The following is a 56,946-nucleotide window of genomic DNA, read 5'->3' on the forward strand; positions in this document are numbered from 1 at the left end:
GTGTTCGTTGACCAGGCCCAGGGCGATGTTCTGCTCGACGGTCAGCCAGGGGAACAGCCGGTGCTCCTGGAACACGATGCCCCGCTCGCCACCGATGCCGGTGACCGGCTTGCCGTCGACCCGGATGCTGCCGCTGTAGTCGTTGTCCAGCCCCACCAGCAGGCGCAACAGGGTGGACTTGCCGCACCCCGACGCACCGACGATGGCGATGAACTCGCCCTCGTCGATCGCCAGGTTGAAGTCGCGGATGGCCTCGAAGGCTTGGCCGTCGACGCTGAAGGTCTTGCCGACCCCCTCGAAGGTGACCAGCGGCGGGGTGGCGTCGGGTTGGTTGGCCGCGTGCAGGGCCGGGGCTATGAAGGCGTTCATGCGGATCTCCAGCGCGTGGCGCGCGATTCGAGGCGTTGGCCGAGGTGGCCGAGCAGGGCGCCGACCAGGCCGATCAGGACCATGGCGGCCATCACCTGGTCCATGCGGAACAATTGCTGGGCGCCGATCATCAGGCTGGCGATGCCGCCGTCCGAGGGCATGAAGTACTCGGCGCCGATGGTACCGAGCCAGGCGTAGATCAACGCCAGGCGCAGGCCGGCGAAGATGGCCGAGGCGGCGCCAGGCAGCACCAGCAGGCGCAGGCGGTGGCGCAGGCCCAGGCGCAGGGCCTGCGCCGCCTCGCCGAGTTGCGGCGAGAGGCTGGCAATGCCGCGCTGGGTGGCGATCAGCAGCGGGAAGAACGCCGCCAACCCAACGAACACTAGCTTGGCGCTTTCACCCAGGCCGAACCAGGCGGTGAGCAGTGGTACCCAGGCGAACAGCGCCACTTGACGCAACGCCGACAGGCTGGGGCCGAGCAGGCGCTCGGCGGTGGGCGACAGGCCCAGCAGCAAGCCCAGGGCGAAGCCCGCACCGCCGCCGATCAGCAACCCGGCGAGGGTGCGCTGCAGGCTCAGGCGCAAAGCCTCGGGCAGCGAACCGTCCATCAGCCCGGTGTACAGGCTGCGCAGCACTTCCAGTGGCGAGCTGAGGATGTGCGCATCGACCCAGCCGAAGCTGTTGGCCGCCTGCCACACCACCAGCACTGCCGTAGGCAGCAACAGGCTCTGCCCGCTGTTCGTGGCGGTGCCGCGCGCCTGTTGGCCCATGGCCGGCTGTGGCCAGAACAGCAGGCGGCGTTCCAGCCGCGAGAAGCCGCGATCCATCAAGGCACCGACCAGGCCGATCACCAGGATGCACAGGAACACCAGGTCGAGCATGAACAGCTGGCGCCCCCAGACCATCAGGTAACCGATGCCTTCGCTGGAGGCCAGCAGCTCCACCGCCAGCAAGGAGGTCCAGGCGGTCGCCAGGGCCAGGCGAACCCCCGCGAGGCATGCCGGCAGGGCGGCCGGCAGCAGCAGGCGCAGGAACACCAGGTGGGCGGGCAGGCGCAGGGTGGCGGCTGCTTCGCGCAGTTTGGGCTGGGCATCGCGCACGCCGACCAGGGTGTGCAGGGTGACCGGCACCACCACGGCCTTGACCAGCACCACCAGCTTGAGCAGCTCGCCGATGCCGAAGAACAGCATGAACAGTGGGATCCAGGCCAGGGTCGGGATCTGCGCCAGGGCGATGAAGGTCGGTAGCACCAGCGTTTGCGCACGCTGCGACGCGCCCAACCAGGCACCCAGCAGCAACCCGCTGGCGACCCCCGCCAATAGTCCCCAGATCAGCCGTTGCATACTTATCCACAGATGCCCCCAGAGCTCGCTGGAGCCGTACTCCAGCGCGCTCTGCCAGACCATCGACGGCGCGGGTAGGATCTGCTCGCTCATCCAGTGTTCACGGCTGGCGATCATCCACAATGCCGCCACCGCCAACGGCACAACCCACGGTACGCAGGAGCGGCCTTGAGCCGCGAAAGAGCCGCGTAGCGGCCCCCATCGACGGTGCTGGCCTACGCTCACGATTTCGCTCATCGAGGCACCTCTCAAACCATTCCTTGTTTATTCGTTTATGGAATTAAAAATTCTCACAAGCGAAATTCAAGAGATAAGAGCATGCGCCTGCCGCAGGTGAAAGCCCTAAGCCATTGCGTTTTCCTCATATTTTCCATGCATGCGCTGCAAGCCACCCGGCACCCCGCATGACGCCTTATTTATGTCTTCTGGTTACTAAAAAATGAAGTTTTGATCTTTGTAGGTTCTAACCAGACCTGCCTAGCTTCTGGCCAAAGCGCCGGCCATCGCCGGTGGCAGCCTGCCCAGGAGCATTGCCATGAAAGCCCGAATCCGTCACCTGCTCACCCCTCTGCTGGCTGGCCTGCTCAGTGCCTTGCCAATGGCTGCCCATGCCGCCCAGCCCGAAGTCATCCGCATTGCTGTCCCTGACTTGAGCGCCGGCAGCAAGCCCAGTGCTGGCGGCGTGGTCGACGTACTGCGCGACCAGCAACTGCTTGAGCAGGAATTTGCCAAGGACGGCATTCGCATCGACTGGCATTTCTTCAAGGGCGCGGGGCCGGTGGTCAACGAAGCCTTGGCCAATGGCCAGGCCGATTTCGCCTATCTGGGTGACCTGGCTGCGATTATCGGCAAGGCCAACGGCCTCGATACGCGTGTGCTGTCCGCCGGAGTGCGTGGGGTGAAGAGTTACCTGGGTGTGGTGCCGGGGTCGGGCATCCACAGCCTGCAAGACCTCAAGGGCAAGCGCGTGGCGGTGTTCCGCGGCACCGCCAACCAGCTGTCGTTCGCCAGCGCCCTGGCTAGCCAGGGGTTGTCCGAGCGTGAGCTGAAGGTGATCAACCTGGACTTCAACGCCGCCAACGCCGCCCTGGCCGCCAGGCAGATCGACGCCACCTGGGGGCTGTCCAACCTGCTGTCGCTGCGTGAGCGTGGCCTGGTCGAGCTGCCGGTCAACTCCCGCGATCTCAAAGGTGCCGGTGGCACTCAGGCGGTGCTGATCGGCACCGGCGAGTTCATCCGCCAGCACCCCGACCTGGTGCAGCGCCTGGTCACCGCCCAGCAGCAGGCGGTGAAGTGGCTGCAGAACGAACACAACCGCGATGCTTACGTGGACCTGGTGTCTGCCCAGGCCAACTGGCCACGGGCAATCCTGCGCGATGACCTGGCCCAGGAAAACCTGGCCCGTTACTTCGACCCTCGCCTGGACGCCGAATTCGTCGGCCTGCTGCAGCAGGGCGTGGACCTCGCCGCCAAGGAGCGCTTGATCCGCCGTGGCTTCCAGGTTGCCGACTGGATCGAGCCGCGCTTCCTCGACGCCGCCCTGCAACAAGACCAAGCCACCCAGGCCGCCCGCTGAACCCGAACCCCCGACAAGAAACCGTGAGGAGCACGACCATGAGCAACGCCGCATTGGCCACCGCGCCGCAAGCCCTCGAACTCGACATCCAGCCCGTTGCCGGACGCATCGGCGCTGAAATCCGAGGCATCAAGCTGTCCGCCGATCTGGACCCCGCCACCATCGAGGCCATCCAGGTCGCGCTGGTACAGCACAAGGTGATTTTCTTCCGCGCCCAGGATCATCTCGACGACCGAGGCCAGGAGGCCTTCGCCCAGTTGCTCGGCGAGCCCATTGCCCACCCCACCGTGCCGGTGGTCGACGGCACCCGTTACTTGCTCCAGCTCGATGGCGCCGAAGGCCAGCGGGCCAACTCCTGGCACACCGACGTGACCTTCGTCGATGCCTACCCCAAGGCCTCGATCCTGCGCAGCGTGGTCGCACCGGCATCGGGTGGCGACACGGTCTGGGCCAACACCGCCGCCGCTTACCAGGAACTGCCAGAGCCGCTGCGGGCGCTGGCCGATTCGTTGTGGGCGGTGCACAGCAACGAATACGACTATGCCAGCGTCAAGCCGGACGTCGACCCGGCCAAGCTCGAGCGCTACCGCAAAGTGTTCACCTCGACGGTGTACGAGACCGAGCACCCGGTGGTGCGTGTGCACCCGATCAGCGGCGAGCGCGTGTTGCAGTTGGGGCACTTCGTCAAGCGCATCAAGGGTTACTCGCTGGCCGATTCGCAGCACCTGTTCGCGCTGCTGCAGGGCCATGTGACACGTCTGGAAAACACCGTGCGCTGGCGCTGGCAGGCAGGTGACGTGGCGATCTGGGACAACCGCGCCACGCAGCACTACGCGGTGGATGACTACGGCACCCAGCCGCGCATCGTGCGCCGAGTGACCCTGGCCGGCGAGGTGCCTGTTGGGGTGGATGGGCAAGTGAGCCGAACGACCCGCAAGGGCTGATGCCCGCCTGGAACCCACCTGGGTGCCTCCTCCGTAGGAGCGGCTTCAGCCGCGATCACCCGCATGGCGGGTGCCATGCACAGCAAGGCCTGCATCGCGGCTAAAGTTGCTCCTACAGAGGGCTGTATTCCCTGCGCGACAGGCGGTGATGCGCTCCTCAGGTTTCGTTGTCACACACCAGCAACTGCCTGATCAACCCCTGCGCCAACGCCGACAACCCATACCCCATTCGGCTCACCACGCCATATCGCGTGTAGAACGCCTCCTCCTGCTCTGGCGCCAGGTCCGCCAGTTCAAGCGCCACCAACCCCCGCTCCCCCTGGTAGGGAAGCAGGTTCGCGCTGCAAGCGATGCCGATGGTGTCCGAGTGCAGCACCACATTGAGCAAGGCATAACCGTGTTCGCACTCCACGCTGGGCAGAAAGTCCTGCCGGCCGCTGAGGTCGCTGAGGACCTTTCGAATGTTCGGTGGGCGAGTCGTGGTGGCCAACGGGTAATCGAACAGGTCTTGCGTCCGCACTTTTTCATGCGCGGTCAACGGGTGCCCCTGGCGGCAGCAGAAGTGCCAGCGCTGGGGCTTGAGCTTGAGCACCTGGTAATCCGGGTCAGCCTCGAACTGGCGGGTGTCGGCGATGAAGAATTCGATTTCCTCGGCGATCAGGCGACGGTTCAGCGCCTGCCAATTGTCCACCTGGAAACAGGTGCGTGCCGCCGGGTACTCGGCAACGAACCGCGCCACCGCTCGAGGCACCAAGCCACCGGCTGGCGCTGGCCCCGAGCCGAAGCGCACCACCCCCGTGGTCGCGCCATTGAATTGGTTGATCTCGTTGACCAGGTGGTGCGCCCCGTGCACCAGCCGCCGCGAATGTTCCAGCACCAGCAACCCCTGGCGGGTGGGTGCCAGTTCCTTGCTGGCGCGGTCGACCAGGCGGCAGCCGACGTTGTGCTCCAGCGTCTGGATGCTGCGGCTGAAGGCCGATTGCGAAAGGTTCACCGCGGCCGCCGCGGCCACGAAGCTGCGGTGTTCGACAAGGGCGATGAAGTGGCGGAGCTGGCGTAGGTCGATATGCATTTTCTACATGGAAACTTTCGGTCGAATGCAATTGCTGGGAAGGGTTGGGAACCTTATAAAGGGACTTGCTTATTCCACAAAATATGAATTAAAAATATTTATATACCTTAAAAGAATATAAGCCCGTCCGACCGCGATTCGGTTCCGCCAACGGAAATGCTCGCCAGGGCCCACGCCTTCAAGGAGCATTTGCATGTCCCGACTTTCCCGTTGGCCCGCGCGCGTATCGTTTTTCGCTTTGCAGCCCCTCGCGGCCGGTGTGCTGCTGGCCGCCGCCGGCACCAGCTTCGCCGAAGCATCCACTCCAGCGCCCGCCGTCGAGCAGGAAGCCAAGCTCGGCACCGTCACCGTCAATGCCCGGCGCCGTGAGGAAACCGCCCAGAGCGTGCCCACGCCGATCAGCGTGCTGAGCAGCGAAACCCTGGAAACCCAACGCATCTACCGGGTGCAGGACCTGCAGCAGTTGGTGCCGAGCACCAACGTGTCCTATGTGCATGCCCGCCAGTCGAGCATTTCCATCCGTGGCCTGGGCAACAACCCGGCCAGCGATGGCCTGGAGGGCAGCGTTGGCGTGTACCTGGACAACGTCTACCTGGGGCGCCCCGGCATGGCGGTGTTCGACCTGCTCGATGTCGAGCAGATGGAAGTACTGCGCGGGCCGCAGGGCACGCTGTTCGGCAAGAACACCACCGCCGGTGTGCTGAACATCACCACGCGCAAGCCGACCCTCCACCAGGAGGGCAGTGTGCAGTCTTCCCTGGGCGAAGATGGCTACTGGCAGACCCAGGGCAGCTTCTCCGGCCCGCTCACCGACACCCTCGCCGGGCGCATCAGCGCCTACCACACCGAAGACGACGGCTATGTGAAGAACCTCCACGACGGCCACGACCTCAACGGCGGCAAGCGCCAGGGCTTTCGCACACAGTTGCTGTTCAAGCCCAGCGAGACCTTCAACCTGCACTGGATCGGCGAATACAACGAAGAGCACTCCGACAGTGGCATTCTCAGCCTCTACAGCAGCGGCCCGACCCTCAATGGCGTGAACCGCTATGAAAGCCTGGCTGCCCAGGCCGGGGCGACGTTGGTGTCGGGCAAGGACCGCAAGGTCAACTTCGACGCCGACCAAATGGTGAAAGTGTTCCAGGGCGGTACCTCGGTGGAGGCCAACTGGACGCTGCCCAACGACTTCACCCTCACCTCCATCAGCGCCTACCGCTGGTGGGACTTCACCCCGCGCAACGACGATGGCCTCAATGTGCCGGTGTTCTACAGCGCCGGGGTGTCGGTGCGGGACAAGCAGTACTCGCAGGAGATTCGCCTGGCCTCGCCCACCGGCGGCTTCTTCGACTACGTGCTGGGGGCGTACTACTTCAAGCAGGACCTGGACAACAAATCGTTCACTTACTACGGGCCGCAGGCCGATATCTGGAACCTGACCCCGGCCGGCGCCCTGGCCAATGTGAACACCATTGGCAATGGCCACATCGACACCGACAGCTATGCGCTGTTCGCCCAAGGCACCTGGCACCTGACCGAACGCCTGGACTTCACCGCCGGGGTACGCGGCACCTATGAGGAGAAGAGTGCCTGGGTCACCCGCGATGCGCCTTACGGTGGCGCTGCAGTGACCGGTGCCGCGGCTACAGCCCGACAGGGCCGGGTGGGCGCCTACGATTCGGGCGACCTCAACCAGTACAGCTTCGCCCCGTCCGGCCTGCTCAGCTTGAGCTACCGCTTCACCGACGACCTGCTGGGCTATGCCAGCCTGTCCCACGGCGAGAAGTCCGGGGGCGTCAACCTGACCGTCGGCGCCGCGCCGCGGCTGGGCACCGATTCGCTGCTGGTGGGCACCGAGCGCGCCAACAACGCCGAACTCGGGCTCAAGAGCACGCTGTTCGACAACCGCCTGCAGCTCAACACCAACCTGTTCTGGACCGAAGTGCACGGCTACCAGGCCAACGTCTACGACGAAGCCAACCGCGTGCAGTACCTGGCCAACGCCGGCAGCGTGCGTTCGCGTGGGCTGGAGTTCGAGGCCACGGCCCTGCCGATCCGAGGCCTGACGGTGAACTTCAACGGTTCATGGAACGACGTGCGCTACACCGACTACAAGGATGCACCGTGCCCGCCCGAGGTGAGCCTGGCCAACCCTGCGGCCACCTGCGACCTGTCCGGCCACCAGGTGGTGGGTGCCTCCAAGTACATCGCCAATATCAACGGCCAGTACAAATGGCAGCTGGCCGAGCGCATCGAGCCTTACGTCACCGCCAGCTATGCCTTCCGCTCCAGGGCGGTGGGCACCATCGACGACTCTGACTACGGCCAGATCCCCAGCTACGGCATCGTCAACCTGTCCACCGGGGTGCGCCTGGACCAGGGTGACGGCGTGCTCGACCTGTCGCTGTGGGTGAAGAACGCCGGCGACAAAACCTATTTCACCAGCCTGTGGAACTCCGCCAACGGCGGTTATGCCGGCGTGCTGGGTACGCCACGCACCGTGGGCGCCACCGCCCGTTACGACTTCTGAGCACAAGGAGCTTTGCCATGAATGCCAAGACCCAACCGCATGAACTGCCCGAAGGTGCCTGCCTCACTGCCAAGGTGCCTGATCGCGACGAAGCCCTGCTGGGTGACGTGGTGGTCAACCCCTACCGCCTGGCGCCGTTGACCGCGATCATCCGCGACGGAGGTCGCGCCATCAGCAGCGCCCATGTGCGGGTGCTGGGCCGGGGTGAGCGCGGTGTCGACATCACCTATGACGTTTCCGAGCGTTCGCTGTGGACTTATGGCGGCATCCCGGTGTTCGGCCTCTATCCGGACCACGTCAACCAGGTCGAGGTCAGTTACAAGCTCGACGGCGAGCGCATCCGCCAGCGCTACGAAATCTATGCCCCAGCCGTGCGCCTGCCGGTGGTGGCGAAACAGACCGCGGCATTGCCCGACGTGGAGCCGATCAAGGTTGCGCCTGGTTTCGAACAGCGCCTGTACCTGTTCAACCACCTGCTGGCCGAGATCCCCGGTGGGCGCGCCTTCAAGTGGAATGGCCTGGGCGGCGCCGCCGAGTGGGACTCGGTGGGCAACAACTGGATCGCCGACAGCAATGGCGATGTGCGCTGGTACCTGGATATCGAGCAGATCCATGATTCCAGCCGTCGCGACGGCCTGGGCGGCACCATGGGCTTCCACCAGACCCGCGACGGCAAGCTGATCTGGGGCCAGGGCCAGACGTACTCCAAGTACGACCTGCTCGGCCGGCGGGTGTGGCAACGCAGCCTGCCGGACAAGTTCGCCGACTTCTCCCACGAAATCCGCGAGACGGTGAACGGCACCTACCTGCTGCGGGTAGGCACCAGCGACTACCGCCGCCCCGACGGCAAGCGCGTGCGCTCAATCCGCGACCACATCATCGAGGTCAACGAAGCGGGTGACGTGCTGGACTTCTGGGACCTGAACCAGATTCTCGACCCCTATCGCGGCGAACTGCTGGAGACCCTGGGCAAGGCGGCGATCCAGCTGCCAGAGGGCGTGCAGAAACAAGGCGACCGTCTGGCCAACGAGCTGGCCGAAGGCGACCTGCCGTTCGGTGATACCCCCGGCGTCGGCACCGGGCGCAACTGGGCCCACGTCAATGCCATCGACTACGACGCCGATGACGACAGCATCATCGTTTCAGCGCGCCACCAGGGGGTGGTGAAGATTGGCCGCGACAAGCAGGTGAAGTGGATCCTCGCCGCGCCGCAAGGTTGGCCGGCACGTTTGCAGGACAAAGTGCTCAAACCGGTGGGCGAGGGCTTCGAATGGTCCTGGACCCAGCACACTGCCTGGCTGACCGGGCGTGGCACGCTGACCGTGTTCGACAATGGCTGGGGCCGTGACTTCGGGCCGACCAAGCTGGCCGGCAACTACAGCCGGGCGGTGGAATACCGGATCGACGAGGCCAAGGGCACGGTCGAGCAGGTGTGGCAGTACGGCAAGGAGCGCGGGGACGAGTGGTACAGCCCGATCACCTCGGTGGTGGCATATCGGGTGGACACCGATACCCAGTTCATCTATTCGGCCTCGGTGAACTTCCTGACCCCGCAGAAGCTGACGACCACGGTGCTCAACGAAGTGCGTCGTGGCACCCAGGAGGTGGCGGTGGAGTTGAAAGTGCACAGTCGCCAGCCGGGCAGCGTGGGTTACCGGGCGCTGGTGATCGACCTCGACAAGGCGTTCTGATGGACTAACCTTCCAGGGCACTATCGCGGGGCAAGCCCGCTCCCACGCAGTCCGCGCAAGGGCTGCCTGGGAGCGGGCTTGCCCCGCGATGCATTTCCACTGATCTGAATTCCGACCATTCGTTCTTTTTTTCGAACAGCCTATTGTCCAACACCCCAACCCCCGCTTAGCATTCCGTTTGAGATTTCAAACGCTCAGCACCCAGGCGTCGAACACCCTGGTGCACGAATTTCTGACGGCCGCCCCCTTTTGGGGGCGCCTTTTCAACAATCAATAATTCGCAGTAAAGGGAAGCCGACATGCAGCTCAAAGACGCTCAGTTGTTCCGCCAGCAAGCCTTCATCAACGGTGAGTGGCTGGATGCGGACAGCGGCCAGACCATCAAGGTGACCAACCCGGCCACCGGTGAAGTGATCGGCAGCGTGCCGAAGATGGGCGCCGCCGAGACCCGCCGCGCCATCGAGGCCGCCGACAAGGCCCTGCCGGCCTGGCGCGCACTGACCGCCAAGGAGCGTGCCGGCAAGCTGCGCCGCTGGTTCGAGCTGATGATCGAGCACCAGGACGACCTGGCCCGCCTGATGACCACCGAGCAGGGCAAGCCACTGGCCGAAGCCAAGGGCGAGATCGCCTACGCCGCCTCGTTCATCGAGTGGTTCGCCGAAGAAGCCAAGCGCGTGTACGGCGATGTCATCCCTGGCCACCAGCCGGACAAGCGCCTGATCGTCATCAAGCAGCCGATTGGCGTCACCGCCGCCATCACCCCGTGGAACTTCCCGGCCGCGATGATCACCCGCAAAGCCGGCCCGGCCCTGGCCGCCGGTTGCACCATGGTCCTCAAGCCCGCTTCGCAGACCCCTTACTCCGCCCTGGCCCTGGTCGAGCTGGCCACCCGTGCCGGTATCCCGGCTGGCGTGCTGAGTGTGATCACCGGCAGCGCCGGCGAAGTCGGCAGCGAGCTGACCGGCAACTCCCTGGTACGCAAGCTGTCCTTCACCGGCTCGACCGAAATCGGTCGCCAGCTGATGGAAGAATGCGCCAAGGACATCAAGAAGGTGTCCCTGGAGCTGGGCGGCAACGCGCCGTTCATCGTGTTCGACGACGCCGACCTGGATAAGGCGGTCGAGGGCGCGATCATCTCCAAGTACCGCAACAACGGCCAGACCTGCGTCTGCGCCAACCGTATCTACGTGCAGGACGGTGTCTACGACGCCTTCGCCGAGAAGCTCAAGGCCGCTGTCGCCAAGCTGAAGATCGGTAACGGCCTGGAAGAAGGCACCACCACTGGCCCGCTGATCGACGGCAAGGCTGTCGCCAAGGTCCAGGAGCACATCGACGACGCCGTTTCGAAAGGCGCCAAGGTGCTGTCCGGTGGCAAGCTGATCGAAGGCAACTTCTTCGAGCCGACCATCCTCGTCGACGTGCCGAAGACTGCCGCCGTCGCCAAGGAAGAGACCTTCGGCCCGCTGGCGCCGCTGTTCCGCTTCAAGGATGAGGCCGAAGTCATCGCCATGTCCAACGACACCGAGTTCGGCCTGGCCTCGTACTTCTACGCCCGTGACATGAGCCGCGTGTTCCGCGTCGCCGAGGCCCTGGAGTACGGCATGGTCGGTATCAACACCGGCCTGATCTCCAACGAAGTCGCGCCGTTCGGCGGCATCAAGGCCTCGGGTCTGGGCCGCGAAGGTTCCAAGTACGGTATCGAGGACTACCTCGAGATCAAATACCTGTGCATCAGCGTCTGATCACCAGGTAATCGGTTTTACCTCTGCCAGCGGGGCGCGAGAGCGACGTCTCGCTGGCCTTTTTGACATAGCGGTACCTGGTGGCCAGGGCAGGCGTGACAGTCGATCAACGAATACTGTGCACGCTTGCATCCAGCCACCCCCGAATAAAAGCGCCGCAGAACCGGCGCAATTGAGGGCACTATGAGCAAGACCAACGAATCCCTGATGCAACGCCGTACCGCCGCCGTCCCACGTGGCGTCGGCCAGATCCACCCGATCTTCGTCGATACCGCGAAGAACTCGACGGTGATCGACGTTGAAGGCCGCGAACTGATCGACTTCGCCGGCGGCATCGCGGTACTGAACACCGGCCACCTGCACCCTAAAGTGGTCGCGGCCGTGCAAGAGCAGCTGACCAAGGTCAGCCACACCTGCTTCCAGGTGCTGGCCTACGAGCCCTACGTCGAGCTGTGCGAAAAGATCAACAAGCTGGTCCCAGGCGACTTCGCCAAGAAGACTCTGCTGGTCACCACCGGCTCCGAAGCCGTTGAAAACGCCGTGAAGATCGCCCGTGCCGCCACCGGCCGTGCTGGCGTGATCGCCTTCACCGGCGGCTACCACGGCCGCACCATGATGACCTTGGGCCTGACCGGCAAGGTCGTGCCGTACTCCGCCGGCATGGGCCTGATGCCAGGCGGCATCTTCCGCGCCCTGTTCCCGAGCGAGCTGCACGGCATCAGCGTTGATGACGCCATCGCCTCGGTCGAGCGCATCTTCAAGAACGACGCCGAGCCGCGCGACATCGCCGCGATCATCCTCGAGCCGGTGCAAGGCGAAGGCGGTTTCCTGCCTGCGCCGAAAGAGCTGATGAAGCGCCTGCGCGCCCTGTGCGACCAGCACGGCATCCTGCTGATCGCCGACGAAGTGCAGACCGGCGCCGGCCGTACTGGCACCTTCTTCGCCATGGAGCAGATGGGCGTCGCGCCTGACCTGACCACCTTCGCCAAGTCCATCGCTGGCGGCTTCCCGCTGGCCGGTGTATGCGGCAAGGCCGAGTACATGGACGCCATCGCCCCGGGTGGCCTGGGCGGTACCTACGCCGGTTCGCCGATCGCTTGCGCCGCGGCCCTGGCCGTGATCGAAGTGTTCGAGGAAGAGAAGCTGCTGGAGCGTAGCCAAGCTGTTGGCGAGCGCCTGACCGCTGGCCTCAAGCAGATCCAGGCCAAGTACCCGATCATCGGCGACGTCCGTGGCCTGGGTTCGATGATCGCGGTGGAAGTCTTCGAGAAAGGCACCCACACCCCGAATGCCGCCGCCGTTGCGCAGGTTGTGGCCAAGGCGCGCGACAAGGGTCTGATCCTGCTGTCCTGCGGCACCTACGGCAACGTCCTGCGCATCCTGGTGCCGCTGACCGCCGAAGACGCACTGCTGGACAAAGGCCTGGCAATCATCGAAGAGTGCTTCGCTGAACTGGCCTGAAATATGTGATACGTGTCAGAAAAAAACCCGCTTCGGCGGGTTTTTTTTATGCCGCTTGCGGGCATCAGGCGCTAAGGTTGTACGAGGATTCCGCGGAAGCTGCGAAGGACCGCGCGTCATTGCCTGGAGAAAAGCCCATGAGCGCTGTTGATCCCGTCCCCCCTTGCGTGCTGATCGCCGAAGGCGACCCCTGGGTGCGTGACATGCTCCGAGATATGCTGCTTAGCGTGCGCTGCGATGCCCGGCTGCAGATCTGCGCCGATGGTTCACAGGCGCTGAGTGCGTTGTCCGCCAAGCCTGACCTGATCATCGCGGCCCGTGAGCTGTCCGGGCTCGATGGCCTCGACCTGCTGCGCAGAGTGCGCGGTATGGGCGGGCAGCCTGGCCTGCCGTTCATCCTCATGAGTGAACGCACCGACGGCGCCAGTGTGCGCGAGGCGCTGCCGCTGCACCCCACTGCCTACCTGGGCAAGCCGCTCGACCTGGACAACCTGCGCAAGCGCCTGGAAAGCCTGTTGCTGGAGGTCGGCGAGCCGATCACCTGCCCGGTGCCGCCCTTGCAAGCCGGGGTCAAGTTGCCGGCGTTCCTCGAGCAACGCCGTGCCACAGCCGATGGCGGCCCCTTGTTCGCCGACGTGCAGGTGGCGATCAAGCGTGCCCTCAACCCCCATGGGCTGAACCTGCGGGTGCTCGAGGAGGAGGTGCGCGACGACCCACAGATCACCGGCGTGCTCATCGCCGCGGCGAACAGCGCCGCGCTGCACAGCGAGTCGCCGGTACAAACCTTGCTGCAGGCGCTGAACAAGCTCGGCAGCACCCAGAGCATGAACCTTATCCTGGGCCTTACGCTCAAGCGCAGCGCGCGATTGAGCGACCCGTTGCTGGCCCGTTACGCGGCGCACTACTGGAACCTTTCCCTGCACACCGCGGACTACGCCCGCACCCTGGCGCGCATGGTCGAGGTGGACGAGGGCCTTTGCTACTGTGCTGGGCTGCTGCATTGCCTGGGCGACCTGGCCGTCCTGCGTACCCTGCAGGAATGGCGCCTGGCCGGCGGCGAGCTGGACGAGGACCAGGTGGAGTTGTCGCTCAACGAATTCGGTGCGCCGTTCGGTTCGGCGTTGCGCACTCGCTGGCGCCTGCCGCTGAACCTGCGCGAGCTGATCGCTTCGGTGTATCAGCTGGGTGGCGGCGTGTACTCCCGCGAGATCTTGGCCATGAACCTGGCGGGACAGCTGGCACGGTTGCGGCCCAGCGCAGGGCTGGAGAAGGTCGCCAGCAGCAAGACGGCGCGGTTGCTCAAGCTTGGGTTGCCGGAGCTGACGCGGCTGCGCAAGGTGGACCCGGAGGCGTTAGCGCGCGAGGAGGCCGAGCGCCAGGCGGCACAGGCCGCCACCGACGAAGCGCAAGCCACCTTGATCGATCCGGCACTGGCAGAAACCCCGCCCGAGGCAGACGAGGAGCGTCCGGCCTGATCGGTTCATTGCTGTAGGTGATCAAGCCTTGGGATTGTTCCTGCAGGGGTTGCAGACGGCTGTTTGTATCCAGGCGGGTCGAGCAGCCACCTCAGCTAAACCGGTCAGCTTCGCACGATCTGGTTCTTGCCTTGGCGCTTGGCCCGGTACATCGCCGCATCGGCGCGGGCGAACAGGCTGTCGAGCGTTTCGTCTTCGTCGGTCAAACCGGTCAGCCCTTGGCTCACTGTCACCCCATAGGTCTGCTGCCCGTGGCTGAAGCTCAGGCGCTGGATTTCCCGCTGCAAGCGCTCGGCGATTTGCCCGGCCATTTGTGCCGTGCAGCCGGGAAACACCGCCGCGAACTCTTCGCCACCAATACGCCCGAACTGGTCGCCACGCCGTAGCACGGCCTTGCCGGCGTCGGCGATGCGTTGCAGCACCTGATCGCCTTCCTGGTGGCCGTAGCTGTCGTTGATCTGCTTGAAGTCGTCGATATCCAGCAGCAGGAAAGCCAGCGGCGTGCCGTCTTCACGGGCACTGTCGAAGGCTTGCTGGGCGCAGTCGAAGAAGTGTCGGCGGTTGCTGCTTTGAGTCAGTACATCGGTGGTGGCCAGGCGCTGCAGCTCGCCTTCGAGCCGCTTCTTCTCGGTGATGTCTTCGGCGATACCCACGATGATCACCCGCTGGTCACCCTCGCGCGTTTGGTTGATGTAGCACTTGTCACTGATCCAGCGTACTTCGCCGGCGGCGTTGAGGATGCGGTACTCGCGGTCTTCCACGGTACCTTTGACCAGCACCTGGGCCAGGCTGCGTTCGGCGTACTCAAGGTCGTCGGGGTAGATGGCGTCGCGCCACTCGTTGTAATCGGCGAGCACCAGGCTGGCCGGGCGACCGAAGATGCGCTCGTAGGCGGGGCTCACGTAGAGCACTTGGCGCGTTTCCCAGTCGAACGCCCACAGCACGGCGTTAACGCTGTCGAGCAGAGAACTGTACAACTGCTCGCGTTCGCTCAGGCGCGCCACTTCGCCCTGGGCGTGGAGCAGGGCCAGCAAGGTCTGGGCGGCTTCGGGGCGGGGTGTGCCGGTGTGCGTGGGTGGGAGTTCTTTGGCCATGAGCACGGAGCGGTTCTCGACGATAGGCGTGCGGCCACGGTCAGGCCCGCCACGCGGGCGATATGTCGAGTTTGAGCGGTGTGCGAAGGGTAAGTTCCGGTCGGCACGCCCCAATGCGGAGCGTGCCGATCAACGGCGGTCAGGCGGTGGCGGGGCGCAACGAGTAGGTTTTGAGCTGGGCGGCGAAGTCGCGCAGCGAATGGATTCCGCTGGCTTCCGCCTCGTGTACCCACTCCTTCATGGCGGCGAGCATGTCGTGACCGTTGGCACTGGTGCGCGCCCAGATTTGCTGTAGTGCCAGGCGCTTTTCGTAGATGGTCTTGAGGGCCTGACTGTGGGCGAGCATGGATTCGATGCGCACGTGATGGCGGTCTTGCAGCAGGCTGGTTTCGCGCGAGAGCAGGCGCTTGGCGCGGCGGAAGCGGTGGCGTACCGACGCGTCGACCTTGTCCAGTTCCTGCTTCACCAGTGGGGCAATCACCAGCTTGCGGTACTGGGCCATGATCTGGAAGCGGTTGTTGAGGATGGCCATGGCGGTGTCCATGTCCAGCGAGGCCTTGCCCTCGACCCGGTGGGCGATGGGCGCGACCCGCTGCACCTTGGCCAGACGCAGCAGGCTCAGCAGGCGGATCCACATCCAGCCCATGTCGAATTCCCAGCGGCGCACCGAGAGTTTTGCCGAATTAGGGTAGGTGTGGTGGTTGTTGTGCAACTCCTCGCCGCCAATGATGATGCCCCAGGGCACCAGGTTGGTGGCCGCGTCGCGGCATTCGAAGTTGCGATAGCCCACCGCGTGACCCAGGCCGTTGACCACGCCGGCGGCCCAGAAGGGAATCCACATCATCTGGATGGCCCAGATGGTGATGCCGATGGTGCCGAACAGTAGCAGGTCGATGACCGCCATCAGGGCGATGCCGCCGAGCTTGAAGCGGGTGTAGAGGTTGCGCTCGATCCAGTCATCGGGGCAGTTCTTGCCATAGATGCGCAGTGTCTCTTCGTTGCGTGCTTCTTCGCGGTACAGCTCCGCGCCCTTGCGCAGCACGGTGCCAAGCCCCTTGTGTACCGGGCTGTGCGGGTCGTCCGGGGTTTCGCACTTGGCGTGGTGCTTGCGGTGGATGGCAGTCCACTCGCGGGTGTTCTGCGCGGTGGTGAGCCACAGCCAGAAGCGGAAGAAATGCTTGAGGCCCGCGTTCAGCTCCAGGGCCCGGTGGGCCGAGTAGCGGTGCAGGTAGATGGTGACGCTGACGATGGTCAGGTGAGTCATCAGCAAGGTGACCGCGACCAGTTGCCAGGCCGACAAGTCGAGCAGACCGTAGTACCACATAACGGGAAAGACCCTCGAAAACACAGGGGGAACAGCGCTCGCATTATCCCTTGGCGGGGAAATAAAACCAGTCGCCCTTTTTGATAGGAAGTCACAGGGTGTTTCAGCCCCTATAATGCCCCTTCCTTTTTCATGGGCTAAACCACCCGACATGTCTGTTTCCGTTCGCGACGCCTTGCGCATGGCCGGGCTCTATGTGGTGCTTTCGATTCTCTGGCTGGCGCTGTCCGAGCTGGTCCTGCATGGCATGACCGAGGACCCGTTGGCGCTGACCGTGGGGCGGCAGATCAATGTGGTGGTCTGGGTGCTGCTCAGTGCCCTGCTGATCTTCGTCTCGCGTGCCCGGCTGCTGAACTTCATCGGCATCGGCGCCCGCCTGCGCAGCGAGGACCGCGAACGCTTGCGCATGGCCGCCGCGGTGTTCGACAGCACCCTGGAGGGCGTGCTGGTGACGGATCGCAACGGCCTGATCGTGCACGTCAACCGGGCGTTCATGCGCATCACCGGGTACCAGCAGGACGAGGTGGTCGGCCAGCGGCCGAGCAAGTTCAAGTCGGGCCGCCATGGCGCGCCGTTCTACCAGCAGATCTACACCGCGCTGGCGGAAAAGGGCGAGTGGAGCGGGGAAATCTGGAACCGTCGCAAAAGTGGTGAGATCTACCCGCAATGGCAGACGATATGCGCCATTCGCGACGACAGCGGCGAGCTCAGCCACTATGTGGCGGTGTTCAGCGATATCAGTGCGATCAAGCACACGGAAGAGGAACTGGCCTACCTCGCCCACCACGACCCGCTCACCGGCTTGCCCAATCGCCTGCTGTTCAACGACCGCGTCGAGCAGGCCCTGGCCGCCGCCCAGGCCAACAAGCGTGGTTGCGCCCTGCTGCTGCTCGACCTGGACCACTTCCAGAGCATCAACGACGGCCTTGGCCATACCATCGGCGACCAGTTGCTCAAGCTGGTTGGCGAGCGCCTGCGTGAGGTGCTGGGCAACGGCGTGACCCTGGCCCGCCTGGGCGGTGACGAGTTCGGGGTGCTGGCGGAGAGCTGCCAGCAAGTCGGCCAGGCCGGCAAGCTGGCGCAGACCATCATCGAGCGGCTGAAAGAGCCGTTCAGCTTCGAGGGCAACCGCCTGTTCATCAGTGCCAGCATTGGCATCAGCCTGTTCCCCAGCGACGCGTTGAGTGCCGAGCAATTGCTGCGCAATGCCGACTCGGCGCTGTTCAAGGCCAAGGGGAATGGGCGGGCCTGCTACGCCCTGTACACCGAAGAGCTCACCGCCCATGCCCAGCAGCGGGTCGAGACCGCCGGCGAGTTGCGCCGGGCGCTGGAGCAGCAAGAGCTGCGGGTGTTCTTCCAGCCGGTGCATGACTTGTTCACCTCAAAGATGATTGGCGTGGAGACGCTGGTACGCTGGCAGCACCCCACGCGTGGGCTGGTCCCGCCAGGGGAGTTCATCCCCATCGCCGAACGCACCGGGCTGATTGCCGAGATCGATGCCTGGGTGCTGGGCCAGGCCTGCCGGCAGATGGTGCAGTGGCAGACCGAAGGGCGGGTGCTGGAGTTCGTCGCGGTGAACATCTCCAGCCGATTGTTCAATCAGCGCGAGCTGTACCGGCAGGTGGCCGATGTGCTGCACGACACCGGCCTGAATCCGGCCCTGCTGGAACTCGAGGTCACCGAAAGCGCTGTGATGGAGGACCCGGAGGTGGCGCTGGAGCAGATGCACCGGTTGCGCGAACTGGGGCTGAACCTGGCCATCGATGACTTCGGTACGGGCTACTCGTCGCTGCTGCGGCTCAAGCGCCTACCGGTGCAGAAACTGAAAATCGACCAGGGCTTCGTTGCCGGTTTGCCCCATGACGACGATGACATCGCCATCGTGCGGGTGATCATCGCCCTGGCGCGCAGCATGGGCATGCAGGTACACGCCGAGGGGATCGAACAGGCCGAGCAAGCGCGCTTCCTGTTGGAGCAGCAGTGCCAGATGGGGCAAGGGTACTGGTTTGGCAGGCCGGTGCCGGCAAGCGAACTGCACTGGGGATAAGGGCGTTGCGGTTCGCCGGCAAGCTCCTGCAGGGCCAACGCTATCGACGTAGGCGCCGGCTTGCCGGCGAAGGGTTCAACGCTTGTTCAAGCCTTTCGCCAGGCGATCTCCACCCAACTGGATCACCGCCACCAGCACCACCAGCATCACGATCACGGTCAGCATGATCTGGCTGTCAAAGCGCTGGTACCCATACCGATAGGCAATGTCCCCCAACCCCCCGGCACCGATCGCCCCGGCCATGGCCGACGAGTTGATCAGCGTCACCAGGGTGATGGTGAACCCGCCGACGATGCCTGGCAGCGCCTCGGGCAGCAGCACGTGCCGGACGATGTGCCAGCGCCGGCAGCCCATGGCCTGCGCCGCCTCGATCAGGCCATGGTCTACCTCCCGCAGGCTCACCTCGGCAATCCGCGCGAAGAACGGCGTCGCCGCGATGGTCAACGGCACCACCGCCGCCCACACCCCATAGGTGGTACCGACCACCAGGCGGGTGAAGGGGATCAGCGCGACCATCAGGATCAGGAACGGGATCGAGCGGAACAGGTTGACGATGGCGCCCAGCACCCTGTTCAGCGTGGGCGCCTCGAAGATCCCGCCCTTGTCGCTGGTGACCAGCAGTACCGCCATCGGCACGCCGACGATCAATGCGACCAGCGACGACACGCCGACCATCAGCAAGGTGTCGAGCAGGCCTTGCAGCAAACGCTCAATCCACATGGCCAAGCACCTCCACGTCCGCGGCCCAGCGGCGGGCGCGCTCCAACAGTTGACGGGTGTCCAGCGGCGAGCCGCGCACGGACAGGATCAGTTGCCCCAGGGCATGCTCGCCGATGGTCTCGATACCGCCTTGCAACAGGCGCACCCGCCCTCCCAGGTCGGCGAACAGGGCGCCCAGCTCCGGCTCGCCAACCAGGCCGAGCTTGAGCACCACGGCCGCGTCGCGGCTGGCCGGGCTGGCGCGCAGGCTGGCCTGCAATGCTTCGGGCAGCCGTGCTTGCAGGGGCGCCAGCAAGGTGCGAGTGACCTCATGGCGCGGCGCGCCGAATACCTGCCAGACTTCGCCGTGCTCGACCACTTCGCCGCGCTCCAGCACCACCACGCGGTGGCAGATGTCGCGGATCACCGCCATCTCGTGGGTAATCAGCACCACGGTCAGGCCCAGGCGCCGGTTGATGTCGCGCAGCAGTTCGAGGATCGCGGCGGTGGTTTCCGGGTCCAGCGCCGAAGTGGCCTCATCGCACAGCAGGATCTGAGGGTCGTGCACCAGCGCCCGGGCGATCCCGACTCGCTGTTTCTGCCCACCCGACAGTTGCGCCGGGTAGACATGATGTTTCTCCGCAAGCCCGACCAGCTCCAGCAGCTCGCACACCTTGCGCTGGCGCTCGGCCTTGGCCACCCCGGCCACCTTCAGCGGCAGCTCGACGTTCTGCCACACGGTCTTGGCCGACATCAGGTTGAAGTGCTGGAAGATCATGCCGATGCGCCGCCGCAGGGCCACCAGGCGATCCTCGTCGAATGCCGCGATATCCACCTGGTCGATCAGTACCCGGCCTTGGCTGGGCTGCTCCAGGCGGTTGATGGTGCGCAGCAAAGACGACTTGCCAGCACCGCTACGGCCGATGATGCCGAAGATTTCGCCACGGCGGATGTTGAGGTCGATACCGTGCAGCGCCGGCTGGGCCTGGCCCGGGTAGGTCTTGCCCAGGCCGATGAAGCGCACGTGGGCCTGGTTCACGTCCGGGCGCAGGGCCTGCTCCGTGGCCTTGTGCGGTTCGACGGGTGGGACGGGCGCCCTGAGGGCGCTGGCCTGGGCCATGTCAGCCTTCCCAACCGGCCTGGTAGAGCTTGCCGTGGGCCTTGTCCAGGGCAGCGCGCACAGCGGGCGAGTGTTGGTAGATGTCGACGAACTTGGCCAGGCGCGGGTCGTCCTTTTCCTGCGGGCGGATCACGAACTGGATCACGTATTCCTTGTTCTCCAGGCCGTCGAACAGCAGCGCCGAGGTGGCGTCGAAGCTGTTGGCCAGGCGGATGTAGGCCGGGTAGCCCTGGACCAGGTCGGCGTCGTCATAGGCGCGCACCAGTTGCACCGCTTCAACCTGGAGGATCTTGATCTTCTTCGGGTTGGCGATGATGTCGTCCTCGGTGGCCTTGTAGCCCACGCCCGGTTTGAGGGTGATCAGCCCGGCCTTGGCCAGCAGCTGCAAGCCGCGGCCGCTGTTGATCGGGTCATTGGCGATGGCCACGCTGGCGCCTTCGGGTAGTTCGGCGAAGCTTTTGTACTTTTTCGAGTAGAGGCCGACGTTGTTGATGATCCCCGGCGCATAGGGCACCAGGTTGAAACCGGCGGCGGCCTTGGCGTTTTCCAGGAACGGGATGTGCTGGAAGTAGTTCACGTCGATGTCGCCGCTGTTGAGGCTGACGTTCGGTGCGATCCAGTCGCTGAACTCGATGAGTTTCACTTCCAGGCCTTGTTTGTGGGCCTCTTCCACGGCGGCTTCCAGTGGGATGGCGAAGGCGGCGGTGGTGCCGATCTTCAACGGCTCGGCGGCGAAGGCGGCGACGGAAAGGCCGAGGCCCAGGGCGATGGTCGTGACGGGCCGGAACAGTTTCTCAAGCATGGTGCAGGGCTCCAGTCGGGGCAGGGACAGGTGGGTTGCGGTAGGTGGCGCCGGGGTGGTCGGCGGGCAGGTGGGCGTGGGGCGTGGCGAACAGCTTCTGGCGCAGGCTGCCCTCGGCGTAGGCGGTCTTGTAGCGGCCGCGGCGTTGCAGTTCGGGGATGACCAGGTCGATGAAGTCCTCGTAGCTTTCCGGGGTGACGGTGCGCGCCAGGTTGAAGCCGTCCAGGCCGGTTTCGTCGATCCAGGCGATCAACTGCTCGGCCACTTGCTCCGGGGCGCCGACCAGGGTCACGTAGCGCCCGCCCAGGGCGTGCTGTTCGAGCAGGCGGCGGCGGGTCCAGGCGTTGTCCTGCAACTGACGGGTGGCGGACTGAATGGCGTTGCCCTTGGCGAAACCGATGGGCTCGTCCAGTTCATAGCGTGAGAAGTCGATGCCGGTGGAACTGGCGAAATGCGCCACGCCCGCCTCGGCGCTGGCGTGGCGCAGGTACTCGGCGTGCTTGGCGCGGGCCTGCTCCTCGGTCGGGGCGACGATCACGGTGAGGCCCATGAACACCTTCACCTTTTCCGGATCGCGCCCGGCTGCCTTGGCCGCTGCACGGACCTTGTCGACCTGGGCGCGGGTGGCGGCTTTTTCCTGGCCGCTGATGAACACGCATTCGGCATGGTTGCCGGCGAACGCCAAGCCGCGCGCCGAACTGCCGGCCTGGAACAGTACCGGGGTGCGCTGGGGCGAGGGTTCGCACAGGTGGTAGCCCTCGACCTTGTAGAACTCGCCGTGGTGCTCGACCTTACGCACCTTGTCCGGGCGCGCATACACGCGCCGCTCGCGATCGGCGATCACGGCATCGTCGTCCCAGCTGCCTTCGAGCAACTTGTACAGCACTTGCAGGTACTCGTCGGCCTGGTCATAGCGCCGGTCATGCTCGGGTTGCTGTTCCAAGCCCATAGCCCGGGCGGCGCTGTCGAGGTAGCCGGTGACGATGTTCCAGCCGACCCGGCCGTTGCTCAGGTGGTCGAGGGTGGAGAGGCGCCGGGCGAACAGGTAGGGCGCCTCGTAGGTCAGGTTGGCGGTGAGGCCGAAGCCCAGGTGCCTGGTCACCGCGGCCATGGCCGAGACCAGCAGCAGCGGGTCGTTGACCGGTAGCTGGATGGCCTCTTTCAGCGGTACGTCCACCGACTGCCCGTAGACGTCGTAGGTGCCGACGATGTCGGCGATGAACAGGCCGTCGAACAGCCCGCGCTCGAGCAGGCGGGCGAGGTCGGTCCAGTATTCCAGGGTCTTGTACTGGGTCGAGGTGTCCCGTGGGTGGGTCCACAGGCCATGGTTGATGTGCCCGATGCAGTTCATGTTGAAGGCATTGAGCAGGATCTGGCGGGCCATCAGATGGTCCCCCGGCGTGGTGGTTTCTCGTCGTTGAGGTAGTAGTTGCCGATGGCGTGGTACTTCCAGCGCACCGGATCGTGCAGGGTGTGCACCCGAGCGTTGCGCCAGTGGCGGTCGAGGTTGTGCTCGGCCAGGGTGGCCTGGCTGCCGGCCAGCTCGAACAGGGTGGTGCCGGCGGCGAGCGAGATCTCGGTGCTGATCGCCCGGGCCTCGGCCACGGCGATGGAAGCGGCGGCCAGGGTTTCGGCGTTGCTGTCGGCCTGGGCGATGTCGAGGATCTCGCCGGCGCGCTCCAGCAGGGCTTCGGTGGCATGCAGGCGGATTGCCAGGTGGCCGAAGCTCTTCAGGGTGAGCGGGTCGTCGCTGGCCTTGTCGAGGCCGGAGTCGATCCAGGGCCGGCTGCGGGTGCGCACGAAGTGCAGGGCGTCCTCGAAGGCGGCACGGGCGATGCCGGTGTCGATGGCGGCGTGGAGGATCTGTGCCAGCGGGCCGACCGTGGTCGGGCGGTCGAAGGCGCTCTGGAACGGCACCACGTCCTCGGCGCGGACCAACACGTTGTCGAACACCACCGAGCCGCTGCCGGTGGTGCGCTGGCCGAAGCCGCTCCAGTCGTCGATCACCTCGATGCCCGGCGTGTCGGCGGGAACGAAGGCCAGGTGCGACACGCCTTGCTCGTCGATCACCAGGGTCGGGATGCGTTGGGCATAGAGGGCGCCGGTGCAGTAGAACTTGCGGCCATCGATACGGTAATGGTCGCCGTCACGGGTCAGGCGGGTGGTGCGCTCATGGGCGTTCTTGGTACCGATCTCGGCCAGGGCGTTGCCGAAGCGGCGGCCAGCGAGGACTTCTGCGTACAGGCGCTTCTGTTGGTCCGGGGTGCCGTTCACCCGCAGCACTTCCAGGGCGTAGAAGTGGTTCTGCGGGATCTGCCCGATCGAGGCGTCGGCCTGGGCGATGCGGGCGATGACCTTGGCCAGGGTGGCGCTGGATACGCCAGCGCCGCCATAGGCCTTGGGCACGCTGATGCCCCACAGGCCGGTCTGCACGAAGTGGTCGAGTTCGGCGTGGGGCAAGCGGCGTTCGCGGTCGCGCGCGGCGCTGTCGTGGCGCAGGGTTTGGGCGATTTCTTCGGCGACGGCCAGGGCTTGGGCGTCGCTGGTGATGAGGGATGCAGTCATGGTGCTCTCCGCAGGGGCTGTTCGCCGGCAAGCCGGCTCCTACGGGGATTGCGTAGGGGCCGGTTTGACGGCGAAGGGCCTTGAATCAGATCCAGGAATGGCGGGCAGGCAGGGTGCCGTTGAGGTAGTAGGCGCCGACGGCGTGGTACTTCCAGCGCACCGGGTCGTGCAGGGTGTGTACCCGGGCGTTGCGCCAGTGCCGGTCGAGGTTGAACTCGGCCAGGCTGGCGCGGCTGCCGGCCAGCTCGAAGAGTTTCTCGCTGGCCTGCAGCGAGATCTCGGTGGTGAGCACCTTGGCTTCGGCCACGGCGATCGACGCTCGCGCGGCGGCGGCATCGTCGACGGGGCTGGCATTGACCTCGTCGAGCACTTTCGCGGCCTTGCGCAGCAGCGCTTCGGCGGCGTGCAGGTCGAGCTTGAGGCGGCCGATGTCGGCGATCACATAGGGGTCGTCGCTGTTGCGCTCGACCTTGGCCTCGATCCACGGCCGCGATTTCTCGCGCACGAACTGGATCGCGTCGTCGATGGCCGCCTCGGCGATGCCAGCATCGATGGCGGCCTGGATCAGTTGCGAGGCCGCGCCCTGGGTGCTGGGTTGCTCCCGATGGCGCCAGTTGTCGATGACCAGGTCGGCCTCCACCGGCACCTGGTCGAGCAGCACGGTGCCGCTGGCAGTGGTGCGCTGGCCGAAGCCGGACCAGTCGTCAACGATGCGCAACCCCGGGCTGCCCCGGCGAACGAACGCCAGGCGCTGGCGCCCCTCGTCGTCCAGGGCCTTGACCGCCACCCAGTGGGCGTACAGGGCGCCGGTGGAGTAGAACTTCTCGCCGCTGATGCGATAGCCATCGCCGTCGCGGGTGATGCGCGCCTTGAGCGTGAGCGTGTCCTTGGTGCCGCGCTCAGGGCCGGCATTGCCGATGCGCCAGCCGTCGAGCACGGCGCGGAAAATCGCTTCCTGCTGCGCTTCGGTGGCCGTCAGGCGCACCAGCTGGAGAATGCCGAACTGGTTTTGCGGAATCTGCCCCAGCGCAGGATCCGCGGCGCTGATCAGGCGGAAGACTTCGGCGATGGTGGTGTAGGAGACCTCGGGGCCGCCGAAGGCCTTGGGCACGCTGATGCTGCCCAGGCCGCTGCGGGTGAACTGTTCGATCTCGGCCCACGGCAGCTTGCGCTGCTGGTCACGGCGGGCGGCCTGTTGGCGGGCCACCTGGGCCAGCTCGCGGGCGGCTTGCAGGGCCTCTTCGTCGTTGCGCAGCACCTTGGCCGGCAACAGCAGGGGCGAACTGTCAATATCGCTGTGGAATTGGGTAGTTGGCTGGCTGGACATCAGTACCGCTCCTTGGCTGCACTCAATGCCCTGGCGTTGGCCACTGGGGTGATTGTGATCCTGACCATTCCTTACCTCACAAAGTTGAATGTGCCGCCTCAGCTGATAGCGACAGACGTTTGCTGGTCCGGTGGTCCGGTGGATATACCCTATTCGTTTATAAAAGTTTTATGAACTAACTCTTTGGAATATCTATAGAAGTCGGAATCGGCTTCGGATATGTGAAAGCATTCGCGGGTAAACCCGCTCCTACAGGTTCAGCAGCGATCCTGTAGGAGCGGGTTTACCCGCGAAGAAGACAACGCCGGATTTCAGTCCTGCGCAGCGGTGGTCCCGAGGAACTTGCGCAGGAACTGCCGGGTGCGCTCTTCCTGTGGATTGGCGAACAACGCCTTGGCCTCGCCTTGTTCGACGATCACGCCCTTGTCGAAGAAGATCACTCGGTTGGCCACGTCGCGAGCAAAGCTCATCTCGTGGGTGACGATGATCATCGTGCGCTTCTCTTCGGCCAGGCCGCGGATGGTCGCCAGCACTTCACCCACCAGCTCGGGGTCGAGCGCCGAGGTGGGTTCGTCGAACAGGATCACCTCCGGCTCCATGGCCAGGGCGCGGGCGATGGCCACCCGTTGCTGCTGGCCACCGGACAGCCGCCGGGGGTAGGCGTCTTCCTTGCCCGCCAGGCCGACCTTGGCCAGCAGGCGCCTGCCCAGCTCGATGGCTTGCTCGCGGGGCGTCTTCTTGACGATCACCGGCCCTTCGATGACGTTGTCCAGGGCGGTGCGGTGGGGGAACAGGTTGAAGTTCTGGAACACGAACCCGGCCTGCTGGCGCAGGCGGCGGATCGCACTCTGCTGGCCACCCAGCGGGCGCCCGGCATCGATGGTGATGTCACCGATCTGGATACGCCCGGCATCGGGGGTTTCCAGCAGGTTGAGGCAGCGCAGGAAAGTGGTCTTGCCCGAGCCGCTGGGGCCGATGATGGCGACCACTTCGCCGGGCTGCACGGTCAGGTCGATACCGTTGAGCACGGTTTGGCCCTTGAACCGTTTGGTCAGGCCCTCTACTACGATCATCTCAGTGCTCCTGGTCGTGCTGGTTGACCCGCGCTTCCATGCGGTTCTGGAAGTGCGCCAGGATGCTGCAGAGGATCCAGTAAACCACCGCGACAGCCAGGTACATGGTGAAGACTTCGAAGGTCCGGGCGGTGATCAGTTGCGCCTGGCGGAACAGCTCGGGCACCTGGATGGTTGCCGCCAGGGCGGTGTCCTTGACCAGCGAGATGAAGCTGTTGCCCAGCGGCGGCAGCGCGGTGCGCAAGGCCTGCGGCAGGATCGCCCGACGCATGGCCTGGGTACGGGTCATGCCGATGCTGGCCGCCGCTTCCCACTGGCCACGGTCGATCGAGGAAATCGCGGCGCGGAGAATTTCGCAGATGTACGCCGCCATGTTCAGCGACAGGCCGATCAGCGACGCCGGGATGGGGTCGAGCTCGATACCGATCTGCGGCAGCCCGAAGTAGATCACGAACAGCTGCACCAGCAGCGGTGTGCCCCGGAAGAACGACACGTAGATGCGTGCCAGCCAGTCCAGCGGCAGGATCTTCGACAGCCGCATCAGCGCCAGGGCAAAGCCCAGCACCAGGCCAAAGAACATGCCGCCGACGCTGAGCAGCACGGTATAACCCGCGCCCTTCAACAGGAAGGGCACGGAGTCGACAACGAGTTGTAGGCTTTCAGCGATCATTGGGTGACATCGGCACCGAAGTATTTCTTGGACAGCTGTTTCAGCGTGCCGTCAGCCTTGAGCTTGTCGATGGCCTTGTTCAGCGCTTCGAGCAGTTCAGGCTCGCCCTTGCGCAGGGCCACGCCGCTTTCCAGGCGCGAGAACGGGGCGCCGGCGAGTTCGGTGTCCTTGGCTTTCTGCGCGTATTCCAGCGCGGCCAGGCGGTCGATCAAGATGGCGTCGATGCGGCCGTTGCGCAGGTCGGCGAACTTGGTCGGGTCGTCTTCATAGGTGCGCACTTCGGCTTTCGGTACGTCCTGCTTGACCCATTGCTCGTAGTTGGTGCCCAGGCCCACGCCGACTTTCTTGCCGGCCAGGTCCTGCGCGGTCTTGATGTTCAGCTGCTCGGCCTTCTTCTTCAGGATCAGCGCCTGGATGCCGGAGATGGTGTAGGGCTCGGAGAAGTCGTACTTCTTCTTGCGCTCCTCGGAGATGGTCACCTGGTTGATCACCACGTCCAGGCGCTTGGACTCCAGAGCAGCGAGGATGCCATCCCATTTGGTCGGCTGGACCTTGGCCTTGACCCCCAGTTCCTTGGCCAGCAGCTCGGACAGCTCGACCTCGAAGCCAGCCAGCTTGCCGTGTTCGTCCTGGTAGCTGAACGGTGGGTAGGTGCCTTCCAGGCCGACGTTGATCACGCCTTTTTCCTGAATGGTCTTCAGTTGCTCGCCGGCAAAGGCCTGGCCGAGCAGGCCGGCGCCGAGCAGGAGCGCCAGGCTGGCGTTGAGAAGGGGTTTGGCGAATTTGGTCATGGCAGGCCCCGCGCTTGTTGTGGAAGTAGTGAGGTGGCGACTATAGAGGTGGGCTTTATAGGTCGGGAAATAATAAAAAATCAGGTTGTTATTCCCATTTTGCCATTCGCGATGGCTTATGCCCGACTTAGCTCAGGATGGAATAAAGCGTTGTTTTTTCCAAGAGGGAGATTTGACGTATCGTGGTTTACACCCTCCCCGTAGGCCGCCCCTACCGGGAACGTGTGCATACCGAGAAAGCCGCCTGGCAGGAGAAACACCGTGAGCGAACAACCATCAACAGGGCACTGGCAATTGCAGGGCATCGTCAGTGGCCTGCGCAGTGCCCGTGAACAGTGGCGCAGCCGCAATGGCCGCAGCAGCGGCGAGCAGGGCGGGCGTGAATTGCCATCGCGCGAAGCGATGCGACAGATTCTCGAGCAACTGTGCGGCGCGCTGTTCCCGATGCGCCTGGGCCCAGTGGACCTGCGTGAAGAAAGCGAGGATTTCTACGTCGGCCACACCCTCGACGCCGCGCTCACCGCCCTGCTGGCCCAGGCACGCCTGGAACTGCGCTACGCCGCGCGCCACGGCAAGACCGAGGTCACCGATGTCGACGGCCACGCCCTGCGCCTGATCCAGGACTTCGCCGCGGCCCTGCCGGCCCTGCGCGTGTTGCTCGACACTGACGTGCTGGCCGCCTACCACGGCGACCCAGCGGCGCGTAGCGTCGATGAGGTGCTGCTGTGCTATCCCGGCATCCTGGCGATCATCCACCACCGCCTGGCCCACCACCTGTACCAGGCCGGCCTGCCGCTGCTGGCGCGGATCAGCTCGGAACTGGCGCATTCGGCCACCGGTATCGACATCCACCCTGGCGCGCGCATTGGCCAGAGCTTCTTCATCGACCATGGCACCGGCGTGGTGATCGGCGAGACCGCGATCATCGGCGAGCGGGTGCGCATCTACCAGGCGGTGACCCTGGGCGCCAAGCGCTTCCCCAGCGACGAGTCGGGCACCCTGCACAAGGGCCTGGCGCGCCACCCGATCGTCGAGGACGACGTGGTGATCTATGCCGGCGCAACCATCCTCGGGCGGATCACCATCGGCAAGGGCTCGACCATCGGCGGCAACGTGTGGCTGACCCGTAGTGTGCCGGCTGACAGCAACATCACCCAGGCCAACCTGCAGCTGGATTGCCAGGGCAAGAATTGACCTCGTATTGCTGTTGGCTTTTCTGATTTGTTCGCCGGCAAGCCGGCTCCTACGTGTAGCGTAAACCCGTCTAGACCGTAGGGTCCGGATTGCCGGCGAAGGGTTTTAACGCAGCCCCGCAAGGCTCCCGCGCAGCGACATCGGGTCGCATTGAAGGGCGATCCATGTTTAACTTGAACGCTTGTTCAACGAAAAACGCTGGTCCATTGCCGGTGTTCAAAAGGAGGAATCGCCTTTGCTGAACCCGTTCAATCCGAACCTCACGTCCTTCGACGAGGTGCCCGTTCAATGAGTGCACCGACCCCCGAGCTTGCCAACGGCAAGATCCGCATGAACCCCCCCGTGTTCTACTTCGCGGCCAGTTTCATCCTTGTCTTCGGCCTGGTGGTCATCGCTCAGCCGCAAGCCGCTGGCGAGTGGTTGCTGGCGGCACAGAACTGGGCGGCCAACACCGTCGGCTGGTACTACATGCTGGCCATGACCCTGTACCTGGTCTTCGTGGTGGTCACCGCCTTGTCCGGCTACGGCAAGCTCAAGCTCGGTGCCGACCATGACGAACCCGAGTTCAGCTACCTGTCCTGGGCCGGCATGCTGTTTGCCGCCGGCATCAGCATCACCCTGTTCTTCTTCTGCGTCTCCGAGCCGCTGACCCACATGCTGCAGCCACCGCAGGGCGAAGCGGGCACGGCCGAGGCCGGGCGCCAGGCGATGCAGATCCTGTTCCTGCACTGGGGCCTGCACGGCTGGGGCGTGTTCGCCTTCGTCGGTATGGCGCTGGCCTACTTCGCCTACCGGCACAACCTGCCGCTGGCCCTGCGTTCGGCGCTGTACCCGCTGATCGGCAAGCGCATCAATGGCCCGATCGGCTATGCGGTGGACGGCTTCGGCATCATCGCCACGGTGTTCGGCCTGGGCGCCGACATGGGCTTTGGCGTGCTGCACCTGAATGCCGGCCTCGACTACTTGTTCGGCATCAGCCACAGCCAGTGGGTGCAGGTGTTGCTGATCGCCCTGATGATGGGCGCGGCGGTGGCCGTGGCGGTCGCAGGGGTGGAGAAGGGGGTGCGGGTGATGAGCGACATCAACCTGTTCCTGGCCTGCGCGCTGCTGTTGTTCGTGCTGTTCGCCGGCCCCACCCAGCACCTGTTCAACACCTTGATCCAGAACCTCGGCGACTACCTCGGTGCCTTGCCGCGCAAGAGCTTCGATGTATACGCCTATGGCGAGAACCGCGACTGGCTGGGTGGCTGGACGGTGTTCTACTGGGCCTGGTGGATTGCCTGGGCGCCGTTTGTGGGCCTGTTCATCGCGCGCATTTCGCGCGGGCGCACCATCCGCGAGTTCGTCTTCGGCGTACTGCTGATCCCGTTGGGCTTCACCCTGGCGTGGATGTCGATCTTCGGCAACAGCGCCATGACCCAGGTGCTCGACCACGGCTTGACCGCCCTCGGCCAGTCGGCCCTCGACAACCCGTCGATGAGCCTGTACCTGCTGCTGGAAACCTACCCCTGGAGCAAGACGGTGATCGCCGTGACGGTGTTCATCAGCTTCGTGTTCTTCGTCACCTCGGCCGACTCCGGCACCGTGGTGCTGTCGACGCTGTCGGCCAAGGGCGGCGGCGCCGACGAGGATGGCCCGAACTGGCTGCGGATCTTCTGGGGCGCGATGACCGCGCTGATCACCGGGGGGCTGCTGTTCGCCGGCAGCATCGATTCGTTGAAGTCGGCGGTGGTGCTGACCTCGCTGCCGTTCTCGCTGATCCTGCTGAGCATGATGTGGGGGCTGCACAAGGCCTTCTATCTCGAGAGCCAGCGGCAGATCGCGCAGATGCATTCGCTGGCGCCGTTCGCCCAGTCGCGGCGCGGGCGTGGTGGCTGGCGCCAGCGCCTGAGCCAGGCCGTGCACTTCCCGTCGCGGGACGAGGTGTACCGTTTCATGGACGACGTGGTGCGCCCGGCGATCGCCGAGGTACGCGAGGTGTTCGAGCAGAAGGGCCTGGTGCTGGTCACCCAGGATGACCCGAGCCACGACAACGTCAGCCTGAAAGTCGGCCATGGCGAGGAGCAGCCGTTCATCTACCAGGTGCAGATGCGTGGGTACTTCACGCCCTCGTTCGCGCTGGGTGGGTTGGGCACGCAGGAGTTGAAGAACCGCCGCTATTACCGGGCGGAGGTGCACCTGAGCGAAGGCAGCCAGAACTACGACCTGGTGGGCTACAGCAAGGAGCAGATCATCAACGACATCCTCGACCAGTACGAGCGGCACATGCAGTACCTGCATCTGGTGCGTTAGCACTGCTGTTCGCCGGCAAGCCGGCTCCTACGCATCCACCGTAGGGGCCGGCTTACCGGCGAACCCCCTTCAGAAAGGCGCATCCCCCAGGATGGTCGCCCGGTGCATTACCCGCCGGCTTGGCCGGTAATCATCCACCGCGAAATGCTGTGTCACGCGGTTGTCCCAGAACGCCACGTCGTTCTCCTGCCAACGCCAGCGAATGCTGAACTCCGGTCGCGTCGCATGGGCGAACAGCAGCTTGAGCAGCGCTTCGCTCTCCTGCTCGTTCAATTCGTTGATGCGCGTGGTGAACCCTTCATTGACGAACAACGCCTTGCGCCCGCTGACCGGATGGGTGCGCACCACCGGGTGCGCCAGCGGCGGGTTGTTGCGCCGGGTCGCCTCCCAGCGCGTCAGGTCGTCCGGCGTGGTGCCGAAGCGCTCGAGCGGGAACGACTTGGTGAAATCATGGGTGGCGGTCAGCCCGTCGAGCATCTCGCGCAGCGGCGCCGACAACGCTTCGAAGGCGGCGATGCCGCTGGCCCACAAGGTATCGCCACCGTAGGCGGGCAACTGCTTGGCACTCAGTACCGCGCCCAGCGCGGGCGTCGGCAGGAAGGTCACGTCGGTGTGCCACACGGCGTTGTCGCGCACGTCGGTGACCGCCGTGTCGAGGATCAGCACCTGCGGCGTTTCCGGCACGTTGGGGTAGATCGGGTGGATGTGCAGGTCACCGAAGCGCGCGGCGAAACGCGCCTGCTGCTCGGGAGTGATCGGCTGCTCGCGGAAGAACAGCACCTGGTGCTTGAGCAGCGCCTGCTCGATGGCGTCGCGCTGTTCGACGGTGATCTCGCGGCTGATGTCCACGCCGCTGATCTGCGCGCCGAGGGCCGGGCTGAGAGGGGTTACGGTCAGGCTCATGTCATTTCTCGTTCCAGGTGCCGGGTTGCCGGCGTGGTCATTCGGCTATCAATGGCTTTGGCCATGCCAGGGCACCAGCTTGCGCTGCAGGGCGCGCAGGCCCATTTCCAGGGCGAAGGCGATCAGGGCGATCAGCAGGATCCCCAGCACCACCACGTCGGTGACCAGGAACTGCGCCGCCGACTGCACCATGAAGCCCAGGCCGCTGGTGGCGGCGATCAGTTCGGCGGCGACCAGGGTCGACCAGCCCACGCCCAGGCCGATGCGGATACCGGTGAGGATGTCGGGCAGGGCGCTGGGCAGGATCACGTGGCGGATCAGCTGAGCCTGGGTGGCGCCCAGCGACTGGGCGGCGCGCAGTCTGGCCGGGTCGACGGTGCGCACGCCGGTGGCGGTGGCGATGGCAATCGGGGCGAAGATCGCCAGGTAGATAAGCAGCACTTTCGACAGCTCGCCGATGCCGCACCAGATCACGATCAGCGGTAGGTAGGCCAGTGGCGGGATCGGCCGGTAGAACTCGATCAGCGGGTCGAGGATGCCACGGGCCACGCGGTTGTAGCCGATGGCCAGGCCCACCGGGATGGCGGTTAGCGTCGCGGCGATCAACGCCAGGCCGATGCGGCCCAGGCTGGCGCCAAGGTGCTGCCACAGACTGGCGTCCATGTAGCCCTGGGTGAGCAGGGTCCAGCCTTTGGCCAGGATATCGCCGGGTGCAGGCAGGAACAGCGGCTCGATCCAGCCGGCAGCGGTCACCAGCCACCAGGCCAGCAGCAGGCTGGTGAGGGTCAGGGTGCTGATCCAGCGGGTCGGCAAGGGCTTGCGGGTTTTCACCACAGGTGGTGTCCGTTGTGCCTGCTTGGCGCCGGCCGGCAATTCGATGCTGCTCATGCGGACTCCTGGCGTTGCGAGAATACCCGCGCCAGCACGTGCTCGCGGGTTTCGATGAAACGGGGATCGGACTTGATCGCTCGGGCCGACTCGCCTGCGGCATAGCGCTGGCCGAAGTCCAGGTGCAGGCGCTCGACCACACGCCCGGGGTTGGGCGCCAACAGCACCAGTTCGGTAGCGAGGAACACCGCTTCCTCGATGTCGTGGGTGATCAGGAACACCGGTTTGGCGGTGCGCTGCCAGACCTGCAGCAGCAGCTCCTGCATCTGTTCGCGGGTGAAGGCGTCGAGGGCGCCGAAGGGCTCGTCCATCAGCAACACCCGCGGGTCGGCGGCCAGCGCACGGGCCAGGCCCACGCGTTGTTTCTGCCCGCCCGAGAGTTGCCAGATACGCCGTTCGGCAAAGCCCGCCAGGTCCACCAGCGCCAGCATTTCGCGGGCCTTGGTTTCGCGCTGTAGGCGGGGCACGTCGGCCAGCTCCAGGCCGAAGGCGACGTTGGCCAGCACGTCCTGCCAGGGCAGCAGGGCATCGTCCTGGAACACCACGCCACGCTCGGCACCGGGGCCTTGCACCGGCGCACCGTCGAGGGTGATGCGCCCGCCGCTGGGGGCGACGAACCCGGCGATCAGGTTGAGCAACGAGGTCTTGCCGCTGCCGGAAGGCCCGAGGGCCACCAGCAACTGGCGTGGCCCGAGGCTCAGGTTGATGTCGGCCAGCACCGGGGTAGTGGCGCCGGGGTACTGTGCGCTGATGCGCTCCAGTTCAAGCAAGGCCATGACGGGCTCCGGATCAGTTGGGCAGGTATTGGGCGCTGACGTAGGGCGAGTAGTCCGGTAGCACGGCTTCGACCTTGCCCTGCTGCTTGAGGAAGGTGGCGGTGTCGGTCAGCGCCTGGGTGGTCGGTGCGCCAAGGGCATCGGCCTGGTCGGCGGCCAGGGGGTAGACGTTGCCCTGCAGCAGCACCGGAATATCGGCGGGCTTGGCACCGGACAACTTGACCAGTTTGGCGACGTTGTCCTTGTCGGCCAGCCAGGCTTTCGGGTCCTTGCGGTAGTCGGCGTAGGCGTCGAGGGTGACCTTGGCGAACGACCTGACGATCTCCGGGTGCTTGGCGGCGAAGTCCTTGCGCACGATCCAGGCGTCGAACGTCGGCGCGCCTTTCTCGGCCAGCTCGCCGGAGGTGATCAGCACCTTGCCGTTCTCCTTGGCCACGCCCAGGGCCGGGTCCCAGACGTAGGTGGCGTCGATGTCGCCGCGCTTCCAGGCGGCGATGATCGCCGGTGGCGCCAAGTTGAGGATCTGCACCTTCGAGGGGTCGATGTTCCAGGCCTTCAGCGCGGCCAGCAGGCTGTAGTGGCCGGTGGAGACGAAAGGCACGGCGACTTTCTTGCCGACCAGGTCCTGCGGGGTCTTGATGCTGTCGCGGGCGACCAGCGCCTCGCCGGCGCCGATCTGGGTGGCGATCAGGAAGGTCTCGACCGGCAGCTTGCGGGTGGCGGCGGCGGCCAGGGGGCTGGAGCCGAGGTAGCCGATTTGCACGTCGCCCGAGGCCACGGCGGTGATCACGTCGGCGCCGTTGTCGAACTTGCGCCAGTCGATGCTGGCCTTGCTGTCCTTTTCATAGGTGCCATCGACCTGGGCCACCTTGGCCGGGTCGACGGTGGTCTGGTAGGCGACGGTCAGGTCGGCGGCCTGGGCCAACCAGCTGGCGCTGGCGAGGGTCAGGGCGGCGAACAGGCGCAGCGGAGCATGCGGGATCATGGTTGAACCTCTCGTCAGGCAAATGGGGTATGGATGGCGAGAAGACTAGATGATCTAAGAAACTAAAAATAAATAACTTTTTTGCATTAGCTTAAAAGCCAAATGCTCTGAGGCTGGCCGGCTCCCATGGAACAAAACTCAACCCATTGATCGGATTCAACTTCTGTAGGAGCGGCTTCAGCCGCGATCACCCGCGAAGCGGGTGCCGGATACTGCAGCGCCTGCATCGCGGCTAAAGCCGCTCCTACAGAGGGTGCTCGGTCGCCGACTGGCGGAATCCGGGTTCCCTGCTAGCCTCTCTCGGCCCTGTTGAGGCAAGCAACGGGCCGCTTGACGGCAAACGTTTGCACATAACCTAAAGGTATGATTGACAGCGTCGATACATCGAATGGCAGTAAAGGTTCCAATGTTATTCCGGAAAAATCTTACAGATTCATAAAACGGTCATTTTGGATTTATAGGATTGTCATTATCCTGTAGCGCAGGTTGCGGGTTAGACCAAAGTCGCAAATCGGCCGTCAACGATTGACTTGGCGGTCACGCTTTGGTGCTAAATCGCCAATCCAGGCGAGTGGGACAGAAGATCCCGCCGCTTGAGACGCACAAAAATTAGAACGTAGAGGAGCAAAGCATGTACAAGTCCAGCCTGGCCCTGGCCGTGGCACTGGGGGTTCTCGCCCAACAAGCAGGCGCTGCAGGTTTCATCGAGGACAGCAAGCTGTCCCTGAGCTCGCGCACCATGTACTTCAACAACGACAACCGTGAGGCCCACGGCAGCGTCCGTCCGGACCAGCGTGAATCCGGCCAGGGCTTCAAGCTCGACTACATCTCGGGCTTCACCGAGGGTACCGTTGGTTTCGGCGTTGATGCCCAGGCCCTGTGGGGCATCCGTCTGGACGGCGGCAAGGGTTACCACAAAGGTGGTTTCTTCCCGGATGATGGCAAGGGTGCCGCGGACCAGTGGGCCCGCATCGGCGGCAACGCCAAGGCACGCTTCTCCAAGACCGAAGCGCACTTCGGTAGCGCCCTAGCCCCGAACCTGCCGATCCTGGTCTCCAACGACGGTCGTCTGCTGCCGCAGACCTTCGAGGGTGGCACCATCCAGTCGAAGGAAATCGACAACCTGACCATCAACGCCGGTCAGCTGACCCACGCCATGGGCCGTGCCTCGAGCAACCGCACTGGCCTGTCCGTTGCCGGCGCTACCGCCGAGAGCAACAAGTTCCGCTACGGTGGCCTGGACTACAAGCTCACTCCAGACCTGACCCTGCAGTACTACTACTCGAACCTGGAAGACTTCTACAAACAGCACTTCCTGGGCGCGACCCACGTCTTCAAGATCGCTGACAACCAGTCGTTCAAGACCGACCTGCGCTACTTCGACAGCAGCAGCGACGGCAAGAACGGCCACGACGCCACCTACAACTTCAGCAACAACGGCGGCTACGCCAAGAACACCGGCAAGATCGACAACAAGACCTGGTCGGCCATGTTCACCTACACCCTGGGTGGCCACGCGCTGATGCTCGGTCGCCAGCAAGTCGGCGACGACGGCGGCTTCGTCTGGATGGGCCAGGGCAACCTGGTCAACGACAGCGGCACCTCCGAAGGCGCTGGCGGTTCCAGCTTCTACCTGTTCACCGACAGCATGATCAACCAGTTCGCCCGTGCTGGCGAGAACACCAACTTCGGTCAGTACTCCTATGACTTCGCCGCCCTGGGCGTGCCGGGCCTGAAGGCTTCCGTCGCCTACCTGCGCGGTGACGACATTCGCTACAAGAGCGGCCACGGCACCTACAACGAGTGGGAGCGTGATGCTCGCGTCGACTACACCATCCAGCAAGGTACCTTCAAAGGCCTGGGCTTCAGCCTGCGCCAGGGCGTGTACCGTGGCAGCGGTGGCTCGAGCAACGAGTTCACCAAAGACCAGGACCAGACCCGCTTCATCGTCAACTACACTTACGCCTTCATGTAAGTCGTAGCTGCACAGAAAAAGCCTCGCCTAGTGCGAGGCTTTTTTATGCCTGTGGATTTGTATTCTTTCTGGTTATAAATAAATCGATAATTATTCTTTTTATTGTTAGTCGGAAGCAGGCACATTGAACCCACCCAGGCCAGACACAGCACAGGAGCCGCTTCCATGAGCCTCAAACTCGGCGACATCGCCCCCGATTTCGAACAGGATTCCAGCGCCGGCAAGATCCGCTTCCACGAATGGCTGGGCAACAGCTGGGGCGTGCTGTTCTCCCATCCGGCCGACTTCACCCCGGTGTGCACCACCGAGTTGGGCCTGACCGCCAAGCTCAAGGATGATTTCGCCAAGCGCGGCGTGAAAGCCATCGCGCTGTCGGTGGACCCGGTCGACTCGCACCACAAGTGGATCGATGACATCAACGAGACCCAGAATACCGTGGTCAACTTCCCGATCATCGCCGACGCCGACCGCAAGGTATCCGACCTCTACGACCTGATCCACCCCAATGCCAGCGACACCCTCACCGTGCGCTCGCTGTTCGTCATCGACCCGAACAAGAAAGTGCGCCTGACCATCACCTATCCGGCCAGTACCGGGCGCAACTTCAACGAAATCCTGCGGGTGATCGACTCGTTGCAGCTGACCGACAACTACAAGGTCGCCACCCCAGGCAACTGGCAGGACGGCGACGAGGTGGTGATCGTACCGTCGCTGAAGGATGAAGACGAAATCAAACAGCGCTTCCCGAAAGGGTATCGGGCGGTAAAACCCTATCTGCGGCTGACTCCGCAACCGAATCGTTAAGGAATTCCTCGTTGTATTGCGCTTAGCCAAGCAGGGATCTTCGGGCCGTTTCGACGGCCCTTTTTTATGCCTGCCGAACGCTATGCACGATCCCTGTATCCCTGTAGGAGCGGCTTTAGCCGCGATGCAAGCACCGCGGTTTCTGGCACCCGCTTCGCGGGTGATCGCGGCTGAAGCCGCTCCTACAGGGGGTGTTATTCAATATCTCAAAATAGAATAAATACATAAAAAATATGATTTATAGATATATGTGATGAGCTGTTAATGTCATTTCCATCCAGCGGGGCCAACCCCTCGCGGCCCTGAATTGATTCGAAGGAAGCGCTTTCAATGCTGGTTGTATCTGTCGGTGGTAGCCCCAGTCTTCGTTCACGCTCCGGCGTGCTGCTAGATCGCTCGCGCGACTGGCTGCAGGAGCGCGGCGTCGAGGTAGTGACCTTCCAGGTGCGGGAATTCCCCGCCGAGGACCTGCTCCACGCGCGTTTCGACAGCCCGCAAGTGCGCCACTTCAACGAACTGGTGGCCCAAGCTGACGGCCTGGTGGTCGCCACCCCGGTATACAAGGCATCGTTCGCCGGCGCGCTGAAGACCCTGCTCGACCTGCTGCCCGAGCGCGCCCTGGAACACAAAGTGGTACTGCCGATCGCTACCGGCGGCAGCATCGCCCACATGCTCGCCGTGGACTACGCGCTCAAACCCGTGCTGTCGGCCCTCAAGGCGCAGGAGACCCTGCAAGGGATCTTCGCCGACGACGGCCAGATCACCTACGGCGAAGGCAGCAAGCCCGCGCAACTGGCGCCCGCCCTCGAGCAGCGCCTGCTGGATTTGCTGGAAACGTTCCACAGCGCCCTGGCGCGCCGGCCTCGGCCAGTCGCCCCTGGCGTGCTCAACGAACGCCTGATCAATGCCCGCTGGAGCATCTGAACCCAGCCTCCACCGCTTCATCGCTGTTCCCACCTTACTCGCCCGCCAACGAGGCAAGCAGGTGCTACCCGAACCCCACTCGCACAGGAGAGCGCCATGCGCACAGTCTTCTTGCGTCGCGGTCTGGTCGCCCTGTTTGCGGCGGCTGTGTCCTTCGGCGCCATCACCCAAGCCCAGGCCGAGAGCCTGCGCATCGGTTACCAGAAATACGGCACCCTGGTGCTGCTCAAGGCCAAGGGCTCGCTGGAGAAGCGCCTGGCCGAGCAGGGCATCCAGGTGCAATGGACCGAGTTCCCCGGCGGCCCGCAGTTGCTCGAAGGGCTCAACGTCGGCTCCATCGATTTCGGCGTGACGGGCGAAACGCCGCCAGTGTTCGCCCAGGCCGCGGGCGCCGACCTGCTCTACGTCGCCTACGAGCCGCCTGCGCCACACAGCGAGGCGATTCTTGTGCCCAAGGGGTCGTCGATCCAGTCGGTGAAAGCGCTCAAGGGCAAGAAAGTCGCCCTCAACAAGGGCTCGAACGTCCATTACCTGCTGGTTCGCGCCCTTGAAGACGCCGGCCTCACCTATGCCGACATCCAGCCTGTCTACCTGCCGCCCGCCGACGCCCGCGCCGCCTTCGAGCGTGGCAGCGTGGATGCTTGGGTGATCTGGGACCCGTACCAGGCTGCCGCCGAGCAACAGCTGCAAGCCCGCGTTCTGCGCGACGGCAAGGGCCTGGTCGACAACCACCAGTTCTACCTCGCCACCCGTGGCTATGCCACTCAGCACCCGGCGGTGATCAACACCCTGGTCGAGGAAGTGCGCGCCGTGGGCCAGTGGTCCCAGGCCAACCCACAGCAGGTCACCGACCAGGTCGCGCCGCTGCTTGGCCTGCCCGCCGACATCACGCTCACCTCGGTGAAACGCCAGGGTTACGGCGCCACGCCGCTGACTCCGGAAGTCATCACCGCGCAGCAGAAGATCGCCGACACCTTCACGGCCCTGAAGCTGATCCCCAAGCCCTTGAGCATCAAGGACGTGATCTGGACACCCCCGGCCAAGGTCGCCAGCGCGCCTTGAACGATTCGCCGTGCCGGGGCGCCGCCCCGGCTTGAGCCACCCCTGAGGAGACAACTCCAATGAGCCTTAACATCTTCTGGTTCCTCCCCACCCACGGTGACGGCAAGTACCTGGGCACCACCGAAGGCGCCCGCGCCGTCGACCACGGTTACCTGAGCCAGATCGCCCAAGCCGCCGATCGTCTTGGGTTCGGCGGCGTGCTGATCCCCACCGGGCGCTCCTGCGAGGACTCCTGGCTGGTGGCGGCGTCGCTGATCCCGGTGACCGAGCGCCTGAAGTTCCTGGTCGCCCTGCGCCCGGGGATCATTTCGCCGACCGTGGCGGCGCGTCAGGCAGCCACCCTGGACCGGCTGTCCAATGGCCGCGCGCTGTTCAATCTGGTGACCGGTGGTGACCCGGACGAACTGGCCGGCGACGGCCTGCACCTCAACCACCAGGAGCGCTATGAGGCGTCGGTGGAGTTCACTCGCATCTGGCGCAAGGTGCTCGAAGGCGAAGTGGTTGACTACGATGGCAAGCACCTCCAGGTGAAGGGCGCCAAGCTGCTCTATCCACCGATCCAGCAACCGCGCCCGCCGCTGTATTTCGGCGGCTCGTCCGACGCCGCCCAGGACCTGGCCGCCGAGCAGGTCGAGCTGTACCTGACCTGGGGCGAGCCGCCGGCCGCCGTGGCCGAGAAGATCGCCCAGGTGCGCGAGAAAGCCGCAGCCCTTGGCCGTGAAGTGCGCTTTGGTATCCGCCTGCATGTCATCGTGCGGGAAACCAACGAAGAGGCTTGGGCCGCCGCCGACAAGCTCATTTCGCACCTGGACGACGACACCATCGCCCGCGCGCAGGCTTCGCTGGCGCGTTTCGACTCGGTCGGCCAGCAACGCATGGCCGCCCTGCACGGCGGCAAGCGCGACAAGCTGGAGGTGGCGCCGAACCTGTGGGCCGGCGTTGGCCTGGTGCGTGGCGGTGCCGGCACCGCGCTGGTGGGCGATGGCCCGACCGTCGCGGCGCGGGTCAACGAGTATGCGCAGCTGGGGATCGACACCTTCATCTTCTCCGGTTACCCCCACCTGGAAGAGTCGTACCGTGTCGCCGAGCTGCTGTTCCCGCACCTGGACGTGCAGCGCCCGGAACAGCCGAAAACCGGTGGCTATGTCAGCCCGTTCGGTGAAATGGTCGCCAACGACATCCTGCCCAAGTCCGTGTCGCAGAGCTGAGGACCGAGGCCATGAGTCGTGCATCTTCAAGCACCTGGCCCAAGCGCCTGGCGCCCTGGGCCCTGCCGATACTGCTGGTGGCGGTGTGGCAGCTGGCGGTCAGCGCTGGCTGGCTGTCGACCCGCATCCTGCCGGCCCCGAGCGCGGTGGTGAGCGCAGGCGTCGAACGGGTGCGCAGCGGCGAAATCTGGACCCACCTGGCCATCAGTGGCTGGCGTGCCGGCCTTGGTTTTCTCATCGGTGGCAGCCTGGGGCTGTTGCTGGGCTTCATCACCGGCTTGTCGACCTGGGGCGAGCGCCTGCTCGACAGCTCGGTGCAGATGATCCGCAACGTGCCGCACCTGGCGCTGATCCCGCTGGTGATCCTGTGGTTCGGTATCGACGAGTCGGCGAAGATCTTCCTGGTGGCGTTGGGGACGCTGTTCCCCATCTACCTGAACACCTACCACGGCATTCGCAACGTCGACCCGGCACTGGTGGAGATGGCGCGCAGCTACGGGTTGTCGGGCTTCGCGCTGTTCCGCCAGGTGATTCTGCCGGGTGCGCTGCCGTCGATCCTGGTCGGTGTGCGCTTCGCCCTCGGGTTCATGTGGCTGACGCTGATCGTCGCCGAGACCATCTCGGCCAACGCCGGCATCGGCTACCTGGCGATGAATGCCCGGGAGTTCCTGCAGACCGACGTGGTGGTGCTGGCCGTCGTCCTGTACGCGGTGCTTGGCAAGTGCGCCGACCTGGCCGCCCGTGGCCTGGAACGTGTGTGGCTGCGCTGGCACCCGGCGTACCAGGTGGCGAAGAGGCAGGGCGCATGATGACCGTGCTCAAGGAACAGCCGCCGCGCCTGCTGCGTGGCATCCCCCTGGCGGCCAACGACCTGCGCCGCACCTTCGGCCAGCGTGAAGTGCTGCGCGGTGTCGACCTGCACATCCCGGCCGGCCAGTTCGTCGCCATCGTCGGCCGCAGTGGCTGCGGCAAGAGCACCTTGCTGCGCCTGCTGGCCGGGCTCGACCAGCCCAGCGGCGGCGAGCTGCTGGCCGGCGCCGCGCCGCTGGCCGAGGCCCGCGAGGACACCCGGCTGATGTTCCAGGATGCGCGCCTGCTGCCCTGGAAGAAGGTGATCGACAACGTTGGGCTGGGGTTGTCCGGCAACTGGCGGCCCCGCGCCCTGGAGGCGTTGGAAGCGGTCGGCCTGGCCGAGCGCGCCCACGAATGGCCGGCGGCCTTGTCCGGTGGCCAGAAACAGCGGGTGGCCCTGGCCCGAGCGTTGATTCACCAGCCGCGCCTGCTGCTGCTGGACGAGCCGCTCGGCGCGCTGGACGCCCTGACCCGTATCGAGATGCAGCAACTGATCGAGCGCCTGTGGCGCCAGCATGGCTTCACCGTGCTGCTGGTCACCCACGACGTCAGCGAAGCCGTCGCCGTGGCTGATCGGGTGATCCTGATCGAAGACGGCGCCGTCGGCCTGGACCTGGTCGTCGACCTGCCACGGCCGCGGGTACGTGGTTCGCACCGCCTGGCGGCGCTGGAGAGCGAAGTGCTCAACCGTGTCCTGTCGGTCCCGGGCACCCCGCCCGAGCCGGAACCTGTAGCCCCTTTGCCCACGCACCTGCGTTGGGCCCACTGAACCCTGAAACCAGCCAAAGGAAGCACGCCATGACCATCAAAGCCATCAACGTTCGCAACCAGTTCAAAGGCACCGTGAAGGAAATCCTCGAAGGCCCGGTACTGTCGGAAATCGACGTGCAGACCGCCTCCGGCATCGTCACCTCGGTGATCACTACCCGTTCCGTGAAGGAGCTGGAGTTGCAGGTGGGCAGCGAAGTGATCGCCTTCGTCAAATCGACCGAGGTGTCCATCGCCAAGCTCTGATGCCGTGCACGGTGCTTGTAGAAGCGGCTTCAGCCGCGATCACCCGCAAAGCGGGTGCCTGACACCGCGGTGCTTGCATCGCGGCTGAAGCCGCTCCTACAGGTGTTGTGCCAGGTTCAGGCTGGGCGCTTGGCCAGATAAGGCGGCAAGTAAAGCCCCAGGTAAGCCTCGAACACCCGCATCCCTTCCTCCGCCATGCGCGGGGTGATCTGCTCGTGCAACTGCATCGAGCGGGCATACACCCGGTCGCTCAGCTCCATCGCCAACGCGAACACATCCACCTCCTTCGGCATCGCCGGCAACTGGAAATGCCGGTCGAACAGCCGGTGCATCAGCTCGCCCAGCTCCAGGTCGTGCTGGCGGTCGGCTTGCACCACTTCACTCAGCCCATGCTGGGCCAGGATCAGCTGGCGCGCCGCGGTGTCCTCGTTGTAGATGTCGAGCATACGCTGCTCGATCAGCCGCGACAGGCCGTGCCAGGTGCTGAACGCGGCGCTGTCGATCGGTGCGCTCAAGGCCTCGCGGAAAGCCCGGTGTACATCGGCGGTCAGGGCTTCGAGCAACGCCGGGACGCTGGCGAAGAAGTGATACACCGACGACGGCGGGATCTGCGCCCGTTCCGCGACGCTGTAGATCGACAGCGCCGCCACGCCTTGATTGGCCAGCAGTTCGCGTGCGGCAGCCAGGATCGCTTCGATCCTGGCCTGGCTGCTGGCGCGTGGCTTGCGCGGGGTGGTGGTGCGGTTCATCAGTTGCTGATTGCCAGGATGCTGGCCTGGTAGGCGCCGACGAACAGGTCGAAGTCGCCGACTTCCTGCTGTTCCAGGCGCGACTGCTCGGCCAGGGATTCGCGGGCGAGGGTCTCGAAGGCTTGCTGGCGTTCGGCGGGCAGCGGCTGCTCGCGGAAGGTCGCGGCATGCAGGCGGCTCTGGCGCAGGGAGAACTGGACGAAGGTCTCCTTATGCTCGGTCATGCGCGCCAGCACCAGGGCCGATGGCGTCAGCTCTGGGTCGTTGACCTTGGCCTGCTGCATTTCCAGGGCCTTGGCGTGGGCATTGCCGCCGTGGGCGCTGTCGAGCAGGTCGGCCAACTGGCCGATACGTTCGATCAGCTCGCTGGCCCAGGCCTTCAGCGCTATCGGCTGGCCGTCACGGCGCAGCTCCAGGCCAGGGCGGCGGCCTTCCTTGACCACGGTGAGGAAGTTGTCGGTGCACTGGCCGCACTCGCCGTTGTCCAGCTGCGGGCTTTCTTCCAGCGCGCAGAACAGCAGGAAGGCGTCGAGGAAGCGCGCCTCGGGCAGGTCGATGCCCACCGGCAGGAACGGGTTGATGTCCAGGCAGCGCACTTCCACGTATTGCACGCCACGGGACATCAGGGCCTGAATCGGCCGCTCGCCGGTGTAGGTTACGCGCTTGGGGCGGATGTTCGAGTAGTACTCGTTCTCGATTTGCAGGATGTTGGTGTTCAGCTGTACCCACTCGCCATCCTTGTGCGTGCCCACTTCGACGTACGGCGGGTAGGGCGTGCCCACCGCCTTGCGCAGGCTGTCGGTGTAGCTGGCCAGGTTGTTGTAGCAGGGCGTCAGGCCCGCCTGGGCGTTGCTCTGGTAGCCCAGGTCACTCATGCGCAGGCTGGTGGCATAGGGCAGGTAGAGCGTCTGTTCATCCAGCTCTTCGAGCTGGTGCGGGCGGCCGCGCAGGAAGCCTTTGTCCAGGGTTGGAGAAGCACCGAACAGGTACATCAGCAGCCAGCTGTAGCGGCGGAAGTTGCGGATCAGCGCGATGTAGGCCGAGGACTGGTAGTCGCGGTCGCTCTGCTCGCCGCCTTCGGCGTCGCGCAGCAGCGGCCACAGCGCCTCGGGCAGGGAGAAGTTGTAGTGGATGCCGGCGATGCACTGCATGGTGCGGCCGTAACGCAGGGCCAGGCCCTTGCGGTAGACGTGCTTGAGCTTGCCGATGTTCGAGGTGCCGTACTCGGCGATCGGGATGTCGTCTTCAGCCGGCAGCGCGCAGGGCATCGACGGGCTCCACAGGTATTCGCCACCCAGCTTGGTGTAGACGAACCGGTGGATCTCCTCGAGGCTGTCGAGCACCTTGGCAGGGTCCGCCAGGGCCGGGGTGATGAACTCCAGCAGCGACTCGGAGTAGTCGGTGGTGATCTGCTCGTTGGTCAGCGCCGAACCCAGGGCTTCGGGGTGCGGGGTCTGGGCCAGGCGACCATCGTCGGTCACGCGCAGGCATTCGCGCTCAATGCCGTGCAGGCACTGCTTGAGCAGGTCGAGGTTCGCGCCGAGCAGGCTCAGGCGGCGGTTGAGGAGGTCGCTCAAGATGGATTCCTTCACGCGTCAGTCGGCCCAATATGGGGGTAGAGGTGACGGTCTACAAGGGTAGTGGGGAAAGGAACTGGCGTTGTCGCCTGGTTTTCGCGGTTCCGGCTAGGCTCAGCGTCGGTTCTGCGCCCTTTCGCCGGCAAGGCCGGCTCCCACCAGGATGGTTTAGGGGCCGGCCTTGCCGGCGAAAGGGAACATAGGCTGACGAAAATACCGCAGATATAGCTACATCAGCTAGAGAACCGCGAAGGTTCCCTGTGCCTTGGCCACCAGTTTGTCGCCCTGAAGCACGTCGGCGTCGACCACCAGCGTGCGTCGCCCGGCGTGCAGCACACGGGCGGTACACACGACCTCGCCTTCACTGACGGCGCGCAGGTAGTTGATCTTGCACTCAATGGTCACGCTCTGTTGGTCGAAGCCATGGCTGGCCGAGCAGGCCAGGCCCATGGTGATGTCCACCAGGCTGAAGATCGCCCCGCCGTGCAGCTTCTGCCCGCGGTTGCGCAGGTGCGGCTCCAGTGCCAGGGCCACCTCGGCCACGCCCGTGTCCAGGCGTTGCAGGCGGCAGCCCAGGAGCTGACTGAAGGCGCTTTCGACATATTGCGGCGCGATGTCCATCACTTCTTCTTCAATTGCTTGGCGTTGGCGAACAGTGCCGCCATGGCGTTGTTGGCCGGTGCCGCAGCGGTGGTTTCGCGTGGGCGTGGCGCCTGTTGCTGGCGGTTGCCGCCATTGCCACCCCGGTTACCGCCACGGTTGCCCTCGACCTTCTCGCCTGGGGTGTCGCTCATGCGCATGGACAGGCCGACGCGCTTGCGCGGGATGTCCACTTCCATGACCTTGACCTTGACCACGTCGCCGGCCTTGACCGCTTCACGCGGATCTTTGACGAACTTCTCCGACAGCGCCGAGATGTGCACCAGGCCATCCTGGTGCACACCGATGTCGACGAAGGCGCCGAAGTTGGTGACGTTGGTCACCACGCCTTCGAGGATCATGCCCGGCTCCAGGTCCTTGAGGTCCTCGACGCCGTCCTGGAAGGTGGCGGTCTTGAACTCGGGGCGCGGGTCGCGGCCAGGCTTGTCCAGCTCCTGGAGGATGTCGGTGACGGTTGGCAGGCCGAAGCTTTCGTCGGTGAACTTCTTCGGGTCCAGGCGCTTGAGGAAGCTGCTGTCGCCGATCAGCGAACGGATGTCGCGGTCGGTGTCGGCGGCGATGCGCTGTACCAGCGGGTAGGCCTCCGGGTGCACCGCCGAGGCGTCCAGCGGGTTGTCGCCATTCATCACGCGCAGGAAGCCGGCGGCCTGTTCGAAGGTCTTCTCGCCCAGGCGGCTGACCTTCTTCAGCGCCGCGCGGGTGGTGAACGGGCCGTTGGCGTCGCGGTGGGCGACGATGTTCTGCGCCAGCGTGGCGTTGAGGCCGGAGATGCGCGTCAGCAGCGCCACCGAGGCGGTGTTGACGTCCACGCCCACGGCGTTCACGCAGTCCTCGACCACAGCGTCCAGGCCACGGGCCAGCTTCACCTGCGACACATCGTGCTGGTACTGGCCGACACCGATGGATTTCGGGTCGATCTTCACCAGTTCCGCCAGTGGGTCCTGCAGGCGGCGGGCGATGGACACCGCGCCACGGATCGACACATCCAGGTCAGGGAACTCGCGGGCAGCCAGCTCCGACGCCGAGTACACCGAGGCGCCGGCCTCGGAGACCATGATCTTGGTGATCTTCAGGGCTGGGTATTTCTTGACCAACTCGGCCACCAGCTTGTCGCTTTCGCGGCTGGCGGTGCCGTTGCCGATGGCGATCAGCTCGACCGAGTGCTTGGCGCACAGCGCGGCCATGATGGAAATCGTGCGGTCCCAGTCGTTCTTCGGCGCGTGTGGGTAGACCGTGGTGTGGTCCAGCAGCTTGCCGGTGGCGTCGACCACGGCGATCTTGCAGCCAGTGCGCAGGCCCGGGTCGAAGCCAAGCGTTGCGCGCGGGCCGGCCGGGGCTGCCAGCAGCAGGTCGTGCAGGTTATGGGCGAAGACGTTGATGGCCTCGCCTTCGGCGTTGTCGCGCAGCTCGCCAAACAAGTCGGTTTCCAGGTGGGTATACAGCTTGACCTTCCAGGTCCAGCGCACCACCTCGCCCAGCCACTTGTCGGCCGGGCGGTTGCGGTTCTCGATGCCGACATGGTTGCCGATCATCAGCTCGCACGGGTGCAGGGTGCCCGGCAGCTCCTCGCCGACCTTGAGCGAGGCGCTCAGCACGCCTTCGTTACGCCCGCGGAAGATTGCCAGGGCACGGTGCGATGGCGCGGTGCGCAGCAGTTCATCATGGGCGAAGTAGTCGCGGAACTTGGCGCCTTCCTCTTCCTTGCCGGCCACAACGCGGGCGGTCAGCACCGCTTCCTGCTTGAGGAAGTTGCGCAGCTTGTCGAGCAGGGCGGCGTCTTCGGCGAAGCGCTCCATGAGGATGTACTTGGCGCCTTCCAGGGCGGCCTTGACGTCGGCCACGCCTTTCTCGGCGTCGACGAAGCGCGCGGCTTCGCTTTCCGGGTTCAGTTGCGGGTCGTTGAACAGACCGTCGGCCAGATCGCCCAGGCCGGCTTCCAGGGCGATCTGGCCCTTGGTGCGGCGCTTCTGCTTGTACGGCAGGTACAGGTCTTCGAGGCGGGTCTTGGTGTCGGCCAGCTTGATCTCGCGGGCCAGCTCCGGGGTCAGCTTGCCTTGCTCCTCGATGCTGGCCAGGATGCTGGCGCGGCGCTCGTCGAGTTCACGCAGGTAGCGCAGGCGCTCTTCCAGGTGGCGCAGTTGGGTGTCGTCCAGGCTGCCGGTCACTTCCTTGCGGTAACGGGCGATGAAGGGCACGGTCGAGCCTTCGTCCAACAGGCCCACGGCCGCTTCGACCTGTTGCGGGCGCACGCCCAGTTCCTCGGCGATACGGCTGTTGATGCTGTCCATGAAAACCACCTGACAAATAGTGAATGCTAGGCCGCGGGGTGGGCGCTCAGGCCCGGCGGCGCTGGGTGAAAGCCGCGCATTATACCCATCGCGCCGAGCTTGCGGTGATGGCGCGGCGCCAGCCGACAATGGGTCGACAGTGGCATGCCGGGAAAAATCTGCTAACAATGCACACGGCACGCGCTGCAATGGCTACGCCATAATGCGCGGCGATATCAGAGGAGACATTCATGACCAGCACCGCAAACGCCGTAGAAGGCGACAAGATTCTCATCGTCGACGACGACCCGGGCCTGAGCAGCCTGCTGGACCGTTTCTTCACCAGCAAGGGCTTCCGTGTCCGCACCGTACCGAACGTCGAACAGATGGACCGCCTGCTGGCTCGTGAAGTGTTCAACCTGGTAGTGCTCGACCTGATGCTGCCGGGCGAGGACGGCCTGTCCGCCTGCAAGCGCCTGCGCGCGTCGAACAACCAGATCCCGATCATCATGCTCACCGCCAAGGGCGATGAGCTCAGCCGTATCAAGGGCCTGGAGCTGGGCGCCGACGACTATCTGGCCAAACCGTTCAACCCCGACGAACTGGTGGCCCGGGTCAAGGCCGTGCTGCGCCGCCAGGCCCCGAGCGTGCCGGGTGCCCCTGGCAGCGAGGAAGAGACCGTCACCTTCGGCGACTACGAGCTGTCGCTGGCCACCCGCGAACTCAAGCGCGGCGAAGAGACGCACATGCTCACCACAGGTGAGTTCGCCGTGCTCAAGGCCCTGGTGATGCATGCCCGCGAGCCGCTGACCCGCGACAAGCTGATGAACCTGGCCCGTGGTCGCGAGTGGGACGCCCTGGAGCGCTCCATCGACGTGCAGATCTCGCGGCTGCGCCGGATGATCGAGCCTGACCCGTCCAAGCCCCGCTACATCCAGACCGTATGGGGTGTGGGCTACGTCTTCGTGCCGGACGGAAACGCCGGCAAATGAGCCTGCCGGCTCGTCCGGGTGCAGCAGGGCGACTCATGCGAGTCGCCCTGTTTTCGTCTGTGGCGCCCGGCCTTTTCAGCACAGTAGTTGATCGATGAAAACCCCTCTCTGGTTCCCGCAAAGCTTCTTCGCCCGCACCTTGTGGCTGGTGCTGATCGTCGTGCTGTTTTCCAAGGCACTGACGCTGGTGTACCTGCTGATGAACGAGGACGTGCTGGTCGACCGCCAGTACAGCCACGGCGTAGCACTGACGTTACGCGCCTATTGGGCGGCGGATGAAGAGAACCGCGACAAGATCGCCGAGGCCGCAGGCCTGATCCGGGTCACCGGTTCCGGTGTGCCGGAGGGCGAGCAGCACTGGCCCTACAGCGAGATCTACCAGCGCCAGATGCAGGCGGAACTGGGCGAGGACACCGAAGTGCGCCTGCGCATCCACGCGCCGCCCGCGCTTTGGGTGAATGCCCCGAGCCTGGGCCCCGGCTGGCTCAAGGTGCCGCTGTACCCACACCCGCTGCGCGGGCAGAAGATCTGGAACGTGCTCGGCTGGTTCCTGGCCATCGGCCTGTTGTCCACGGCCTCGGCCTGGATCTTCGTGCGCCAGCTCAACCAGCCGCTCAAACGCCTGGTGTTCGCCGCCCGCCAACTGGGCCAGGGGCGCAGCGTGCGCCTGCCCATCAGCGATACTCCCAGCGAGATGACCGAGGTGTACCGCGCCTTCAACCAGATGGCCGAGGACGTCGAACAGGCCGGGCGTGAACGTGAACTGATGCTTGCCGGGGTCTCCCATGACCTGCGCACACCGCTTACAAGGTTGCGCTTGTCGCTGTCGCTGATGGGCAACGAAAGCGACCTCAGCGACGATATGGTCCGCGATATCGAGGACATGGACGCGATTCTCGACCAGTTCCTGGCCTTCATTCGTGACGGGCGCGACGAGCCGGTGGAGGAGGTCGACCTGAACGACCTGATCTACGAGGTGGTGGCGCCCTACAACCAGCACAAGGAGCAGGTGCGCCTGTGCCTGGAGCCGATCCCGCCCTTCCCGCTGCGGCGGGTGTCGCTCAAGCGCATGCTCGGCAACCTGATCGGCAATGCCTTGCACCACGCCGGCAAGGGCGTCGAGGTGGCGGCCTATGTATCGGGCGATCAAAGCGCCCCTTATGTGGTGCTCAGCGTGCTGGACCGTGGCACGGGGATCGACGAATCGGAGCTGGAGACCATCTTCAACCCGTTCATTCGGGGTGATCGGGCGCGAGGCGGCAAGGGCACCGGGCTGGGGTTGGCGATCGTCAAACGGATTGCCGCTCAGCATGGCGGCAATGTTGAGTTGCGCAACCGCTCCGGTGGCGGGATCGAGGCGCGGGTGAGGTTGCCGCTGGGGCTGTTGCTGCCGCGTAACGCCGTGTAATGACAAGCCCAAGCTCTTGTAGGAGCCAGCCTTGCTGGCGAAAGGGCCCGCAACGGCAGCACTGGACGGTTACCTTGTGCTGCCTGTACTGGCCCCTTCGCCGGCAAGCCGGCTCCTACAGGGGGGCGTATCTTGCTTATCCTTTGCCCTTGGTCCGCGTCTGATTCGGCCCGCTGTTCTTCTCCAGGTGCTCGATGATCATCCCGGCCACGTCCTTGCCGGTGGTCACCTCGATCCCCTCCAGCCCCGGTGATGAGTTCACCTCCATCACCAGCGGCCCATGGTTCGAGCGCAGGATATCCACCCCTGCCACGCTCAGGCCCATCACCTTGGCCGCGCGAATGGCGGTCATGCGCTCTTCGGGCGTGATCTTGATCAGGCTGGCCACGCCACCGCGGTGCAGGTTGGAGCGGAACTCGCCGGGCTTGGCCTGGCGCTTCATCGAGGCGATCACCTTGTCGCCCACCACGAAGCAGCGGATGTCGGCGCCGCCGGCCTCCTTGATGTACTCCTGGACCATGATGTTCTGCTTCAGGCCCATGAACGCCTCGATCACCGATTCGGCGGCTTTAGTGGTCTCGCACAGCACCACGCCAATGCCCTGGGTGCCTTCGAGCACTTTGATCACCAAGGGCGCGCCGTTGACCATCTGGATCAGGTCGGGGATGTCGTCCGGGGAATGGGCGAAACCGGTGATGGGCAGGCCGATGCCGCGGCGCGACAGCAGTTGCAGGGAGCGCAGCTTGTCCCGCGAGCGGGCGATGGCCACCGACTCGTTGAGCGGGTAGACCCCCATCATCTCGAACTGGCGCAGCACCGCGCAGCCGTAGAAGGTGACCGAGGCACCGATGCGCGGGATCACCGCGTCGAAACCTTCCAGCGGTTTGCCGCGGTAGTGGATCTGCGGCTTGTGGCTGGCGATGTTCATATAGGCCCGGAGCGTGTCGATCACCACCACTTCGTGGCCCCGCTGGGTACCGGCCTCGACCAGGCGGCGGGTGGAATACAGACGCGGATTGCGCGACAGCACAGCGATCTTCATGCAGCACCTGTGACAGGGGAAAGGGTGGCCGGGAAGGCCGGTTTGTCCTGGACGTACTTGAGGCCGGGGTTGACCACCAGCTGGCCGTGGATGAGCGCCTTGGAGCCCAGCAACAGCCGGTAACGCATGTTCTTGCGGCAGGCCAGGGTGAACTCGACCTCCCAGACCCGGTCGCCCAACGCCAGGCTGGTGCGGATCACGTAGCGGGCCTGGGCGTGGCCGTTGGAGCTCTTGATGGTCTTCATGGTCACCAGCGGCGCCTCGCAGCGGCGATGGCGCAGTTGCACCACCGAACCGAGGTGCGCGGTGAAACGCACCCACTGCCGGCCGTCGCGTTCGAAGGGCTCGACGTCGGTGGCGTGCAGGCTGGAGGTGCTGGCGCCGGTGTCGATCTTGGCGCGCAGGCCAGCGACACCGAGGTCGGGCAGGGCGACCCACTCGCGCAGGCCGATCACAGTCAGGTGGTCAAATGTCTTCACGAAGCGTGCCCTGCGGATGAGGTGGTGAACTGTAATGACGGCACGGATTTTTTGCATCCGTCAGTCACGGTAGTACAGTTCCGTGAAAGACAGAATTCGAGGAAAAACCATGGCACAAAAGCCTGAAGACGACGACAAGGTGCGCCTGGACAAATGGCTGTGGGCGGCGCGCTTCTACAAGACCCGCGCCCTGGCCAAGGCGGCCATCGAGAGCGGCAAGGTGCATTGCCGGGGCGAGCGTTGCAAGCCGGGCAAGGAGCCGCGGGTGGGTGACGAGTTCGTGCTGCGCACCGGCTTCGACGAGCGCACCGTGGTGGTTAAGGCATTGTCGGTGGTGCGGCGTGGGGCGCCGGAGGCGCAGACGCTGTATGAGGAAACGGCCGAGAGTATGAAGCGTCGCGAGCAGGCCGCTGAAATGCGTAAGGCGGGGGCGATGGGTGTGACCACCGACGGGCGGCCGACCAAGAAGCAGCGGCGGCAGATTCACCAGCTGCATGGCAGTTTCGAATGACCAGCGACCTGGCCTGAGTGCCTAGGAGCCAGCCTTGCTGGCGAACCTGCGTATTGGCGTCGTTCGCCAGCAAGGCTGGCTCCTAAAGGGCCTGTGATCAGGCCGCGCGGATGACGCTCATCCGCCTGACCAACGGTAGCTTGCCGAGCCAATCGAACAACGGCGCCGTCCAGCGCACCAGTGCTGCGCTGGCCTTGGCTGCCAGCGGCGTGTGGCAGCTCCAGCCCAAGGCCAGCACGGCCATCAGCAACCCGCCGATGTAGTCGTCCTGCCCCCAGTGCGCACCCGCCACCAGGCGCGGCAGCATGAACAGGCAGGCCAGCGCCCAGATCGCCAGGTGCTGTACCAGGCGCCGGCTGAACAGGCTCATGAACAGTGCCCAGATCAGCAGCACCGAGGCGTGGTCACCGGGGAAACTCTGGCTGGAACGGTCCTTGAGCTCCCACTTCTTTTCCAGGTTCGGGTAGTAGTCGCTCAGGTGCACGGCGTTGTCGAACACCATCGATGGGCTATTGTGTTGCCAGCCCATTGCGCTGACCCACTTGGAAAACAGCGCGCGAATCACCACTAAGAGGAGCAGGGTCACCAGGAAGGCGAAAAACGCCTGGCGAACATGGATGGCCTTGAACACCCAATCGCCGCGAACCAGCAGCGACAGCATGATCAACCCGACCAGGATGTCGAACGGCCGCAGGCTGCCGAGCGCCCAGATGGAGCGCCAGACCACGTTGTCGGCCAGCGGGGCGTTGAGGCTGTGGAACAGCCACTCGTCGAAAGTCAGGCAAAGGATCTGGCCAACGGGCCATAACCAGAAACACAGTAGGGCGATGGGCAGCAGCGTGCAGGCTGCCAAGGGGCCCCAGGACCACCTTGCTTGGAACAGTGGTCGATTATCCATAAAATACCTCGATCTCCAGCGGCAAATGAGCGCTTTGCGAGCGCTCTACGACAGACCTTTCAGTCTCCTGTAATTATTTTGTAATCATTTTCAGAAAGCCAGACAACCATGAGCGACTTGCCAGATACCGATTTCACCCAACGCTTCCTGTTCGACGACCGCGATGTGCGCGGCGAGATGGTCGCATTGGAACGCAGCTATGCCGAGGTGCTGGCCAAGCACGTGTACCCGCAGCCAGTCCAACAACTGCTGGGCGAACTGATGGCTGCCGCCGCGCTGCTGGTCGGCACCTTGAAGTTCGATGGTCTGCTGATTCTTCAGGCGCAGTCCCAGGGCCCGGTTCCGCTGCTGGCCATCGAATACACCAGCGAGCACGACATTCGCGGTCTGGCGCGCTATGAGGCCGACCAGATCAAGCCTGACGCCGGCCTCGCCGACCTGATGCCAGGCGGCCACCTGGTGCTGACCATCATCCCGGTCAACGGCCAGCGCTACCAGGGCACCGTTGAACTTGACGGTAAGGACCTGTCGGAGTGCTTCACCAACTACTTCGTCATGTCTCAGCAGGTGAACACCTGCATCTCCTTGACTGCCGATGGCATGCGCGCCCGCGGCCTGCTGGTGCAGCAACTGCCGGCCGAAATCCACAAGGATATCGAGGAGCGCGAGGAAAGCTGGGCCCACGTCAAGGCCCTCGCCAACACCGTCAAGGCCGAGGAGCTGCTCGGCCTGGACAACGAAACCATGCTGCACCGCCTCTACCACGAGGACGCGGTTCGTCTGTTCGACATCCAACCGCTACGCTTCCGTTGCAGTTGCTCGCGCGAGCGCTCCAGCAATGCCCTGGTCAGCCTCGGCGAGCAGGATGCCAAGGCGTTGGTCGAGGAATGCGGCGGCCAAGTCGAGATCGATTGCCAGTTCTGCAATGAGCGCTATCTCTTCGATGCGAGCGATGTTGCGCAATTGTTCGCTGGTGGTGGTACTGACGTACCGTCAGAAACTCAGCACTGAAACGCTTCACTACAGGACATTCTCCTGTCTAACCGCGCAAAAGCGCAGTTCTGACAGGAGGGGCCTACTTTTTTTGGGCGTTTCTGGCATAATCCGGCCACTTTTTTCGCTGTAGTAGTTTGAAATAGGCCACTACAAAACGTTTGGAGCACTCGGCCTCGGGCCGGATGGGGTATCTCATGACGCAAGCCAACAACACCGTGTACACCGACCTGAGCGTCGATGACCTGGTAAAAGAAGCGCTGCAACGCGGTGAAGGTGTGCTGGCCGATACGGGCGCACTGGTCGTCGAGACAGGCCACCGTACTGGCCGTTCGCCGGCTGACCGTTTCATCGTTGACGAACCGAGCACCTCTGCCGCCATCGCCTGGGGCCCGATCAACCGCAAGTTCCCGGCCGACAAGTTCGATGCCCTGTGGGACCGCGTCGAGGCGTTCAACAACGCCCAGGACCACTTCGTCTCCTACGTTCACGTAGGTGCGGCCGAAGAACACTACCTGCCGGTCAAGATGACCACCCAGACCGCCTGGCAGAACCTGTTCGGCCGTTGCCTGTTCATCAACCCGGCCCAGTACAACCCGGCCGGCCGTGATGAGTGGCAAGTGCTCAACGTCGCCAACTTCGAGTGCGTGCCTGAGCGTGACGGCACCAACTCCGACGGCTGCGTGATCATCAACTTCGCCCAGAAGAAGGTGCTGATCGCAGGCATGCGCTATGCCGGCGAAATGAAGAAAGCCATGTTCTCGGTGCAGAACTTCCTGCTGCCGGCCGCCGACGTGTTGCCGATGCACTGCGCCGCCAACATCGGCGAGAAAGGCGATGTGACCCTGTTCTTCGGCCTGTCCGGCACCGGCAAGACTACCCTGTCGGCCGATGAAAGCCGCTACCTGATCGGTGACGACGAGCACGGTTGGGGCGAAGGCGTAGTCTTCAACATCGAAGGCGGTTGCTATGCCAAGTGCATCGACCTGTCCGAGAAGAACGAGCCGGTCATCTGGAAAGCCATCAAGCACGGCGCGGTACTGGAAAACGTCGTCCTCGACGCCAACCAGCATGCTGACTACGCCGATGTCAGCCTGACCCAGAACAGCCGTGCCGCCTACCCGCTGGAGCACGTGGCCAAGCGTTCCGAGAAGAACCTGGGTGGCGAGCCGAATGCGGTCATCTTCCTGACCTGCGACCTGACCGGCGTGCTGCCACCCGTGTCGATCCTGAACAACGAGCAGGCGGCCTACCACTTCCTGTCCGGCTACACCGCGCTGGTGGGCTCCACCGAAATGGGTTCGGGCGGCGGCATCAAGTCGACCTTCTCCACCTGCTTCGGCGCACCGTTCTTCCCGCGCCCAGCTGGCGAGTACGCCGAGCTGCTGATCAAGCGCATCAAGGGCTTCGACTCCAAGGTCTACCTGGTCAACACCGGCTGGACCGGTGGTGGCTACGGCGTTGGCAAGCGTTTCAGCATCCCCACCACCCGTGGCGTGATCGCTGCCATTCAGAGCGGCGCGCTGATTGGTGCCGAAACCGAGCACCTGGACATCATCAACCTGGACGTACCGAAGTCTGTTCCAGGCGTCGAGACCGAGCTGCTCAACCCGCGCAACACCTGGGCTGACAAGGCTGCCTACGACGAAGCCGCCAAGGGCCTGGCTGGCCTGTTCATCGAGAACTTCAAGAAGTTCGACGTGTCCGACGCCATCAAGGCCGCGGGTCCGCAGCTGTAAGCCTGCGATCGGCATGAAAACGCCGCCCCTCGGGGCGGCTTTTTTGTGCCTGGATCACCGCGAACCTGTAGGAGCCAGCCTTGCTGGCGAACCAAGCGCCGCGGTGCATGGCACCGGCCATGCCGGTGTTCGCCTGCAGGCCGGCGCCTACGAGGATGTAGGCGTTCCTGGCACTGTGTGGGATGCTTCACCAACACGCCAAAGACAGCTCAGGGTGCCGCCATGACCGAATCCCCTCAACGCACCGCCTTCTCCCATTTCCACCCCATCCTCACCCGCCCCCAGGACAACGACCACAACGGCCACCTCGCCGGCTCCACGGTACACGCCTTCTTCGAAACCGCCATCCAGGCCTTTCTCGTCGAGCAGGCGGAACTGGACCTGCGCGACGGCGAGCTGGCTGGCTTTGTGGTGAGCTCGAGCGCGGATTTCTTCGCCCTGCCGGGTTTCCCGGACGTACTCGAAGTGGGCCTGGGCGTGACCCGCCTGGCCGGCAGCACGGTGGAATTCCGCCTGGCACTGTTCCGCCCGGGCGAAGCCGAGGCCTGTGCGGCCGGCTCGCTGGTGGAAGTGTTCGTCGAGCGTGCGTCCGGGCGGCCAGTGGCGCTGCCGGAGACGCTGCAACTGATCCTTGCGGGGCTGTCGCTCAATCGTTGACGCGGATGATCCCCTCGCGCACGGCGAACAACACCAGCCCGGGCACGTCGTGGATCTGCAGGCGGTGCATGATCTGCGAGCGGTGCGCCTCGACGGTCTTGATGCTCAGGCCCAGGCCGTCGGCGATGGAGCGAGTGGTCTCGCCGCGGGCGATCAGGCGCAGGATCTCCAGCTGGCGCTTGGTCAGGGGCGCCTGGGGCGGTGCCGAGGTGCGCTTGCGGCTGTGCCTGAGGGCCTGGCCGATGACCATAGGCAGCACCGCCGACGAGAGAAACTGACCGCCACCGCGCAGCGTCAGCAAGGCCTGCTCCAGCTCCGCCACCGTGGCGTTCTTGAGCAGGAAACCGTGGGCGCCGAGTTGCAGGCAATTGAGCACATGTTCCAG

At 64.7% G+C, this 56,946-nt stretch carries 50 protein-coding genes (2 of these 50 running past the window's edge); 24 read left to right on the plus strand and 26 right to left on the minus strand.

From position 1 onward, the window contains the following. Both IM733_RS20280 and IM733_RS20285 read right to left on the minus strand, forming a co-directional pair. Positions 1–369 carry the start of an ABC transporter ATP-binding protein gene (locus tag IM733_RS20280; protein ID WP_248918208.1) on the minus strand. The gene continues 495 nt to the left of window position 1, outside the view, so 369 of the gene's 864 nt are visible here — the first part of the coding sequence; it begins with the start codon at positions 367–369; the stop codon falls past the left edge of the window. Continuing rightward, positions 366–1,949 carry an ABC transporter permease gene (locus tag IM733_RS20285; RefSeq protein WP_248918209.1) on the minus strand — a complete coding sequence of 528 codons (1,584 nt, stop codon included), beginning with the start codon at positions 1,947–1,949 and terminating at the stop codon, positions 366–368. Before IM733_RS20285 ends, IM733_RS20280 begins: the two co-directional genes overlap by 4 nt. A 298-nt stretch (positions 1,950–2,247) precedes the next feature. On the opposite strand from IM733_RS20285, the gene IM733_RS20290 reads away from it, so the two are divergent. Further along, complete coding sequence (locus IM733_RS20290; RefSeq protein WP_248918210.1) at positions 2,248–3,288, plus strand: ABC transporter substrate-binding protein; 1,041 nt, start codon at positions 2,248–2,250, stop codon at positions 3,286–3,288. A 38-nt stretch (positions 3,289–3,326) separates the two neighbouring features. Then, positions 3,327–4,232, plus strand: coding sequence for a TauD/TfdA dioxygenase family protein (locus IM733_RS20295; RefSeq protein WP_248918211.1), 906 nt, complete (start codon positions 3,327–3,329; stop codon positions 4,230–4,232). Positions 4,233–4,389: 157 nt separating this feature from the next. Here the strand turns inward: IM733_RS20295 and IM733_RS20300 are convergent, their stop codons facing one another. Next, complete coding sequence (locus IM733_RS20300; protein ID WP_248918212.1) at positions 4,390–5,304, minus strand: LysR family transcriptional regulator; 915 nt, start codon at positions 5,302–5,304, stop codon at positions 4,390–4,392. Positions 5,305–5,497: 193 nt separating this feature from the next. Between IM733_RS20300 and IM733_RS20305 the strand changes: the two genes are divergently transcribed. From IM733_RS20305 to IM733_RS20325, 5 genes are all read left to right on the plus strand, one after another. Then, positions 5,498–7,831 carry a TonB-dependent receptor gene (locus IM733_RS20305; protein ID WP_248918213.1) on the plus strand — a complete coding sequence of 778 codons (2,334 nt, stop codon included), beginning with the start codon at positions 5,498–5,500 and terminating at the stop codon, positions 7,829–7,831. 17 nt (positions 7,832–7,848) lie between these two features. Then, entirely contained in the window at positions 7,849–9,522 is a 1,674-nt protein-coding gene (locus IM733_RS20310) for an aryl-sulfate sulfotransferase (RefSeq protein ID WP_248918214.1), read from the plus strand. 299 nt (positions 9,523–9,821) lie between these two features. Beyond that, on the plus strand, positions 9,822–11,264 hold the full coding sequence (gene gabD, locus IM733_RS20315; RefSeq protein WP_248918215.1) for an NADP-dependent succinate-semialdehyde dehydrogenase: 1,443 nt from the start codon (positions 9,822–9,824) through the stop codon (positions 11,262–11,264). A gap of 183 nt (positions 11,265–11,447) precedes the next feature. Continuing rightward, a complete protein-coding gene (gabT, locus tag IM733_RS20320) occupies positions 11,448–12,725 on the plus strand; it encodes a 4-aminobutyrate--2-oxoglutarate transaminase (protein ID WP_248918216.1) in 1,278 nt (425 codons plus the stop codon). Positions 12,726–12,862: 137 nt separating this feature from the next. Beyond that, the gene (locus IM733_RS20325; protein WP_248918217.1) at positions 12,863–14,200 is read left to right on the plus strand and encodes a response regulator; all 1,338 of its coding nucleotides are present in this window, start codon (positions 12,863–12,865) and stop codon (positions 14,198–14,200) included. A gap of 104 nt (positions 14,201–14,304) precedes the next feature. On the opposite strand, the gene IM733_RS20330 is transcribed toward IM733_RS20325, so the two are convergent. Beyond that, a complete protein-coding gene (locus IM733_RS20330; RefSeq protein ID WP_248918218.1) occupies positions 14,305–15,294 on the minus strand; it encodes a GGDEF domain-containing protein in 990 nt (329 codons plus the stop codon). 139 nt (positions 15,295–15,433) lie between these two features. Then, a complete protein-coding gene (gene desA / locus IM733_RS20335) occupies positions 15,434–16,618 on the minus strand; it encodes a delta-9 fatty acid desaturase DesA (RefSeq protein ID WP_248918219.1) in 1,185 nt (394 codons plus the stop codon). 151 nt (positions 16,619–16,769) lie between these two features. On the opposite strand from desA, the gene dibA reads away from it, so the two are divergent. Next, entirely contained in the window at positions 16,770–18,665 is a 1,896-nt protein-coding gene (gene dibA / locus IM733_RS20340) for a phosphodiesterase DibA (protein ID WP_248918220.1), read from the plus strand. Positions 18,666–18,740: 75 nt separating this feature from the next. On the opposite strand, the gene IM733_RS20345 is transcribed toward dibA, so the two are convergent. The 9 genes from IM733_RS20345 to tcyJ all read right to left on the minus strand — a co-directional run bounded on the left by IM733_RS20345 (position 18,741) and on the right by tcyJ (position 27,712). Then, positions 18,741–19,385, minus strand: a complete 645-nt coding sequence (locus tag IM733_RS20345) for a methionine ABC transporter permease (protein WP_248918221.1) — start codon at positions 19,383–19,385, stop codon at positions 18,741–18,743. Beyond that, a complete protein-coding gene (locus IM733_RS20350; RefSeq protein WP_248918222.1) occupies positions 19,375–20,484 on the minus strand; it encodes a methionine ABC transporter ATP-binding protein in 1,110 nt (369 codons plus the stop codon). The genes IM733_RS20345 and IM733_RS20350 overlap by 11 nt, the downstream gene beginning before the upstream one ends. A 1-nt stretch (position 20,485) precedes the next feature. Further along, positions 20,486–21,286 (minus strand): MetQ/NlpA family ABC transporter substrate-binding protein, encoded by an 801-nt coding sequence (locus IM733_RS20355; RefSeq protein ID WP_248918223.1) that lies wholly within the window; start codon positions 21,284–21,286, stop codon positions 20,486–20,488. Then, positions 21,279–22,670 carry an LLM class flavin-dependent oxidoreductase gene (locus IM733_RS20360; protein WP_248918224.1) on the minus strand — a complete coding sequence of 464 codons (1,392 nt, stop codon included), beginning with the start codon at positions 22,668–22,670 and terminating at the stop codon, positions 21,279–21,281. Before IM733_RS20360 ends, IM733_RS20355 begins: the two co-directional genes overlap by 8 nt. After that, positions 22,670–23,851 (minus strand): SfnB family sulfur acquisition oxidoreductase, encoded by a 1,182-nt coding sequence (locus IM733_RS20365; protein ID WP_248918225.1) that lies wholly within the window; start codon positions 23,849–23,851, stop codon positions 22,670–22,672. Before IM733_RS20365 ends, IM733_RS20360 begins: the two co-directional genes overlap by 1 nt. Before the next feature lie 85 nt (positions 23,852–23,936). Next, on the minus strand, positions 23,937–25,178 hold the full coding sequence (locus tag IM733_RS20370) for an SfnB family sulfur acquisition oxidoreductase (RefSeq protein WP_248918226.1): 1,242 nt from the start codon (positions 25,176–25,178) through the stop codon (positions 23,937–23,939). A 311-nt stretch (positions 25,179–25,489) separates the two neighbouring features. Beyond that, the gene (gene tcyN, locus IM733_RS20375; RefSeq protein WP_248918227.1) at positions 25,490–26,251 is read right to left on the minus strand and encodes an L-cystine ABC transporter ATP-binding protein TcyN; all 762 of its coding nucleotides are present in this window, start codon (positions 26,249–26,251) and stop codon (positions 25,490–25,492) included. A gap of 1 nt (position 26,252) precedes the next feature. Then, positions 26,253–26,921 carry a cystine ABC transporter permease gene (gene tcyL, locus IM733_RS20380; RefSeq protein ID WP_011531635.1) on the minus strand — a complete coding sequence of 223 codons (669 nt, stop codon included), beginning with the start codon at positions 26,919–26,921 and terminating at the stop codon, positions 26,253–26,255. Beyond that, the gene (tcyJ, locus tag IM733_RS20385) at positions 26,918–27,712 is read right to left on the minus strand and encodes a cystine ABC transporter substrate-binding protein (protein ID WP_248918228.1); all 795 of its coding nucleotides are present in this window, start codon (positions 27,710–27,712) and stop codon (positions 26,918–26,920) included. Before tcyJ ends, tcyL begins: the two co-directional genes overlap by 4 nt. Before the next feature lie 261 nt (positions 27,713–27,973). Here tcyJ and epsC point away from each other — a divergent pair, with 261 nt between their 5' ends. Beyond that, positions 27,974–28,906 carry a serine O-acetyltransferase EpsC gene (gene epsC, locus IM733_RS20390; RefSeq protein ID WP_248918229.1) on the plus strand — a complete coding sequence of 311 codons (933 nt, stop codon included), beginning with the start codon at positions 27,974–27,976 and terminating at the stop codon, positions 28,904–28,906. A 330-nt stretch (positions 28,907–29,236) separates the two neighbouring features. Next, positions 29,237–31,198 (plus strand): choline transporter BetT, encoded by a 1,962-nt coding sequence (betT, locus tag IM733_RS20395; RefSeq protein ID WP_248921207.1) that lies wholly within the window; start codon positions 29,237–29,239, stop codon positions 31,196–31,198. Positions 31,199–31,267: 69 nt separating this feature from the next. On the opposite strand, the gene tauD is transcribed toward betT, so the two are convergent. Genes tauD through tauA form a run of 4 tightly spaced genes read right to left on the minus strand, consistent with a single transcriptional unit; the run spans position 31,268 to position 34,750 of the window. Continuing rightward, positions 31,268–32,101: a taurine dioxygenase gene (tauD, locus tag IM733_RS20400; protein WP_248918230.1), complete on the minus strand. Its 834-nt coding sequence runs from the start codon at positions 32,099–32,101 to the stop codon at positions 31,268–31,270. 48 nt (positions 32,102–32,149) lie between these two features. Beyond that, positions 32,150–32,989: a taurine ABC transporter permease TauC gene (tauC, locus tag IM733_RS20405; protein ID WP_248918231.1), complete on the minus strand. Its 840-nt coding sequence runs from the start codon at positions 32,987–32,989 to the stop codon at positions 32,150–32,152. Continuing rightward, entirely contained in the window at positions 32,986–33,765 is a 780-nt protein-coding gene (gene tauB, locus IM733_RS20410; RefSeq protein ID WP_248918232.1) for a taurine ABC transporter ATP-binding subunit, read from the minus strand. The genes tauC and tauB overlap by 4 nt, the downstream gene beginning before the upstream one ends. Before the next feature lie 13 nt (positions 33,766–33,778). Beyond that, positions 33,779–34,750 (minus strand): taurine ABC transporter substrate-binding protein, encoded by a 972-nt coding sequence (gene tauA, locus IM733_RS20415; RefSeq protein WP_248918233.1) that lies wholly within the window; start codon positions 34,748–34,750, stop codon positions 33,779–33,781. A gap of 631 nt (positions 34,751–35,381) precedes the next feature. Here tauA and IM733_RS20420 point away from each other — a divergent pair. The 8 genes from IM733_RS20420 to IM733_RS20455 all read left to right on the plus strand — a co-directional run bounded on the left by IM733_RS20420 (position 35,382) and on the right by IM733_RS20455 (position 42,589). Further along, entirely contained in the window at positions 35,382–36,725 is a 1,344-nt protein-coding gene (locus IM733_RS20420; protein ID WP_248918234.1) for an OprD family porin, read from the plus strand. Between the two features lie 165 nt (positions 36,726–36,890). After that, positions 36,891–37,529: a peroxiredoxin gene (locus IM733_RS20425; protein WP_011531644.1), complete on the plus strand. Its 639-nt coding sequence runs from the start codon at positions 36,891–36,893 to the stop codon at positions 37,527–37,529. Between the two features lie 330 nt (positions 37,530–37,859). After that, complete coding sequence (gene ssuE / locus IM733_RS20430) at positions 37,860–38,453, plus strand: NADPH-dependent FMN reductase (RefSeq protein ID WP_248918235.1); 594 nt, start codon at positions 37,860–37,862, stop codon at positions 38,451–38,453. 96 nt (positions 38,454–38,549) lie between these two features. Next, positions 38,550–39,515 (plus strand): sulfonate ABC transporter substrate-binding protein, encoded by a 966-nt coding sequence (locus IM733_RS20435; RefSeq protein ID WP_248918236.1) that lies wholly within the window; start codon positions 38,550–38,552, stop codon positions 39,513–39,515. A 59-nt stretch (positions 39,516–39,574) separates the two neighbouring features. After that, entirely contained in the window at positions 39,575–40,723 is a 1,149-nt protein-coding gene (gene ssuD / locus IM733_RS20440) for an FMNH2-dependent alkanesulfonate monooxygenase (protein WP_248918237.1), read from the plus strand. Between the two features lie 11 nt (positions 40,724–40,734). Further along, the gene (ssuC, locus tag IM733_RS20445; RefSeq protein WP_248918238.1) at positions 40,735–41,532 is read left to right on the plus strand and encodes an aliphatic sulfonate ABC transporter permease SsuC; all 798 of its coding nucleotides are present in this window, start codon (positions 40,735–40,737) and stop codon (positions 41,530–41,532) included. Then, positions 41,532–42,344 (plus strand): aliphatic sulfonates ABC transporter ATP-binding protein, encoded by an 813-nt coding sequence (gene ssuB, locus IM733_RS20450; protein WP_248921208.1) that lies wholly within the window; start codon positions 41,532–41,534, stop codon positions 42,342–42,344. The genes ssuC and ssuB overlap by 1 nt, the downstream gene beginning before the upstream one ends. Before the next feature lie 29 nt (positions 42,345–42,373). Continuing rightward, positions 42,374–42,589, plus strand: coding sequence for a TOBE domain-containing protein (locus tag IM733_RS20455; RefSeq protein ID WP_008095172.1), 216 nt, complete (start codon positions 42,374–42,376; stop codon positions 42,587–42,589). Between the two features lie 116 nt (positions 42,590–42,705). On the opposite strand, the gene IM733_RS20460 is transcribed toward IM733_RS20455, so the two are convergent. From IM733_RS20460 to IM733_RS20475, 4 genes are all read right to left on the minus strand, one after another. After that, on the minus strand, positions 42,706–43,338 hold the full coding sequence (locus IM733_RS20460; protein ID WP_248918239.1) for a TetR/AcrR family transcriptional regulator: 633 nt from the start codon (positions 43,336–43,338) through the stop codon (positions 42,706–42,708). Further along, the gene (gene gshA / locus IM733_RS20465) at positions 43,338–44,915 is read right to left on the minus strand and encodes a glutamate--cysteine ligase (RefSeq protein ID WP_248918240.1); all 1,578 of its coding nucleotides are present in this window, start codon (positions 44,913–44,915) and stop codon (positions 43,338–43,340) included. The genes IM733_RS20460 and gshA overlap by 1 nt, the downstream gene beginning before the upstream one ends. 237 nt (positions 44,916–45,152) lie before the next feature. Continuing rightward, complete coding sequence (locus IM733_RS20470; RefSeq protein WP_248918241.1) at positions 45,153–45,536, minus strand: PaaI family thioesterase; 384 nt, start codon at positions 45,534–45,536, stop codon at positions 45,153–45,155. Further along, positions 45,536–47,863, minus strand: a complete 2,328-nt coding sequence (locus IM733_RS20475) for a Tex family protein (protein WP_248918242.1) — start codon at positions 47,861–47,863, stop codon at positions 45,536–45,538. The genes IM733_RS20470 and IM733_RS20475 overlap by 1 nt, the downstream gene beginning before the upstream one ends. Positions 47,864–48,093: 230 nt before the next feature. Here IM733_RS20475 and ompR point away from each other — a divergent pair, with 230 nt between their 5' ends. After that, positions 48,094–48,834 (plus strand): osmolarity response regulator transcription factor OmpR, encoded by a 741-nt coding sequence (ompR, locus tag IM733_RS20480; RefSeq protein ID WP_011531654.1) that lies wholly within the window; start codon positions 48,094–48,096, stop codon positions 48,832–48,834. A gap of 94 nt (positions 48,835–48,928) precedes the next feature. After that, a complete protein-coding gene (locus IM733_RS20485; protein ID WP_248918243.1) occupies positions 48,929–50,242 on the plus strand; it encodes an ATP-binding protein in 1,314 nt (437 codons plus the stop codon). 136 nt (positions 50,243–50,378) lie between these two features. On the opposite strand, the gene rimK is transcribed toward IM733_RS20485, so the two are convergent. Beyond that, the gene (rimK, locus tag IM733_RS20490) at positions 50,379–51,284 is read right to left on the minus strand and encodes a 30S ribosomal protein S6--L-glutamate ligase (protein ID WP_011531656.1); all 906 of its coding nucleotides are present in this window, start codon (positions 51,282–51,284) and stop codon (positions 50,379–50,381) included. Beyond that, positions 51,281–51,763, minus strand: a complete 483-nt coding sequence (locus IM733_RS20495; RefSeq protein WP_432760378.1) for an ATP-dependent zinc protease family protein — start codon at positions 51,761–51,763, stop codon at positions 51,281–51,283. Before IM733_RS20495 ends, rimK begins: the two co-directional genes overlap by 4 nt. Before the next feature lie 109 nt (positions 51,764–51,872). Here IM733_RS20495 and IM733_RS20500 point away from each other — a divergent pair, with 109 nt between their 5' ends. Further along, positions 51,873–52,274 (plus strand): RNA-binding S4 domain-containing protein, encoded by a 402-nt coding sequence (locus IM733_RS20500; RefSeq protein WP_248918244.1) that lies wholly within the window; start codon positions 51,873–51,875, stop codon positions 52,272–52,274. 97 nt (positions 52,275–52,371) lie between these two features. On the opposite strand, the gene IM733_RS20505 is transcribed toward IM733_RS20500, so the two are convergent. Beyond that, complete coding sequence (locus IM733_RS20505; protein WP_248918245.1) at positions 52,372–53,172, minus strand: phosphatase PAP2 family protein; 801 nt, start codon at positions 53,170–53,172, stop codon at positions 52,372–52,374. Between the two features lie 108 nt (positions 53,173–53,280). Here IM733_RS20505 and hslO point away from each other — a divergent pair, with 108 nt between their 5' ends. The 3 genes from hslO (at position 53,281) to IM733_RS20520 (ending at position 56,561) form a co-directional block, all read left to right on the plus strand. Beyond that, on the plus strand, positions 53,281–54,183 hold the full coding sequence (hslO, locus tag IM733_RS20510; RefSeq protein WP_248918246.1) for an Hsp33 family molecular chaperone HslO: 903 nt from the start codon (positions 53,281–53,283) through the stop codon (positions 54,181–54,183). 179 nt (positions 54,184–54,362) lie between these two features. After that, positions 54,363–55,904: a phosphoenolpyruvate carboxykinase gene (locus tag IM733_RS20515; protein ID WP_248918247.1), complete on the plus strand. Its 1,542-nt coding sequence runs from the start codon at positions 54,363–54,365 to the stop codon at positions 55,902–55,904. Positions 55,905–56,126: 222 nt separating this feature from the next. After that, on the plus strand, positions 56,127–56,561 hold the full coding sequence (locus tag IM733_RS20520; RefSeq protein WP_248918248.1) for an acyl-CoA thioesterase: 435 nt from the start codon (positions 56,127–56,129) through the stop codon (positions 56,559–56,561). Here the strand turns inward: IM733_RS20520 and IM733_RS20525 are convergent. Then, positions 56,551–56,946 carry the 3' portion of a response regulator gene (locus IM733_RS20525; RefSeq protein ID WP_248918249.1) on the minus strand. It continues 258 nt past the right edge of the window, so only the last 396 of its 654 coding nucleotides appear in the window; the start codon falls outside the window, past its right edge; the stop codon is at positions 56,551–56,553. The two genes, IM733_RS20520 and IM733_RS20525, sit on opposite strands and share 11 nt — an antisense overlap.

It is taken from the genome of Pseudomonas entomophila, from assembly GCF_023277925.1.
Classification (GTDB): Bacteria; Pseudomonadota; Gammaproteobacteria; order Pseudomonadales; family Pseudomonadaceae; genus Aquipseudomonas; species Aquipseudomonas entomophila_D.

Bases quoted from the DNA above. Each gene is read 5' to 3' on its own strand.
- IM733_RS20285 (WP_248918209.1), bottom strand. From the start codon at position 1,949: ATGAGCGAAATCGTGAGCGTAGGCCAGCACCGTCGATGGGGGCCGCTA.
- IM733_RS20290 (WP_248918210.1), top strand. From the start codon at position 2,248: ATGAAAGCCCGAATCCGTCACCTGCTCACCCCTCTGCTGGCTGGCCTG.
- IM733_RS20295 (WP_248918211.1), top strand. From the start codon at position 3,327: ATGAGCAACGCCGCATTGGCCACCGCGCCGCAAGCCCTCGAACTCGAC.
- IM733_RS20300 (WP_248918212.1), bottom strand. From the start codon at position 5,304: ATGCATATCGACCTACGCCAGCTCCGCCACTTCATCGCCCTTGTCGAA.
- IM733_RS20305 (WP_248918213.1), top strand. From the start codon at position 5,498: ATGTCCCGACTTTCCCGTTGGCCCGCGCGCGTATCGTTTTTCGCTTTG.
- IM733_RS20310 (WP_248918214.1), top strand. From the start codon at position 7,849: ATGAATGCCAAGACCCAACCGCATGAACTGCCCGAAGGTGCCTGCCTC.
- gabD (WP_248918215.1), top strand. From the start codon at position 9,822: ATGCAGCTCAAAGACGCTCAGTTGTTCCGCCAGCAAGCCTTCATCAAC.
- gabT (WP_248918216.1), top strand. From the start codon at position 11,448: ATGAGCAAGACCAACGAATCCCTGATGCAACGCCGTACCGCCGCCGTC.
- IM733_RS20325 (WP_248918217.1), top strand. From the start codon at position 12,863: ATGAGCGCTGTTGATCCCGTCCCCCCTTGCGTGCTGATCGCCGAAGGC.
- IM733_RS20330 (WP_248918218.1), bottom strand. From the start codon at position 15,294: ATGGCCAAAGAACTCCCACCCACGCACACCGGCACACCCCGCCCCGAA.
- desA (WP_248918219.1), bottom strand. From the start codon at position 16,618: ATGTGGTACTACGGTCTGCTCGACTTGTCGGCCTGGCAACTGGTCGCG.
- dibA (WP_248918220.1), top strand. From the start codon at position 16,770: ATGTCTGTTTCCGTTCGCGACGCCTTGCGCATGGCCGGGCTCTATGTG.
- IM733_RS20345 (WP_248918221.1), bottom strand. From the start codon at position 19,385: ATGTGGATTGAGCGTTTGCTGCAAGGCCTGCTCGACACCTTGCTGATG.
- IM733_RS20350 (WP_248918222.1), bottom strand. From the start codon at position 20,484: ATGGCCCAGGCCAGCGCCCTCAGGGCGCCCGTCCCACCCGTCGAACCG.
- IM733_RS20355 (WP_248918223.1), bottom strand. From the start codon at position 21,286: ATGCTTGAGAAACTGTTCCGGCCCGTCACGACCATCGCCCTGGGCCTC.
- IM733_RS20360 (WP_248918224.1), bottom strand. From the start codon at position 22,670: ATGGCCCGCCAGATCCTGCTCAATGCCTTCAACATGAACTGCATCGGG.
- IM733_RS20365 (WP_248918225.1), bottom strand. From the start codon at position 23,851: ATGACTGCATCCCTCATCACCAGCGACGCCCAAGCCCTGGCCGTCGCC.
- IM733_RS20370 (WP_248918226.1), bottom strand. From the start codon at position 25,178: ATGTCCAGCCAGCCAACTACCCAATTCCACAGCGATATTGACAGTTCG.
- tcyN (WP_248918227.1), bottom strand. From the start codon at position 26,251: ATGATCGTAGTAGAGGGCCTGACCAAACGGTTCAAGGGCCAAACCGTG.
- tcyL (WP_011531635.1), bottom strand. From the start codon at position 26,921: ATGATCGCTGAAAGCCTACAACTCGTTGTCGACTCCGTGCCCTTCCTG.
- tcyJ (WP_248918228.1), bottom strand. From the start codon at position 27,712: ATGACCAAATTCGCCAAACCCCTTCTCAACGCCAGCCTGGCGCTCCTG.
- betT (WP_248921207.1), top strand. From the start codon at position 29,237: ATGAACCCCCCCGTGTTCTACTTCGCGGCCAGTTTCATCCTTGTCTTC.
- tauD (WP_248918230.1), bottom strand. From the start codon at position 32,101: ATGAGCCTGACCGTAACCCCTCTCAGCCCGGCCCTCGGCGCGCAGATC.
- tauC (WP_248918231.1), bottom strand. From the start codon at position 32,989: ATGAGCAGCATCGAATTGCCGGCCGGCGCCAAGCAGGCACAACGGACA.
- tauB (WP_248918232.1), bottom strand. From the start codon at position 33,765: ATGGCCTTGCTTGAACTGGAGCGCATCAGCGCACAGTACCCCGGCGCC.
- tauA (WP_248918233.1), bottom strand. From the start codon at position 34,750: ATGATCCCGCATGCTCCGCTGCGCCTGTTCGCCGCCCTGACCCTCGCC.
- IM733_RS20420 (WP_248918234.1), top strand. From the start codon at position 35,382: ATGTACAAGTCCAGCCTGGCCCTGGCCGTGGCACTGGGGGTTCTCGCC.
- IM733_RS20425 (WP_011531644.1), top strand. From the start codon at position 36,891: ATGAGCCTCAAACTCGGCGACATCGCCCCCGATTTCGAACAGGATTCC.
- ssuE (WP_248918235.1), top strand. From the start codon at position 37,860: ATGCTGGTTGTATCTGTCGGTGGTAGCCCCAGTCTTCGTTCACGCTCC.
- IM733_RS20435 (WP_248918236.1), top strand. From the start codon at position 38,550: ATGCGCACAGTCTTCTTGCGTCGCGGTCTGGTCGCCCTGTTTGCGGCG.
- ssuD (WP_248918237.1), top strand. From the start codon at position 39,575: ATGAGCCTTAACATCTTCTGGTTCCTCCCCACCCACGGTGACGGCAAG.
- ssuC (WP_248918238.1), top strand. From the start codon at position 40,735: ATGAGTCGTGCATCTTCAAGCACCTGGCCCAAGCGCCTGGCGCCCTGG.
- ssuB (WP_248921208.1), top strand. From the start codon at position 41,532: ATGACCGTGCTCAAGGAACAGCCGCCGCGCCTGCTGCGTGGCATCCCC.
- IM733_RS20455 (WP_008095172.1), top strand. From the start codon at position 42,374: ATGACCATCAAAGCCATCAACGTTCGCAACCAGTTCAAAGGCACCGTG.
- IM733_RS20460 (WP_248918239.1), bottom strand. From the start codon at position 43,338: ATGAACCGCACCACCACCCCGCGCAAGCCACGCGCCAGCAGCCAGGCC.
- IM733_RS20470 (WP_248918241.1), bottom strand. From the start codon at position 45,536: ATGGACATCGCGCCGCAATATGTCGAAAGCGCCTTCAGTCAGCTCCTG.
- IM733_RS20475 (WP_248918242.1), bottom strand. From the start codon at position 47,863: ATGGACAGCATCAACAGCCGTATCGCCGAGGAACTGGGCGTGCGCCCG.
- ompR (WP_011531654.1), top strand. From the start codon at position 48,094: ATGACCAGCACCGCAAACGCCGTAGAAGGCGACAAGATTCTCATCGTC.
- IM733_RS20485 (WP_248918243.1), top strand. From the start codon at position 48,929: ATGAAAACCCCTCTCTGGTTCCCGCAAAGCTTCTTCGCCCGCACCTTG.
- rimK (WP_011531656.1), bottom strand. From the start codon at position 51,284: ATGAAGATCGCTGTGCTGTCGCGCAATCCGCGTCTGTATTCCACCCGC.
- IM733_RS20500 (WP_248918244.1), top strand. From the start codon at position 51,873: ATGGCACAAAAGCCTGAAGACGACGACAAGGTGCGCCTGGACAAATGG.
- IM733_RS20505 (WP_248918245.1), bottom strand. From the start codon at position 53,172: ATGGATAATCGACCACTGTTCCAAGCAAGGTGGTCCTGGGGCCCCTTG.
- hslO (WP_248918246.1), top strand. From the start codon at position 53,281: ATGAGCGACTTGCCAGATACCGATTTCACCCAACGCTTCCTGTTCGAC.
- IM733_RS20515 (WP_248918247.1), top strand. From the start codon at position 54,363: ATGACGCAAGCCAACAACACCGTGTACACCGACCTGAGCGTCGATGAC.
- IM733_RS20520 (WP_248918248.1), top strand. From the start codon at position 56,127: ATGACCGAATCCCCTCAACGCACCGCCTTCTCCCATTTCCACCCCATC.